The sequence below is a fragment of the Pedobacter flavus genome, assembly GCF_036324285.1.
In the GTDB taxonomy this organism is placed as follows: domain Bacteria; phylum Bacteroidota; class Bacteroidia; order Sphingobacteriales; family Sphingobacteriaceae; genus Pedobacter; species Pedobacter flavus.
The window spans coordinates 1,175,292-1,232,085 of the sequence record NZ_JAZDQU010000001.1 but is presented as its reverse complement, the minus strand read 5'-3'; the positions used below and the strand labels follow the sequence as shown (position 1 = coordinate 1,232,085).

Annotated in this window: 66 protein-coding genes and 1 pseudogene (2 of these 67 only partly in view); 20 read left to right on the top strand and 47 right to left on the bottom strand. The window is 34.1% G+C overall.

The features are described from left to right. A protein-coding gene (locus tag VRU49_RS05750) for a porin family protein (protein WP_330145829.1) crosses the window boundary here: on the top strand, positions 1–424 show its 3' portion. The gene continues 257 nt to the left of window position 1, outside the view; the window shows 424 of its 681 coding nt (coding positions 258–681); the start codon falls outside the window, past its left edge; its stop codon occupies positions 422–424. 50 nt (positions 425–474) lie between these two features. On the opposite strand, the gene VRU49_RS05745 is transcribed toward VRU49_RS05750, so the two are convergent. From VRU49_RS05745 to lpxK, 3 genes are read right to left on the bottom strand one after another with little or no spacing between them, the layout of a single operon-like run. Then, on the bottom strand, positions 475–2,484 hold the full coding sequence (locus VRU49_RS05745) for a putative porin (protein WP_330145828.1): 2,010 nt from the start codon (positions 2,482–2,484) through the stop codon (positions 475–477). Beyond that, the gene (locus VRU49_RS05740; protein ID WP_330145827.1) at positions 2,484–3,296 is read right to left on the bottom strand and encodes a purine-nucleoside phosphorylase; all 813 of its coding nucleotides are present in this window, start codon (positions 3,294–3,296) and stop codon (positions 2,484–2,486) included. Before VRU49_RS05740 ends, VRU49_RS05745 begins: the two co-directional genes overlap by 1 nt. Then, positions 3,280–4,311, bottom strand: coding sequence for a tetraacyldisaccharide 4'-kinase (lpxK, locus tag VRU49_RS05735; protein ID WP_330145826.1), 1,032 nt, complete (start codon positions 4,309–4,311; stop codon positions 3,280–3,282). Before lpxK ends, VRU49_RS05740 begins: the two co-directional genes overlap by 17 nt. Before the next feature lie 156 nt (positions 4,312–4,467). Between lpxK and pruA the strand changes: the two genes are divergently transcribed. Next, positions 4,468–6,099: an L-glutamate gamma-semialdehyde dehydrogenase gene (gene pruA, locus VRU49_RS05730; protein ID WP_330145825.1), complete on the top strand. Its 1,632-nt coding sequence runs from the start codon at positions 4,468–4,470 to the stop codon at positions 6,097–6,099. Between the two features lie 75 nt (positions 6,100–6,174). On the opposite strand, the gene VRU49_RS05725 is transcribed toward pruA, so the two are convergent. The 3 genes from VRU49_RS05725 to VRU49_RS05715 all read right to left on the bottom strand — a co-directional run bounded on the left by VRU49_RS05725 (position 6,175) and on the right by VRU49_RS05715 (position 8,931). Continuing rightward, positions 6,175–6,855: a carbonic anhydrase gene (locus tag VRU49_RS05725; RefSeq protein WP_330145824.1), complete on the bottom strand. Its 681-nt coding sequence runs from the start codon at positions 6,853–6,855 to the stop codon at positions 6,175–6,177. Between the two features lie 13 nt (positions 6,856–6,868). Further along, positions 6,869–8,461, bottom strand: a complete 1,593-nt coding sequence (locus tag VRU49_RS05720; protein ID WP_330145823.1) for a SulP family inorganic anion transporter — start codon at positions 8,459–8,461, stop codon at positions 6,869–6,871. Between the two features lie 134 nt (positions 8,462–8,595). Next, positions 8,596–8,931: a hypothetical protein gene (locus VRU49_RS05715; RefSeq protein ID WP_330145822.1), complete on the bottom strand. Its 336-nt coding sequence runs from the start codon at positions 8,929–8,931 to the stop codon at positions 8,596–8,598. Between the two features lie 151 nt (positions 8,932–9,082). On the opposite strand from VRU49_RS05715, the gene VRU49_RS05710 reads away from it, so the two are divergent. From VRU49_RS05710 to VRU49_RS05695, 4 genes are all read left to right on the top strand, one after another. Further along, positions 9,083–10,330, top strand: a complete 1,248-nt coding sequence (locus tag VRU49_RS05710) for a porin (RefSeq protein ID WP_330145821.1) — start codon at positions 9,083–9,085, stop codon at positions 10,328–10,330. Between the two features lie 15 nt (positions 10,331–10,345). Next, entirely contained in the window at positions 10,346–11,887 is a 1,542-nt protein-coding gene (locus VRU49_RS05705; RefSeq protein WP_330145820.1) for an acyl-CoA carboxylase subunit beta, read from the top strand. An 85-nt stretch (positions 11,888–11,972) separates the two neighbouring features. Next, positions 11,973–13,160, top strand: a complete 1,188-nt coding sequence (locus VRU49_RS05700; RefSeq protein WP_330145819.1) for an MFS transporter — start codon at positions 11,973–11,975, stop codon at positions 13,158–13,160. Beyond that, on the top strand, positions 13,135–13,566 hold the full coding sequence (locus VRU49_RS05695) for a GNAT family N-acetyltransferase (RefSeq protein WP_330145818.1): 432 nt from the start codon (positions 13,135–13,137) through the stop codon (positions 13,564–13,566). The genes VRU49_RS05700 and VRU49_RS05695 overlap by 26 nt, the downstream gene beginning before the upstream one ends. Here the strand turns inward: VRU49_RS05695 and VRU49_RS05690 are convergent. Next, a complete protein-coding gene (locus tag VRU49_RS05690) occupies positions 13,556–13,960 on the bottom strand; it encodes an SPFH domain-containing protein (protein WP_330145817.1) in 405 nt (134 codons plus the stop codon). The two genes, VRU49_RS05695 and VRU49_RS05690, sit on opposite strands and share 11 nt — an antisense overlap. Before the next feature lie 141 nt (positions 13,961–14,101). Here VRU49_RS05690 and VRU49_RS05685 point away from each other — a divergent pair, with 141 nt between their 5' ends. Next, positions 14,102–15,214: a M42 family metallopeptidase gene (locus VRU49_RS05685; protein ID WP_330145816.1), complete on the top strand. Its 1,113-nt coding sequence runs from the start codon at positions 14,102–14,104 to the stop codon at positions 15,212–15,214. 209 nt (positions 15,215–15,423) lie between these two features. Here VRU49_RS05685 and VRU49_RS05680 read toward each other — a convergent pair whose 3' ends face one another. Next, a complete protein-coding gene (locus VRU49_RS05680; RefSeq protein WP_330145815.1) occupies positions 15,424–16,779 on the bottom strand; it encodes a Gfo/Idh/MocA family protein in 1,356 nt (451 codons plus the stop codon). Between the two features lie 96 nt (positions 16,780–16,875). Here VRU49_RS05680 and VRU49_RS05675 point away from each other — a divergent pair, with 96 nt between their 5' ends. Together VRU49_RS05675 and VRU49_RS05670 are read left to right on the top strand one after the other, a co-directional pair. After that, positions 16,876–17,775, top strand: coding sequence for a nucleotidyltransferase family protein (locus VRU49_RS05675; protein ID WP_330145814.1), 900 nt, complete (start codon positions 16,876–16,878; stop codon positions 17,773–17,775). Continuing rightward, on the top strand, positions 17,766–18,851 hold the full coding sequence (locus VRU49_RS05670) for a phosphotransferase enzyme family protein (RefSeq protein ID WP_330145813.1): 1,086 nt from the start codon (positions 17,766–17,768) through the stop codon (positions 18,849–18,851). Before VRU49_RS05675 ends, VRU49_RS05670 begins: the two co-directional genes overlap by 10 nt. A gap of 54 nt (positions 18,852–18,905) precedes the next feature. Here the strand turns inward: VRU49_RS05670 and dnaK are convergent, their stop codons facing one another. The 36 genes and pseudogenes from dnaK to VRU49_RS05490 all read right to left on the bottom strand — a co-directional run bounded on the left by dnaK (position 18,906) and on the right by VRU49_RS05490 (position 41,629). Then, the gene (dnaK, locus tag VRU49_RS05665) at positions 18,906–20,816 is read right to left on the bottom strand and encodes a molecular chaperone DnaK (RefSeq protein WP_330145812.1); all 1,911 of its coding nucleotides are present in this window, start codon (positions 20,814–20,816) and stop codon (positions 18,906–18,908) included. 151 nt (positions 20,817–20,967) lie between these two features. Next, a pseudogene (locus VRU49_RS05660) lies at positions 20,968–21,375 on the bottom strand (ORF6N domain-containing protein); the annotation flags it as partial. Between the two features lie 208 nt (positions 21,376–21,583). Further along, entirely contained in the window at positions 21,584–22,780 is a 1,197-nt protein-coding gene (locus VRU49_RS05655) for a class I SAM-dependent methyltransferase (protein ID WP_330145811.1), read from the bottom strand. Positions 22,781–22,858: 78 nt separating this feature from the next. Next, positions 22,859–23,419: a 50S ribosomal protein L17 gene (gene rplQ / locus VRU49_RS05650; RefSeq protein WP_330145810.1), complete on the bottom strand. Its 561-nt coding sequence runs from the start codon at positions 23,417–23,419 to the stop codon at positions 22,859–22,861. Between the two features lie 203 nt (positions 23,420–23,622). Further along, the gene (locus VRU49_RS05645) at positions 23,623–24,615 is read right to left on the bottom strand and encodes a DNA-directed RNA polymerase subunit alpha (protein WP_330145809.1); all 993 of its coding nucleotides are present in this window, start codon (positions 24,613–24,615) and stop codon (positions 23,623–23,625) included. Positions 24,616–24,697: 82 nt separating this feature from the next. Then, a complete protein-coding gene (gene rpsD / locus VRU49_RS05640) occupies positions 24,698–25,306 on the bottom strand; it encodes a 30S ribosomal protein S4 (RefSeq protein WP_330145808.1) in 609 nt (202 codons plus the stop codon). Between the two features lie 61 nt (positions 25,307–25,367). Next, positions 25,368–25,757 carry a 30S ribosomal protein S11 gene (gene rpsK, locus VRU49_RS05635; RefSeq protein ID WP_330145807.1) on the bottom strand — a complete coding sequence of 130 codons (390 nt, stop codon included), beginning with the start codon at positions 25,755–25,757 and terminating at the stop codon, positions 25,368–25,370. 21 nt (positions 25,758–25,778) lie between these two features. Beyond that, positions 25,779–26,156: a 30S ribosomal protein S13 gene (gene rpsM, locus VRU49_RS05630; RefSeq protein ID WP_330145806.1), complete on the bottom strand. Its 378-nt coding sequence runs from the start codon at positions 26,154–26,156 to the stop codon at positions 25,779–25,781. Positions 26,157–26,228: 72 nt separating this feature from the next. Then, on the bottom strand, positions 26,229–26,345 hold the full coding sequence (gene ykgO, locus VRU49_RS05625; protein WP_330145805.1) for a type B 50S ribosomal protein L36: 117 nt from the start codon (positions 26,343–26,345) through the stop codon (positions 26,229–26,231). A gap of 47 nt (positions 26,346–26,392) precedes the next feature. Further along, on the bottom strand, positions 26,393–26,611 hold the full coding sequence (infA, locus tag VRU49_RS05620; protein WP_010599888.1) for a translation initiation factor IF-1: 219 nt from the start codon (positions 26,609–26,611) through the stop codon (positions 26,393–26,395). A gap of 67 nt (positions 26,612–26,678) precedes the next feature. Next, positions 26,679–27,470, bottom strand: a complete 792-nt coding sequence (gene map, locus VRU49_RS05615; protein WP_330145804.1) for a type I methionyl aminopeptidase — start codon at positions 27,468–27,470, stop codon at positions 26,679–26,681. A gap of 2 nt (positions 27,471–27,472) precedes the next feature. Then, positions 27,473–28,813 carry a preprotein translocase subunit SecY gene (gene secY / locus VRU49_RS05610; RefSeq protein ID WP_330145803.1) on the bottom strand — a complete coding sequence of 447 codons (1,341 nt, stop codon included), beginning with the start codon at positions 28,811–28,813 and terminating at the stop codon, positions 27,473–27,475. Positions 28,814–28,917: 104 nt separating this feature from the next. Beyond that, positions 28,918–29,364 (bottom strand): 50S ribosomal protein L15, encoded by a 447-nt coding sequence (gene rplO, locus VRU49_RS05605; protein ID WP_330145802.1) that lies wholly within the window; start codon positions 29,362–29,364, stop codon positions 28,918–28,920. A gap of 101 nt (positions 29,365–29,465) precedes the next feature. After that, the gene (rpmD, locus tag VRU49_RS05600; RefSeq protein WP_330145801.1) at positions 29,466–29,645 is read right to left on the bottom strand and encodes a 50S ribosomal protein L30; all 180 of its coding nucleotides are present in this window, start codon (positions 29,643–29,645) and stop codon (positions 29,466–29,468) included. Positions 29,646–29,649: 4 nt separating this feature from the next. Beyond that, positions 29,650–30,168, bottom strand: coding sequence for a 30S ribosomal protein S5 (gene rpsE, locus VRU49_RS05595; protein WP_348527889.1), 519 nt, complete (start codon positions 30,166–30,168; stop codon positions 29,650–29,652). A gap of 15 nt (positions 30,169–30,183) precedes the next feature. Continuing rightward, positions 30,184–30,537, bottom strand: a complete 354-nt coding sequence (gene rplR / locus VRU49_RS05590) for a 50S ribosomal protein L18 (protein ID WP_330145800.1) — start codon at positions 30,535–30,537, stop codon at positions 30,184–30,186. 5 nt (positions 30,538–30,542) lie between these two features. Further along, positions 30,543–31,100, bottom strand: a complete 558-nt coding sequence (gene rplF, locus VRU49_RS05585; RefSeq protein WP_330145799.1) for a 50S ribosomal protein L6 — start codon at positions 31,098–31,100, stop codon at positions 30,543–30,545. 15 nt (positions 31,101–31,115) lie between these two features. Next, complete coding sequence (gene rpsH, locus VRU49_RS05580; protein ID WP_330145798.1) at positions 31,116–31,514, bottom strand: 30S ribosomal protein S8; 399 nt, start codon at positions 31,512–31,514, stop codon at positions 31,116–31,118. A 153-nt stretch (positions 31,515–31,667) separates the two neighbouring features. Beyond that, complete coding sequence (gene rpsN / locus VRU49_RS05575; protein ID WP_330145797.1) at positions 31,668–31,937, bottom strand: 30S ribosomal protein S14; 270 nt, start codon at positions 31,935–31,937, stop codon at positions 31,668–31,670. Continuing rightward, a complete protein-coding gene (gene rplE, locus VRU49_RS05570) occupies positions 31,937–32,503 on the bottom strand; it encodes a 50S ribosomal protein L5 (RefSeq protein WP_330145796.1) in 567 nt (188 codons plus the stop codon). The genes rpsN and rplE overlap by 1 nt, the downstream gene beginning before the upstream one ends. After that, positions 32,503–32,841, bottom strand: a complete 339-nt coding sequence (gene rplX, locus VRU49_RS05565; protein ID WP_330145795.1) for a 50S ribosomal protein L24 — start codon at positions 32,839–32,841, stop codon at positions 32,503–32,505. The genes rplE and rplX overlap by 1 nt, the downstream gene beginning before the upstream one ends. Position 32,842: 1 nt before the next feature. Further along, positions 32,843–33,211, bottom strand: coding sequence for a 50S ribosomal protein L14 (gene rplN, locus VRU49_RS05560; protein ID WP_010599900.1), 369 nt, complete (start codon positions 33,209–33,211; stop codon positions 32,843–32,845). A 1-nt stretch (position 33,212) separates the two neighbouring features. Then, positions 33,213–33,467: a 30S ribosomal protein S17 gene (gene rpsQ / locus VRU49_RS05555; RefSeq protein ID WP_330145794.1), complete on the bottom strand. Its 255-nt coding sequence runs from the start codon at positions 33,465–33,467 to the stop codon at positions 33,213–33,215. Between the two features lie 14 nt (positions 33,468–33,481). After that, positions 33,482–33,700: a 50S ribosomal protein L29 gene (rpmC, locus tag VRU49_RS05550; RefSeq protein WP_330145793.1), complete on the bottom strand. Its 219-nt coding sequence runs from the start codon at positions 33,698–33,700 to the stop codon at positions 33,482–33,484. Positions 33,701–33,812: 112 nt separating this feature from the next. Further along, entirely contained in the window at positions 33,813–34,235 is a 423-nt protein-coding gene (rplP, locus tag VRU49_RS05545) for a 50S ribosomal protein L16 (RefSeq protein ID WP_131555073.1), read from the bottom strand. 38 nt (positions 34,236–34,273) lie between these two features. Beyond that, positions 34,274–35,098 carry a 30S ribosomal protein S3 gene (gene rpsC / locus VRU49_RS05540; RefSeq protein ID WP_330145792.1) on the bottom strand — a complete coding sequence of 275 codons (825 nt, stop codon included), beginning with the start codon at positions 35,096–35,098 and terminating at the stop codon, positions 34,274–34,276. Positions 35,099–35,100: 2 nt separating this feature from the next. Beyond that, the gene (rplV, locus tag VRU49_RS05535) at positions 35,101–35,463 is read right to left on the bottom strand and encodes a 50S ribosomal protein L22 (RefSeq protein ID WP_330145791.1); all 363 of its coding nucleotides are present in this window, start codon (positions 35,461–35,463) and stop codon (positions 35,101–35,103) included. Positions 35,464–35,471: 8 nt separating this feature from the next. After that, positions 35,472–35,738 carry a 30S ribosomal protein S19 gene (rpsS, locus tag VRU49_RS05530; RefSeq protein ID WP_330145790.1) on the bottom strand — a complete coding sequence of 89 codons (267 nt, stop codon included), beginning with the start codon at positions 35,736–35,738 and terminating at the stop codon, positions 35,472–35,474. Next, positions 35,738–36,562, bottom strand: coding sequence for a 50S ribosomal protein L2 (gene rplB / locus VRU49_RS05525; RefSeq protein WP_330145789.1), 825 nt, complete (start codon positions 36,560–36,562; stop codon positions 35,738–35,740). The genes rpsS and rplB overlap by 1 nt, the downstream gene beginning before the upstream one ends. A 19-nt stretch (positions 36,563–36,581) precedes the next feature. Continuing rightward, positions 36,582–36,872: a 50S ribosomal protein L23 gene (gene rplW, locus VRU49_RS05520; protein ID WP_330145788.1), complete on the bottom strand. Its 291-nt coding sequence runs from the start codon at positions 36,870–36,872 to the stop codon at positions 36,582–36,584. Between the two features lies 1 nt (position 36,873). Next, on the bottom strand, positions 36,874–37,503 hold the full coding sequence (gene rplD, locus VRU49_RS05515; protein WP_330145787.1) for a 50S ribosomal protein L4: 630 nt from the start codon (positions 37,501–37,503) through the stop codon (positions 36,874–36,876). A 2-nt stretch (positions 37,504–37,505) separates the two neighbouring features. After that, complete coding sequence (gene rplC / locus VRU49_RS05510) at positions 37,506–38,123, bottom strand: 50S ribosomal protein L3 (RefSeq protein ID WP_330145786.1); 618 nt, start codon at positions 38,121–38,123, stop codon at positions 37,506–37,508. Positions 38,124–38,295: 172 nt separating this feature from the next. Next, positions 38,296–38,688 carry a DUF1634 domain-containing protein gene (locus tag VRU49_RS05505; RefSeq protein ID WP_330145785.1) on the bottom strand — a complete coding sequence of 131 codons (393 nt, stop codon included), beginning with the start codon at positions 38,686–38,688 and terminating at the stop codon, positions 38,296–38,298. Next, a complete protein-coding gene (locus tag VRU49_RS05500) occupies positions 38,685–39,521 on the bottom strand; it encodes a sulfite exporter TauE/SafE family protein (protein WP_330145784.1) in 837 nt (278 codons plus the stop codon). The genes VRU49_RS05505 and VRU49_RS05500 overlap by 4 nt, the downstream gene beginning before the upstream one ends. 28 nt (positions 39,522–39,549) lie before the next feature. Continuing rightward, positions 39,550–40,740: a glycine C-acetyltransferase gene (kbl, locus tag VRU49_RS05495; protein ID WP_330145783.1), complete on the bottom strand. Its 1,191-nt coding sequence runs from the start codon at positions 40,738–40,740 to the stop codon at positions 39,550–39,552. 190 nt (positions 40,741–40,930) lie between these two features. Beyond that, positions 40,931–41,629, bottom strand: coding sequence for a M15 family metallopeptidase (locus VRU49_RS05490; RefSeq protein WP_330145782.1), 699 nt, complete (start codon positions 41,627–41,629; stop codon positions 40,931–40,933). Between the two features lie 102 nt (positions 41,630–41,731). Here VRU49_RS05490 and VRU49_RS05485 point away from each other — a divergent pair, with 102 nt between their 5' ends. Beyond that, complete coding sequence (locus tag VRU49_RS05485; protein ID WP_330145781.1) at positions 41,732–44,185, top strand: DUF5686 and carboxypeptidase regulatory-like domain-containing protein; 2,454 nt, start codon at positions 41,732–41,734, stop codon at positions 44,183–44,185. Between the two features lie 101 nt (positions 44,186–44,286). Then, a complete protein-coding gene (trhO, locus tag VRU49_RS05480; RefSeq protein WP_330145780.1) occupies positions 44,287–45,240 on the top strand; it encodes an oxygen-dependent tRNA uridine(34) hydroxylase TrhO in 954 nt (317 codons plus the stop codon). Between the two features lie 16 nt (positions 45,241–45,256). On the opposite strand, the gene VRU49_RS05475 is transcribed toward trhO, so the two are convergent. The 3 genes from VRU49_RS05475 to VRU49_RS05465 form a co-directional block, all read right to left on the bottom strand. Next, entirely contained in the window at positions 45,257–45,853 is a 597-nt protein-coding gene (locus VRU49_RS05475; protein WP_330145779.1) for an ORF6N domain-containing protein, read from the bottom strand. A 111-nt stretch (positions 45,854–45,964) separates the two neighbouring features. Then, positions 45,965–46,690 carry a YebC/PmpR family DNA-binding transcriptional regulator gene (locus tag VRU49_RS05470; RefSeq protein ID WP_330145778.1) on the bottom strand — a complete coding sequence of 242 codons (726 nt, stop codon included), beginning with the start codon at positions 46,688–46,690 and terminating at the stop codon, positions 45,965–45,967. A gap of 51 nt (positions 46,691–46,741) precedes the next feature. Continuing rightward, the gene (locus VRU49_RS05465) at positions 46,742–47,695 is read right to left on the bottom strand and encodes an NAD-dependent epimerase/dehydratase family protein (protein WP_330145777.1); all 954 of its coding nucleotides are present in this window, start codon (positions 47,693–47,695) and stop codon (positions 46,742–46,744) included. Positions 47,696–47,860: 165 nt separating this feature from the next. Here VRU49_RS05465 and VRU49_RS05460 point away from each other — a divergent pair, with 165 nt between their 5' ends. The 9 genes in view from VRU49_RS05460 to VRU49_RS05420 are tightly spaced (at most 34 nt apart) and all read left to right on the top strand, a layout consistent with a single transcriptional unit that may run on beyond the window. Then, on the top strand, positions 47,861–48,523 hold the full coding sequence (locus VRU49_RS05460; protein ID WP_330145776.1) for a gluconate 2-dehydrogenase subunit 3 family protein: 663 nt from the start codon (positions 47,861–47,863) through the stop codon (positions 48,521–48,523). 18 nt (positions 48,524–48,541) lie between these two features. Further along, positions 48,542–50,242, top strand: a complete 1,701-nt coding sequence (locus tag VRU49_RS05455) for a GMC family oxidoreductase (RefSeq protein ID WP_330145775.1) — start codon at positions 48,542–48,544, stop codon at positions 50,240–50,242. Then, positions 50,242–51,387, top strand: a complete 1,146-nt coding sequence (locus VRU49_RS05450; protein ID WP_330145774.1) for a Gfo/Idh/MocA family protein — start codon at positions 50,242–50,244, stop codon at positions 51,385–51,387. Before VRU49_RS05455 ends, VRU49_RS05450 begins: the two co-directional genes overlap by 1 nt. 1 nt (position 51,388) lies before the next feature. Next, on the top strand, positions 51,389–52,444 hold the full coding sequence (locus tag VRU49_RS05445) for a sugar phosphate isomerase/epimerase family protein (protein WP_330145773.1): 1,056 nt from the start codon (positions 51,389–51,391) through the stop codon (positions 52,442–52,444). Further along, positions 52,441–52,818 carry a c-type cytochrome gene (locus VRU49_RS05440; RefSeq protein ID WP_330145772.1) on the top strand — a complete coding sequence of 126 codons (378 nt, stop codon included), beginning with the start codon at positions 52,441–52,443 and terminating at the stop codon, positions 52,816–52,818. Before VRU49_RS05445 ends, VRU49_RS05440 begins: the two co-directional genes overlap by 4 nt. A 4-nt stretch (positions 52,819–52,822) precedes the next feature. Then, the gene (locus VRU49_RS05435) at positions 52,823–54,277 is read left to right on the top strand and encodes a Gfo/Idh/MocA family protein (RefSeq protein WP_330145771.1); all 1,455 of its coding nucleotides are present in this window, start codon (positions 52,823–52,825) and stop codon (positions 54,275–54,277) included. 9 nt (positions 54,278–54,286) lie between these two features. Beyond that, positions 54,287–54,961 carry a 3-keto-disaccharide hydrolase gene (locus tag VRU49_RS05430; protein ID WP_330145770.1) on the top strand — a complete coding sequence of 225 codons (675 nt, stop codon included), beginning with the start codon at positions 54,287–54,289 and terminating at the stop codon, positions 54,959–54,961. 34 nt (positions 54,962–54,995) lie between these two features. Further along, a complete protein-coding gene (locus tag VRU49_RS05425; protein WP_330145769.1) occupies positions 54,996–56,234 on the top strand; it encodes an MFS transporter in 1,239 nt (412 codons plus the stop codon). Next, positions 56,227–56,794: the 5' portion of a hydroxypyruvate isomerase family protein gene (locus VRU49_RS05420; protein ID WP_330145768.1), read on the top strand. The gene runs 317 nt beyond the window's last position; only the first 568 of its 885 coding nucleotides appear in the window; its start codon is at positions 56,227–56,229; its stop codon lies beyond the right edge, outside the window. Before VRU49_RS05425 ends, VRU49_RS05420 begins: the two co-directional genes overlap by 8 nt.

Here is a 56,794-nt window from a genome sequence, read left to right as displayed (position 1 = left end):
CACTAAAATAGAAGGAAATTTTGGAACGTTAGGAACTGGAACCAGAACTTTAAATGTTATGGCTGTTGAAGTACCTGTAAATGCAGTTTTGAGAATCCCTACAGGTGGAGATGGTGCTTTACAAGTTAGCGCTGGACCATATATAGGTTTTAATATTGACGGAAAAGAAAAAACCAAAATTACCACCGGAGGAACAGTTGGAGAAAGCAGTAGAGATTTAAGTTTTGGTAACTCAACCAATGATGATATGTCGTCTATTGATTTTGGTGCTAACTTTGGATTAGGTTATAGATTATCTAATGGCTTTTTAATAGGAGCTAATTACGGATTAGGATTAAGCAATTTAGTTCCAAAAGATAATAGACAAAATGATTTTAAAGCCGTGAACAGAGTGTTAGGCTTTTCAATTGGTTATTCTTTTTAAGTTAAATAAACTTTAAAAAAAATGGAGGTTAAAATTAACCTCCATTTTTTTTAATCATAAAAATTCCATTGAATTCCAAATTTCAACAACCTATCTCCCATTGGATAATAATTTGTAGTATAATAACCTAGATTAAATAAACCTTGGTCTAAGTAATCGTATTTAACAAATAAATTTGCTCTCCTTAAACTTGCTTTTACCCAAGCTCCTAAAATTGGTTTAGTTCCAAATTTTATTAATTGACCGTTATAAAACTGACTTATATCAGGCGCATAAGATTGAGCATAATAAGAAGAATTATATCTTACATCAACCCCAATTTCTGTGTTTAATACTTTAAAAAAGGTTTGATTAAACGCTAAACTATTGTATAAATATAATTTTGGAGATCTAATTATTGTTTCATTATCTATTTCTTGATAGACACCAAAATGTTCTGATTTGAACTTCCCGAATTTAATTTTCTTACCTGCAGAAAGTCTTAAAATACCAATGTCGTCTTTATGCTGCATCGGCAAAACTTGTCCACTTAAATTTGTCCCATAATATAAATACTTACTTAACAAATAATAAGAAGCCGACAAGTCTACACCGTATTTAAGGTTCTCGTAAGCGGCATTTAAATTTAATACTTTCGATTTTTCAAAATCTTGTCTCCATCTTCTATGGTTTCCATAAAAACTTGTGAAGAGATATTCTGGAGATTTATTTTGAAAGTAAGCGCTCAATTTTAACGCGCCGATTTTATCATTTATAAATACATTACTATTGGCTTCATAAAGAAAATTCCCGAAATCTCTCCCTTGAACAACTTGATTTAAATTCAAATTTAAATCGACCTTATTACTAAACTTATAACCTAAACTTCCTAAAACAGAGATGTTTTGAAAGTTAAATTCTTTTAAAAATATATCAGAATTATCTCTAAACTTAGAAGCTTGTTGATACTGGTATAGATCGTATTTAATACCAGCATTAATTTTAATCTCATTTTTTAAAGAACCACTTTTACTTGGCCTCAGATAAAAACCATATAAAAATTCATTACTTAAATGATTTATAGTGGTCGTGTCTTTTGTATATCCCTGCAGATCTGGATTAAAACCCAAATCTGAAACACTGATGGGTAATACAGAAAAATCATCCAATTCATCCTTACTAAACGAATAAGCATGCTTGGTGTAAACTACATTAAAATTTATTGAATTTGTAGGTAAGACCGTATTAGAGTTCACATTTTTAGAACTATCTATTCTACCAATAAAATAAGTATTCCTTAAAGAAATAGAATTTTTACGCCATAATTGCTTTGCTGTTCTAAGGTTCACCACCTCTGCCTTCCTATCAATTACTAAACTATTGCCATCAAAAATAGTATCATTTTTTAACGATCCATTCTCTGCAGCTTTTAGGGTATTAAATACTGCACTGGCAAATAAGTTATATCGTTTATTTGGACTTTGGTACCATGAAAAAACTGAGGCGCCTAAATCGTCACCGCGCTGTTTATCGTAAGTTCCATTTGCTCCAATCCTATTATAATTAAAACCAAAATTCCAGTTTTTATTTATATTCTGACTAAGTATAATCTTAAAAATCTGCTCTGCTTCACCTCCACTTACATAATACAAACTACTAAATGGAGTTCTCGCTTTATAAAACAGTAAATCCGTGTGATTAAGCGTATACCATTCTAAGGAATTATATCCCGATTGAAATCCAATATTTTTGTTGTTTTCGAATAATAAAGAGCGAGCTGCTAAACCCAAATTACCCAATCCACTGGTTGGTCGCCTAGGTTGATGTAATAAATTATAATTCTGAAAATTAGTTAAACTGGTATCTAAACTAAACGTTTGAATATTATCCTTGCTTAAGTTAATGGTAGTAAAACGGATATATTTTGAGTTAAAAACAACCGAATCCTTCTTATTTGCCTCAAGCTTTCTTAAAGAATCTAACGCTTTGTTTTCATTAATGTTAGTTCTTAAATCCTGACCAAAAGCAGCAAAAGAAGTGCATAAACCAATAATTGTGATATATATTAATTTACGAAACATTATAATTTTTGAATTAATGCGCTTAAAATTTTGGTCATAGATGGTTCTGCTCTATTTGCTACTTCAATAATTTCTTCAATACTAACTGGTTTTAATACATCTGGGAATCCCTCATCAGTTAAAACAGAAATTGCAAAAACTGGAAGCGATAAATAATTTGCAACTATAACTTCTGGAACTGTACTCATACCAACAGCATCACCTCCTATTATTCTCAAATAATTATATTCCGATTTAGTTTCTAAACTAGGGCCAACAACAGCAACATACACCCCTTCATGACAGCTTATTTGCTCTTGAGCAGCAATTTCAACAGCCATTTTAATTAGTGATTTACTATAAGGCTCACTCATATCAGGAAAACGAGGTCCTGATTCATCGTTTATACCTCTTAGTGGATTATCATGTTGTAAGTTTATATGATCATTAATAATCATTAAACTACCTTTTTTAAATGCTGGATTTAAAGATCCCGCAGCATTAGAAACAAATAAATGTTGAATGCCCAATGCCTTCATCACCTTTACCGGGAAAGTAATTTGCTGCATTGAATATCCTTCATAATAATGCAAACGGCCTTGCATCGCTACAATTCTTTTACCCCCCAATTTTCCAAAAATAAGTTTCCCAGAATGAAACTCTAAAGTAGAAATTGGAAAATTTGGAATATTAGAATACATTAACTGATGAGCTACCTCTATCTCATTAACTAGGCCACCTAAACCCGTGCCTAGTATAATGCCCAGTTCAGGCTTAAAACCATCAATTCTTTTATTGATATATTCTATTGTTTCGTTAAGTATTTTCGACATATTTTATTACTTTTTGGTTGAAAACTTCCTGATCTTTTAAAAATTCAATTGAAATGGGCAAAAAGTATATTGGCAAATGTATTAGTATTTCACTGAATTTTGAGGATTTAATCCTTTGTAAGTCTTTTTCTGTAGTTACAACAATTACATTTTCCTTATTTATACTTTCATAAAATTGATAAATTTCATTGAAATCATTTTCTTTAAATTCATAATGATCAGGGTAATCAAAATGTTTTATTAAGTTAGAATTTTGACTTAAATAATTTACTAATGATTCTGGTTTGGCAATTCCAGATAATAATATAACGTTCGGTTTAACATGATCTAAACTTAAGGTTTCACCGCTTTGGTGGTGATATAAATTCCCATAAGTCAATTTACTAAGAAACACATCTTTTCCTGGAAATTTTTGAATCAACTTATTTGTTATTTCTTGCGAAGTATTTTCTGGAATTTTAGTGATAACGATTAGGTCAGCTCTTTTATAGCCCGACCAATTTTCTCTCATATTACCTGTTGGAAAAGGGAACTGTGGTTTCAGTAAACTTTGAAAATCAAATAAGACAATTTTTAATCCGGCATTAACAGCGCGATGTTGAAAAGCATCATCTAAGATTATTAAATCGTGATCTTTTTTTAAATGATCTATACCTACAACCCTATCTTCGCAAACGGCTACAGTTACAGCTTTAAACTTTGTAAAATACTGCATCGGTTCATCGCCTATTTGCTCTGCATTAGAATTATTAGTTGCGAGAATAAAACCCTTTGTTTTTCTACCATATCCACGACTCAAAATCGCCACCTTTTTTGAAGAGAACAATTGAACTAAATATTCCGTAAAAGGTGTTTTTCCGGTACCTCCAACCATTAAATTACCGACACAAATAATTGGGAGATCAAACTTTTTTGAACTTAGGATATTAAAATCATACAATTTATTTCTAAACCATGTTATGATAGCGTAAATAATTGTTAACGGAAATAATAAATATCTTAAAACTTGAATCATTTCATCAAAAATAAAGAATATAGTTCAGTGTTTAGAAAAATCTATTAATTGCTATCCAAAAATTAGAAAATCAAATCACTGTTAAACAATTAAATGACAATAAATATGCAGTAGTACAAGGCAATATCTTATCTTTGTAAGCTAAAATTAAATACTATGTTAAAAGGTTTTTTCAACGTACCCGTTCCGGTTAATGAAGCGATCAACAGCTATGCTCCTGGCACCAAAGAACGCGAATTATTGCAATCTGCACTAAAAGAAGCAAGAGCTAAAGAATTAGATATCCCTATGTATATTGGTGGTAAAGAAGTTCGAACCAATAATAAAGGTAGAATTACTCCTCCACATGATCATCAGCACTTATTAGCTACTTATAGCAAGGGTGAAAAAAAACATGTTGAGGATGCTATTAATGCTGCCTTAACTGCCAAATCTAATTGGGAGAATTTAGCATGGGAACATAGAGCTGCAATATTTTTAAAAGCTGCAGATTTAATTGCTGGACCATATAGATATAAAATTAACGCTGCTACGATGCTTGGACAAAGTAAAAATGCGTTTCAAGCAGAAATAGATGCTGCATGTGAATTAATAGATTTCCTAAGATTCAATGTTGCCTACATGGCAGAAATTTATCAGCAACAACCGCCAGTTTCTCCAAGAGGATCATGGAATAGAGTTGAACAACGTCCATTAGAAGGATTTGTGTTTGCTTTAACTCCATTTAACTTTACAGCAATTGCTGGAAATTTACCTTCATCAGCTGCTATGATGGGAAATGTTGTGGTTTGGAAACCTTCTAATACTCAAATTTACGCTGCAAATGTGATCATGGAAGTATTTAAAGAAGCAGGTCTTCCTGATGGTGTTATAAACTTAGTTTATGTATCTGGTCCAGAAGCAGGTGAAGTTATTTTCTCTCACCCAGACTTTGCTGGAATTCATTTCACTGGCTCAACTGGCGTATTTCAAGATATTTGGAAAACAGTAGGAAACAATATTCATAAATTTAAAACCTACCCTAGAATTGTAGGTGAAACAGGTGGAAAAGATTTCATTTTAGTTGATGGTACTGCAGATACTCAAGTTGCTGCTACAGCCATTCTAAGAGGTGCATTTGAATATCAAGGACAAAAATGTTCTGCAGCTTCAAGAGTTTATATTGCGAAAAGCAATTGGCCAGCTATCAAAGAACAACTTTTAAACGACCTTGCTACTTTAAAAATGGGTCCAACAGAAGATTTCACCAACTTCATTAATGCAGTTATTGACGAGAAATCTTTTGATAATTTGGCTAGATATATTGACCAAGCAAAAAAAGATAGAGGTGTAGAAATCATTGCAGGTGGCAATTACGATAAATCTAAAGGTTACTTCATTGAACCAACCGTTTTGGTTGTAGACGATCCAAAATACACCACCATGTGTGAAGAATTATTTGGACCAGTTTTAACGGTTTATGTATATGATGACAATAAGTTTGATGAAATTTTAGACATTATTGATACCACATCTATATATGCCTTAACCGGCGCCTTTATTTCTCAAGATAGATATGCTATTGAAAAAGCTACTCAAAAGTTGAGAAATGCAGCAGGAAACTTTTACATTAATGATAAATGTACTGGAGCTGTTGTAGGTCAACAACCGTTTGGTGGCGCAAGAGGATCTGGTACTAACGATAAAGCAGGATCAATGATTAATTTATTGAGATGGGTTTCTCCTCGTACAATAAAAGAAACTTTTGATCCACCGAAGGATTATAGATATCCATTTCATGCAGAATAGTTAAAAATAGTATTCCTATTATAACAAAACAGCCCCGAAATAATTCGGGGCTGTTTTTATTTGTGACAAATTATATTAAAGTTTGGAACCAGGATTTAATCTAAATACTTGAGATAAATTTTCATTACTCTCAACACTTACACCTAAATCATTAATTAATCCGGTTTTTAAACTGTAAGCCCAGCCATGAACTTTTAGTTCTTTTCCTGCAGCCCATCTGTTTTGAACAATTGAAGTTTTAATTACATTAAAAACACCCTCAATTACATTCAACTCCATTAACCTATCTGCTCTTTTATCCATGTCAGAAATTAAATCAAGCTCATGATAATGCAATCTATAAACATCTTTAATATTTATTAACCAGTTATCAATAATTCCGAATTGCTGATTTCCCATAGCGGCTTTCACACCTCCACAACCATAATGACCACAAACAATAACATGCTTTACTTCTAAAACGTTTATCGCATAGTCCATTACACTTAATAAATTCATATCTGTATGAACTACCACATTTGCGATATTTCTGTGAACAAAAATATCTCCAGGCTGTGTATTGGTAATTTGGTTTGCAGGAACTCTACTATCTGAACAACCTATCCACAAAATTGGAGGGCTTTGCTTGTCAGATAATTTTTTAAAAAACGCAGGATCGTCATCTAAAGACTTAGCTACAAATGCTTTATTACCTTCTAACAGTCCTTCGTAAGTGATTGCATGATTGCATTTATCTTGATTTTCTTTATTTTGCATTTTCATGTTTTTATTAATTAGTGTAAATATCAGTATTTAATTGTGGTAAAACGTAAGTATCTTTAATTTCTTCTAAGGTTACTATAATGCCTTTAGTATAAGCATTATGTTTAAAGTTCATAATTATTTCCAGTACATCTGGGTCAATATATTTTGATGCAGAACCATCAATAACAACATTTGTTTCTGCGGGAATATTATTAAACATATGTTGAATTGCAGCTTTATTTAAGAAAGTAACTTCTTCTGCCAACTTAATTCTAATTTGCTTTTGTTGTTTCTCTTCAATAATTCGGTAGAAGAACGGGTTTCTCATGCTTATTCTCAATAAATAGAATATGGATATTAAAACGCCGAATGCTACTCCCTTTAATAAATCGGTCATTAAAATAGCGACTACAGTAACAACAAATGGAACAAATTGATCCCATCCTTTGTGATACATGTGTTTGAATAAAGATATTCGCGCTAATTTATAACCCGTCACTAATAATATGGCTGCTAAACATGCTAGAGGCACCATATTAATAAGCGTTGGAATAAACAATAATGAAAGTAATAACCAGGCTCCATGGTAAATTGAAGACATTTTTGTTCTACCACCCGCATTTACGTTTGCCGAGCTCCTAACAATTACAGAAGTCATAGGTAAACCACCAATTAAACCACTGGTCATATTTCCAAAACCTTGAGCAATTAATTCTCTATTAGTTGGAGAAACTCGCTTAATTGGATCAATTTTATCAACAGCTTCTATACTCAATAAAGTTTCTAAACTGGCAACTATAGCAATTGTTCCTGCAACCACCCAAACATCGGCTCTATTAATTGCCGAGAAATCTGGGAATTGAAATAAACTGGTAAACTCATTCCAACCATTAATTACCGGAATGCTTACTAATTGATTAGCTGCAAAGGCTATGGAAGTTCCTTGAAAAGCAATATTTAATGCCACACCTACAATTACCACCATAAGTGGAGCAGGAATCACATTAATCTTTTTCATTTTTGGCCAAAATATTAATAGGCCTATAGATAATAAACTTACAATTACCGAAGCTGGACCAAAGTTCTCAATTAAACTCGTTAACGAACTCAAAATCCCACTTCCTTCTTTTGCTGCTAATTCATCTGTGAAAAACTTAGTATCTATTCCTAAAGCATAAGGAAGTTGTTTTATTATTAACATAAGTCCTATAGCGGCTAGCATTCCCTCAATAACGCTAGATGGGAAATAATTTCCAATTGTTCCAGCTTTAATTGCACCTAAAACCAATTGGAAAAATCCGGCTAAAACAACGGCTAATAAAAAAACCTGATAACTACCTAATTGAGCAATAGAGCCTAAAACAATTACCGTAAGTCCAGCTGCTGGCCCTGTAACACTTAATTGAGAGCCACTGAAAGTTGCTACAACTATACCGCCTACAATTCCGGCTATTAGACCAGCAAATAATGGTGCACCCGAAGCCAATGCAATTCCCAAACATAGGGGCAAAGCCACTAAAAACACAACAATACTAGCGGGTAAATCTCTCTTTAAATTCTTTTTAAGAAAGTATTTCTTTATATCGAACAACGATGCATTCGATTGATTATTTTTCATATTAATTTTTGCATATAACTTTATGCTAAGGCCATAAAAATGCCTTGCAAATTAAAAAATTCTTTAATTTAAAAATTAAAACAGTACAATATTGTACCATTTAAACTGTACAAATCACAGTAAACAATTAAAGACTATGCAATGTTTGGAGGAGGGGTTGGGACCATTGGATGAAATGGATCAACATACCGTTTAAAATGCTCAATAAAACTATTGTTAACAATAATTTTAGCATCAACTAATTTAAAATTATTAAATGTATCACAAAACAACTTTGAGTCGAGGAGTTTTGTGCTCGATTTACCAGAATCATTTTCACTATGTTCTACTTCAAGCTGCATGATTACACTGTTCATCATTTCGCTATCAAAAGAAAAAGTAAATGCAGGCGAAATAGAAATAATCATTTTTGCGGTAAAGATACCTACAAACAAAAAAACTATAAATCCTCTAAATCGTCTTAACTTCATATTTTATTATGGGACAAATTTATATTCTTTCCCAAAAAAAATGCAGAGTTATGTTTAATTTTTTTGTCATTTATTAATTACCAAAGCGCCAAGTGCCCATATAAATTTTAATCTCCATATTAAATTACTATAAAAAGTTTAATTTTATACCATGAAGAAATTCTTTCTGTACGTATCGACTATAGTTTTCATTACAATACCAATAATCACATTTGGACAAAGTAATAATCGACCTTCGTCTATTGAACAACACGAATTAACCATTACTGGATATTTACAAACGCAATATCAATTTACCCATACGCCTGGTATAACTTCATTTTCTGGAGGCGACTTTAGTACGAATTCTAAAGATCGCTTTATGATAAGAAGAGGAAGATTAAAAATAGACAGGGTGGATAAATTCACAAACGTGGTATTTCAATTAGACGGCACCCAAAATGGGGTTCAATTAATGGACGCATTTATACAATTACATGATCCAAATAAAAAAGAGTTCACATTAACCGCTGGTTTATTTAATAGACCCTTTGGCTATTCAATTGTATATTCGTCTGGGTACAGAGATTTTCCTGAACGAGCCAGAGTTTTCCAAACCATTATGCCAAGAGAAAGAGATTTAGGAGTTATGATTGGGTATAATCCAATTGGAAAATATAATTTCTTAACTACAGAATTTGCGGTTATAAATGGAAGTGGAATTAGTGCGAGAGATTATGACTCAAAGAAAGATATTGTAGGAAGTATAAACCTAAAATTTGATAGTCTTGTAAATAACAATTTTGATATTGGTTTTGGTGGATCTTTTTATAACGGCTATGTTAGAAATAATACTCAAACTATTTATAAAAGTCGAAAAGGAGGTTATTTAGTAAACACTAATCCTCAAAATGAAGGAGGTTATGGTGATAGAAATTATTATGGTGTAAATCTTCAACTCCGTTATAGAACTCGTTTAGGTGAAACAGATTTTAAAACGGAATATGTAGAAGGTACGCAACCTGGCGTTGAAGGTAATAATACCATTAAAGGACCTACTGCTTCCATGAGTTTTAACAATCAGCCTGCAACAAGTTTGTTTGTTAGACCATTTAATGGATATTACTTCTGGTTAAGTCATAAATTTGCAAAAACCAATTTAACTGCACTTTTAGCATACGATGTTTATGATGCAAATACAGATGTGAATGGTTCAGAAATTGGAAAAGCAGGAAGTTTTACCAATTCAGGTGATATGAAATATAATACTTTAGGCTATGGTTTAACTTATGAAATATCGAAACAGATAAAGTTTACTTTATACAACGAACACATAACAAACGAAAACACTTTACTTAATAATTATTCTAACGATATAAAAGACAACGTATTCACTACCAGACTACAATATAGGTGGTAAATTAAATTTACGAGGATGCAAGAAAAAATTAACAAGCTTAACAGCAAAATACAGGAAGCAGAATTAGGGGGCGGATTAGCCAGAATAGAAAGTCAACATAAAAAAGGTAAGTTAACTGCTAGAGAACGTATTCATTTTCTTTTAGACGAAAACAGTTTTGAAGAGATTGGGATGTTAGTTACCCATAGGAGTACTGACTTTGGAATGGAGAATGAAAAATATTTGGGGGATGGGGTTGTAACTGGATACGGTACCATCAATGGTAGGTTAACCTACGTTTTCTCTCAAGATTTCACTGTTTTTGGAGGATCATTATCTGAAACTCATGCAGAAAAAATCTGTAAAATAATGGATATGGCGCTTAAAAATGGTGCACCAATAATTGGATTAAATGATAGCGGTGGTGCTAGAATTCAAGAAGGAGTTGTATCATTAGGTGGTTATGCTGATATTTTTTACAGAAATGTACAAGCTTCAGGTGTAATCCCTCAGTTATCAGCTATAATGGGGCCTTGTGCAGGTGGAGCGGTTTATTCTCCTGCGATAACTGATTTTATACTTATGGTAGAAAAATCATCTTATATGTTTGTAACTGGGCCAAATGTTGTTAAAACAGTAACACATGAGGAAGTGACCTCAGAAGAACTGGGTGGCGCTCAAACACATGCTACTAAGTCTGGCGTAACACATTTTGCTTGTGCTAATGAGATAGAAGCTATTCAGCATTTAAAATCATTATTAAGTTATATGCCTCAAAACTGTGAGGAACAAGCACCAAATCTTGCTTACGAAATTTCGGATGAATCTAGACCTGAATTAGACAATATACTTCCTGAAAACACTACACAACCGTACGACATTAGAGAAGTAATTGAACATCTAATTGATAAAGATTCGTTTTTAGAAGTTCATCAAGGTTATGCAGAAAACATTGTGGTTGGATTTGCAAGATTAGCCGGAAGAAGTTTAGGAATTGTTGCCAATCAACCTGCCTACTTAGCAGGAGTTTTAGATAACCATGCATCGGTAAAAGCTGCAAGATTTGTAAGGTTTTGTGATGCTTTTAACATTCCTTTATTGGTTTTAGAAGATGTTCCAGGATTTTTACCAGGTACAGATCAAGAATGGAATGGAATTATTAGTAATGGCGCAAAATTATTATATGCGTTTAGCGAAGCTACCGTCCCTAGAATTACGGTAATTACTAGAAAAGCTTATGGAGGTGCTTACGATGTTATGAATAGCAAACACATAGGTGCCGACATGAATTATGCTTGGCCATCTGCTGAAATTGCTGTAATGGGCGCAAAAGGTGCTGCAGAAATAATATTCAAAAAAGAAATTAAAGAAGCAGAAAACCCACAAGAAAAATGGTTGGAAAAAGAAAAATTATACTCAGATATCTTCGCCAATCCATATAGAGCAGCAGAAAGAGGCTTTGTTGATGAGGTAATTAGACCTGCACAAACTAGAGAAAAATTAATTAAAGCATTTAAAATGCTCGAAAATAAAGTGGTAAATAGCCCAAGAAAAAAACACGGAAATATTCCTCTTTAATTAAAAATCTAACAAGGCCCTGAAAAAATTTCAGGGCTTTGTTTTAACAGATGTTTTTTGACTATTTAACGTTTAAATTGACTTTATGTCGACCGCCATATCACAATCTAATTCAGCTTCAATCTCCAGATCTACTATCATTTTCATGGCTATTTGCACTGGATTAATAGTTGCAAATATTTATTATTGTCAGCCTCTAATAATATTAATAGCTAAAGAATTCATGATTTCTGAGAGCTACGCTGGCCATTTAAATTATATAACTCAGGCAGGTTACGCTACAGGTTTATTTTTACTTGTTCCTTTGGGTGATAAATTTGAGCGTAAAAATCAAATCCTAATAACCACAGCTATTTCTATTATTGCGTTAATAATGGCGGCTCTTTCAAAAAATTTCTTTTTATTACAAGTAGCTGGATTTTTTATTGGTGCTACGTCTATTGTGCCTCAGTTAATTTTACCCTTGGCGGCAAATTTAAGCAGCGACCAAAACAGAGGTTACAACATAGGAATTATTATGAGCGGTTTGTTAATTGGTATTTTAGCCTCTAGAGCCATAAGCGGATCAATTGGATATTTATTAGGCTGGCGCTCTGTTTTTTTAATGGCAGGAGGTATTTGTGCTTTGTTATGCGTAATTATGGCTAAACAATTTCCTAAAAGTTACCCCAGCTTTAAAGGAAGTTTTTTGGGACTGTACTCAACCATGTTTGGCTATTTAAAATCACAACCTATATTAAGAGAAGCGAGCTTAATTAACTTTTTTGGATTTGCCTTAATTAGTGCTTTTTGGACAGTTATGGTACTCTACTTAGCCAATCCACCTTATAACTTCGAAACGCTTAGAATAGGTTTGTTTGGAATTGCTGGTGCAGCTGGTGCATTAGCAGCTCCTTTAGTAGGAAAACTTAGTAATAGCAAAAACCCGAGAACCAACTTAAAAATTGGTTTCGTCCTACAAATTTTAAGTGTGCTACTTTTTCTTTTATCTGGCAACTTAATTGTGTTTATAATTGGTATAATTTTAATTGATATTGGACAACAAGCCATTCATGTCACCAATCAAACACGAATCTACTTATTAATCCCGGCAGCTAGAAACCGTTTAAATACCGTTTTTATGTCGGTTAGTTTTATAGGTGCAAGCTGCGGATCTGCCTTGGGGATATATTTATGGGAATTAAACGGATGGTTTGCATTTTGTATAGGTAGTTTTGCATTAATTCTAATTAACTTTATTCTTTACTATGTCTATAAAAGAAAATCCATCTGACATACAAATAGAACAAATACCATACTATTTGTCTTGGCAAATTAGAAAAATTGTATTTGACCCTAACCCAATAGATTACAAAATAGACGATGACGAAAACGGTGTCCATTTTGGCCTTTACATCGGTAAAAATTTAATTGGCGTAGTTTCGTGGTTTATAGAAAAAGATGGCGCAGAATTTAAAAAATTAGGGATTTTAAATGAATTCCAGGGCAAAGGTTTTGGAAAGATGTTATTAACCCATTGTATTGATTATTTTAAATCACAAGGAATTAAAACATTTAGATGTGAGTCTAATAAAAACTCAATAGGATTTTATGAAAATTTAGGATTCAAAAAAACAAATCCAACAGAAGCATTCCATTGCTATGCATGCATAGCAATGGAATTATCTATTAAGGTTTAGGTTTTATTGCATTAGTAACATCCATTATCGGCGTTAATCCTTCGCTCGGAACGTAAATTATTTGAGGAAGACTCCCTTTATCGGCAATTTTCTCCAATGTTCTAATAAATAAATATTGATTATAGGTAGTAGATAATGTACCGTTTTCTACTTTCATAGCTTCCGCCATACCCCTAGCTCTTTCAATTTCAGCAGCAGCATTTAATTTTTCAGCTTCCAATCGCGCTTTAGCTTCTTCAACTAATATTTTTCTGTTTTGCTCGGCTTTAGCCATCTCTGCCTTCCCAACCATTTCTTGTTGCCAAACATTATAAACTGGAAGTCCATACATTAAAACAACAATTAAAATTACCGCGAAAATAAATCCCGGCACTACAAGTTTAGTTAAATTCATTTTAAGAACATTTTTAAGGTTAATAATCTATCGAAAATAAGAAAAATTCATTACCACACTAAAATTCATATTTTAAAATATTCCAATTATTTGACTTAAATATCATTGTGTTGAGGTTGAAAATAATATATATTTGTTGATATGGCAAAGAAAGAAAAGAAAGATAAACACATAAATGTAGTGACCAAAAAATCAGTAGAATTTTTCGAGTCCTATATAAATAATGCTGCTCCTACAGGTTTTGAATGGGAAGGTCAGCGACTATGGTTAGACTATTTAAAACCATATATCGATGATTATTTTGTAGATGATTATGGCTCGGCATGCGGTATAATTAATCCACAAGCAGATTTTAAAGTTGTTATTGAAGCTCATGCTGATGAAATTGCTTGGTATGTAAATTACATTACGCCAGATGGACTAATTTATGTTTTAAGAAACGGTGGATCAGACCATCAGATTGCCCCATCTAAAAGAGTAAATATCCATACTAAAAAAGGCATTGTAAAAGCTGTTTTTGGATGGCCAGCTATACATACAAGACTGGGAGGCGAAAAAGAAGAAGCTCCATCTACTAAAAACATTTTTCTTGATTGTGGATGCACGAGCAAGGAAGAAGTTGAAGCGCTGGGTATTCATGTAGGCTGCGTAATAACTTATGAAGATGAGTTTATGGTTTTAAACGACCGTTATTACGTTGGTAGGGCATTAGACAATCGTGTAGGAGGATTTATGATTGCAGAAGTTGCGAGACTTCTAAAAGAAAACAAGAAGAAATTACCATTTGGTCTATATATTGTAAATTCAGTTCAAGAAGAAATTGGTTTACGTGGTGCAGAAATGATTGCTCATAGAATTAAGCCGCGCGTGGCAATTATTACAGATGTAACACACGATACTTCTACCCCAATGATTAATAAATTAGTTCACGGAGAGGTTAGTTGTGGAAAGGGTCCGGTGGTTTCTTATGCACCAGCTGTGCAAACCAACTTAAATAAATTACTTGAAAGAACTGCCGAAGAAAATAAAATTCCTTTCCAAAGACAAGCTTCTTCTAGATCAACTGGAACCGATACAGATGCATTCGCTTATTCTGGAGAAGGGGTTCCTTCTGCATTAATTTCTCTTCCGTTAAGATACATGCACACTACAGTAGAAATGGTTCATAAAGAGGACGTAGACAATGTAATTAGATTAATTTATGAAAGTCTATTAAACATAGAAAACGGTCACGATTTTAGAGAGAAAATCTAAGGCGAAAGTCGAAAGTCCAGTAGAGGGACAAGCCTAAGTACTGATATTTGAAACTAAATCAATAAAGGGAAAGTAAAAAGCTGAAGGTGAAATACCCGATGCTTTTTACTTTCCCTTTTTTCTTATTGTGGTAACTGGAAGATTGAATCTATGTTATAGCCTTAAGCTGCCTCAATTCTAGATATTCTATCTACTCACTACCATTTCCCCTAATACTGATCGTCCAAAGCAAAAATTGGCTTTCTAGTCATCCATTTTCCTTTAGTAAAATCAGGAATAGATTGTACTTGTCCACCTTGTGCTATACTTTGTTCAGACAACGGCGTAATCGCATACCAAGTGGCTAAATCATATACATCCATAGGGAAAGGAGCATTTCTTTTTAAAGACTCTATAAATGCATGAATCACAAACCAATCCATACCTCCGTGTCCCGCGCCAGCTGTATCAGAAGCATATTTTTTCCATAAAGCATGATCATATTGCTTCATATACTCGGTATCTTTTTCATATCTATGGGATGGGCTTTTACCTTCAATATGAATAGAATCAAAGTCATCCATCCACAAACCATTTGTTCCTTGAACCCTGAAATTTAAAGAGTATGGACGTGGTGAGTTTACATCATGTTGTAAAACTATAGTCTCTCCATTTACTGTTGTAATCGATGTAGTAACTATATCGCCTAATTTAAAATTCACTTTTGCGTTAGGATGATTTGGTCCACCTTTAGGGTGATTTAGGATATATCTATTTAATCCTCTTGCTTTGGTAGCTACAGAAGTTAATGCCAATAATCTATTTCCTCTATTTATATTAATCATGTTGGCAACTGGCCCTAACCCATGGGTTGGATATAAATCTCCGTTTCTATACACAGAATGTTGCGTACGCCATTTAGCCTCAGAAAATCCCTTCTCACCAAATTCTACACCACTATCGTAAGGCGTAACACCATCATTAAATTTAACACCTCTTAAATCGTGTTGGTAACCGCCCTGTAAATGCAAAATCTCACCGAATAAATCTTGGCGTACCATATTTAATACGGCCATCACATCTCTTCTGTAGCAAACATTTTCCATAGCAAAAACCTGCATTCCGGTTTCCTCACTTGCATTTACCAGATCCCAGCATTCCTGGATATCTGTTGCTCCACATACTTCCATTCCAACATGTTTTCCAGCGCGCATAGCATCTACACCCTGAATAGCATGCCATTCCCATGGAGTTGCAATAACTACAGCATCTATATCTTTTCTACTTAATAAATTTTTATAATCGTAATCGTCCTTACTATAAATAACAGGTTCTCTTTTCCCAGCCTTTGCACACATTTTAAGCGAAACTGGAACGGCCGATTTTGTATCAGGATCTGCTATTGCGACAACCTCTACATCTGATCTTCTCAGCAATAAATCTAAATGATTCTGACCTCTTAAACCACAACCGATTATACCAACTCTAATTTTTGAAGCCACTTGAGCATACCCAAATATTGGGTCTATTACAGCAGCTACCGCACCTACTGTAGCTGTAGATTTTATAAAGTTCCTTCTTTCCATTTTGGAAGGTAAATATTTTTTTCAATAGTTTTACTTTCAATTAAATAATTCGCGCCTGCAATAATTTTCTACAATAAAAATTGTTAATTTAGCCTGATGAAACCAACATTATTAATCCTCGCTGCGGGTATGGCTAGTCGCTATGGCAGTATGAAACAAATTGATGGATTTGGTCCAAATGGAGAAACAATAATTGATTATTCTATATACGATGCAATTAAAGCCGGATTCGGTAAAGTAATATTTATTATTAAAGAAGAATTCGTAGATAATTTTAAAACCATATTTGAACCTAAATTAAAGGGTAAAATTGAAGTTGATTACGTTTTTCAAAACTTTGATCTTACAAAATTTGGCATTCAAGAAGAAATCTACAGAGAAAAACCATGGGGAACTGCTCATGCCATATTATCTGCAAAAAACACCATAAAAGAACCTTTCTGTGTAATTAATGCTGATGATTTTTATGGTTTCGATGCTTTTCAAAAAATGGCTAATTTCCTAACTAATGATGTAAACGATCAAACTTTCTGTATGGTTGGTTATGAAATTGGAAAGACTTTGTCTGAATTTGGTTCAGTAAGTAGAGGCGTTTGCCAAGTAAATGCTGATGGAAATTTATCTGAAATTGTAGAAAGAACAAAAGTTTATAATGGCGAAGAGGGCATTGTTTACGAAGAAAATGACCATAAATATCCTCTACAATCTAACACTAGGGTTAGTATGAATTTTTGGGGTTTCACACCCAGTGTTTTTAATATAACGGAAGAATTATTTAGAACATTTGCATTAGAAAATAAAGCAAATCCTAAAGCAGAATTTTTTATCCCATTGGTTGCCGAAACACTAATTAAAACTAAAAAAGCCAATTTCAGAGTTATACCTACTTCAAGCAAATGGTTTGGTGTAACTTATAAAGAAGACAAACCTGTAGTTCAAAATAGTATTGATAAATTAATTCAAGAAGAAGTTTACCCAGAAAATTTATGGAGTTAATTCCTGAGTCTATTTTATTAAAATATAATTTACAAAAAGAGGCATTTATACAACAAATAGGTTCGGGTTTTATAAACCGAACCTTTTTAGTTTATAATCCTTTATATACCGAAAATCAGTTTATACTACAAGAAGTTAATTCTACAGTTTTTAAGAGCCCTTATGACATTGCAAATAATGTAGATTTAATTTCTAAATTCCTTCATCATCATTACCCCAACTATCTTTTTCCTTCATTTATCCCAAATATAGACGGACAACTCATTACGGAAGAAGATGGAATTTATTGGAGAATGAGCCATTACATAAAGGAATCTATAGCGTATAATACGTTGTCGAATCCAAATCAAGCATTTCAAGCGGCTGCACAATTTGGAAAACTAACTCGATTGTTAGATAAATTTCCAATTGATCAATTAGCATACACCATACCAGATTTTCATAATCTAGATTTTAGATTAAATCAGTTTAAAGATGCTTGTTTAAAAGCTCAAACTAATAAAATAGAAGATTCCATAGACACAATAAATTTGGCAAACAATTATGAATATATTTCCAATTATTATAATTCATATTTAAAATCGCCAGACTTTAAAAATAGGGCAATACATCATGATACAAAAATTAGTAATGTTTTATTAAATAAACATGATGATTCGGGGATTTGTGTTATAGATCTTGACACATTGATGCCAGGGAAATTTACATCAGATTTAGGGGATATGATGCGTACTTATTTATGTGCATTTTCTGAAAATGAAGCAGATCTTTCTAAAATTAATATTAGAATCTCATACTTTGAGTCGATGATTAGAGGATATTTATCAGAAACCTCACAAATTTTAACCAATACTGAATTAGAATTATTACTGTTCTCTGGGAAATATATTGTTTATATGCAAGCGATTAGATTTTTAACAGATCATTTAAATGGAGACATTTATTATAAAATAGAATATCCTAATCAGAACTTAAATAGAGCAAAGAATCAGTTTAAGCTATTAAATGAACTCATAAAAAACGAAGTTCTATTACAAGACATAATAGATAAAGCAATTAAAGAATATAGAAAATAAAAAAGGGGCGAAATTATAAAATTACGCCCCTTTTATGAATTACATTATTCCGACTTATTTTTTATCGTCGTCTTTAACTTCTTCAAAATCTACATCCGTTACAGTATCACCTCCTGCATTAGGCTGACCATCGTTAGGTTGACCTTGAGCAGCTTGACCATCTTGTCCGGCTTTGTACATTTCTTCTGAAGCAGCATTCCATGCATTTTGAAGCTCAGCTTGTGCAGCATCAATATCAGCAAAATTACGAGCAGAATGAGCCGCTTTTAGTTTAGCTAAACCTTCTTCAATTGGCGCTTTTTTATCAGCTGATAATTTATCACCAAACTCAGTTAATTGCTTTTCAGTTGAGAAAATTAAAGCATCAGCGCTATTAATTTTATCTGCTTCTTCCTTAGCTTTTTTATCTGCTTCAGCATTTGCTTCAGCTTCTTCTTTCATTTTCTTGATTTCTTCGTCTGTTAAACCAGATGAAGCTTCAATACGAATTTTTTGTTCTTTACCTGTAGCTTTATCTTTTGCACTAACGTGTAAGATACCGTTAGCATCAATATCAAAAGCAACCTCAATTTGAGGAACACCACGAGGTGCTGGTGGAATTCCATCTAAAATAAACCTTCCAATTGTTCTATTCTGTGCCGCCATTGGACGTTCACCTTGTAAGATATGGATTTCTACAGATGGTTGGTTATCAGCCGCTGTAGAGAAAGTTTCAGACTTTTTAGAAGGAATAGTTGTATTCGCTTCAATTAATTTAGTCATTACACCACCCATAGTTTCAATTCCTAAAGATAATGGAGTAACGTCTAATAATAATACGTCTTTTACTTCACCAGTTAAAACACCACCTTGAATCGCAGCACCAATTGCTACAACCTCATCAGGGTTTACTCCTTTAGAAGGCTCTTTTCCAAAAAATGCTTTAACAGCTTCTTGAATTGCAGGAATTCTTGTAGTACCACCTACTAAAATAATCTCATCAATATCAGAAGTCTTTAATCCTGCATTTTTTAAAGCAGATTTACAAGGCTCAATTGTACGTTTTACTAAATCAGATACTAATTGCTCAAACTTAGCACGGCTTAAATTACGAACTAAGTGTTTTGGACCAGTTGCATCAGCAGTAATATAAGGCAAGTTAATTTCTGATGCTGTTGTGCTCGATAATTCAATTTTTGCCTTTTCAGCAGCTTCTTTTAAACGTTGCATAGCCATTGGATCTTGATGTAAATCCATTCCATACTCCGATTTAAACTCAGAAGCTAACCAATCTATAATCACATGATCAAAGTCGTCACCACCTAAATGAGTATCACCATCAGTAGATTTTACTTCGAAAACACCATCACCTAATTCAAGAACAGAAACATCATGTGTACCACCACCACAGTCGAACACAACAATTTTCATATCCTTATGTGCTTTATCTAATCCGTACGCTAATGCAGCAGCAGTTGGCTCATTTATGATACGTTTTACAGTTAATCCAGCAATCTCACCTGCTTCTTTCGTAGCTTGACGTTGAGCATCATTAAAATATGCAGGAACTGTAATAACAGCTTCTGTAACTTCAGTACCAAGGAAATCTTCAGCAGTTTTCTTCATTTTTTGAAGAATAATAGCTGAAATTTCTTGAGGTGTATATTTTCTGTCGTCAATTTCAACTCTTGGTGTATCATTATCACCTTTTACTACCTTATAAGGTACACGCCCTAATTCACTAGAAACCTCTCCAAAACTACTTCCCATAAATCTCTTAATAGAAGAAATTGTTTTGGTAGGATTTGTTATCGCCTGACGTTTGGCGGGCTCACCAACTTTTCTTTCGCCATTTTCAGCAAAAGCAACGATTGATGGAGTTGTACGTTTACCTTCACTGTTTGCAATAACTACAGGCTCATTACCTTCCATTACTGATACGCATGAATTGGTAGTTCCTAAGTCGATTCCAATTATTTTTCCCATTGTATATATTGTATTATAAAAATTAATATTTATGAAAACTAATAATCAAGCCTTATGCCAATTAATTTTTGGCAGAAATATCTTAATTATGTCTGTTAAAATGGAAAATAACTAATTGTAGAGGGTGACAGATTGACAGAAATTAGTATGGTTATTTTTTAGTGATTTTAAAACCTATTTTTTCACGTTCAGCAGAAGATTTAGATTTTTCAGACAATTCATCACTATAATCGAAAATTAATTCAATATTCTTAGTGTTGTTTTTAGTTAAATTTTCAAGTTTCATAATAGCTCGTTTCAATTCAACATTCTCAAACATCTTATCCCGAAGCGTTATAAATATTTCGATAATTCTAATACTCACTGAAATAGCTTGAGTACTTCGCAATACGTTAGCTAACATTAATACGCCATGTTCAGTAAAAACAAATGGCAAAAAACCACCCAAATTTCCTTTAGAACTTATCACATTATTAAAAAGTAAGGATTCTACTTCCTCCTCAGTTAACTGAAACATGAAATTAGGTGGGAAATTTGCTGCATTCCTTTTTACTTGCTCCCTTAATCTTCTAGATTATACACCATATAATTTAGCCAAATCTCTATCTAGCATAACTTTATGATTCCTTAAAAAATAAATTTTATTAATCAATACTTCGTCAGGGATGATTGAACTTGGTTGATCAATAGACATAATAATATATTTAAGGTGTCGCAAATTGCGACACCTTAAATATATAAATTAATTATTTTAATTTTATTGACATTTATTTAGCCCCAAGCAAACCACCTAAGTGATGTTCGGTAATGCCAAAATAACGTTTAGCATCTTGAATTGAAGCTAAAATTTTCGTTTGTCTTTCTTGTTTCAAACGTTCACTTTCTTCATTTTTCTTAACACCTACTATCATTACATTTTTAGGGGTATGAGCATCTGAAATAAATTCGAAAACCTTGGTTTTATAACCAGCATATTCTAAATACATAGCTCGTAAACCATCCGTAACCATTTCCGCTTGTCGTTCTAAAAAGATTCCGTGCTTTGTAAGAAAGCTTATATCATTTACAACCTTATTATTTTCAATCTCTCTTCTAATTTGTTTATGACAACAAGGTGCTACAATAATTAGCTGCGCATTCCCAAGAATTCCCTTAGCAATTGCATCATCAGTTGCAGTATCACAAGCATGTAAAGCAATTAATATATCTGTTGGGCCTTGATAATCTTGTATGGTTCCTTGCTCAAAACTTAAATTTTGAAATCCTGAATGCAATGCAATTGAATTACAAATATCAACAAGATCTTGTCTGAATTCAATGCCCTTAACAAATGCTTGCTTTTTTAAAGAATTAACTAAATAATCATACAAGGCAAAAGTCAAATAGCCTTTCCCTGCCCCCATATCAACAACATTAAAAGAATGCTCAATTTTAAGCTCATTAATTAGCGGTGCTAATAATTCAACATATCTATTAATTTGTTTAAACTTATCTTGAGCATTACTATATACGGTACCATTTGCATCAGTAAGTCCTAATTCCTGTAAATAATTTGCCGCTGAATTAGATATTTTATACTGCTTTTTTCTATTATGTGAATTTTCTACTGGACGAACTTCATTTAAAAGACGTTTTCTTAATACAGATTTGCCACTTTTAAAAATCTCGAATTGAAATTCCTCAGCAGTAGTTGTCAAGGTTGCAATTTGAAATCCATCCTCTAGTGCAGAAGCAATAACTCTTTCACCATCAATTATTGAAAAGTTTTTTACAATATCCCGAGTTTTATATCTATATGTAAATGATAAATGAGGTTGTCTCTTTATAAAGATCGGTTTAACATAAATATTTTTAAGCGCATCAATTTCACCTTTATAATTACCTAACGATAGTTTAACGAAGCTATTATTTTCTAAAGATGATTGAATTTCAGTTTTAAAAACATCGAGGTGATCTAATTTCATAAAAATAAATATGAGACAAATTTAAACAAAAAAAGCGTCCAAAAATTGAACGCCTTTCTTATGAAATAAAACTTAAAATTAAGCTTTATCTTCTTTATTTTCTTCTGTAGCTGGTGCTTCTTCAGTTTCATTAACTGGAGTTTCAACAACTTCTTCTTCAACAACTGGAGCCTCTTCAAGCGCTTCAGCTGCTTTTTTAGCAGGTGCTGAAGTAGTTTTCTTAGCTCTACTTCTACGCGTAGTTTTCTTCTCTGCTGCAGCTGAATCTTTACCATAAACTTCGTTATAATCTACTAACTCAATTAGAGCCATTTCCGCGTTATCACCTAAACGATTGTTTAATTTAATAATACGAGTATAACCACCTGGACGGTTAGCAACTTTTTGAGCAATATCACGAAACAACATAGTTACTGCATCTTTATCTTGAAGATAACTAAATACAGTTCTACGAGAATGCGTAGTATCTTCTTTTGATTTAGTAATGATTGGTTCAACATACATACGTAATGCTTTAGCTTTAGCCAAAGTAGTAGTAATACGTTTGTGTGTAATTAATGATGTAGCCATGTTAGCTAACATAGATTTTCTATGTGAACTAGTTCTACCTAAGTGGTTAAATTTTTTACCGTGTCTCATTTTTTTTAATTAAGTGTATACCGTCTCTTTGAAATTAATCTGAGGGAATTATACACAGTGAATACAAATTTATTCTTATTAGTTACTTAGTAATTGGTAGTTTGTAGTTAGTTCCACTACTAGTAGCTAATTCGCAGAAATTTCTGAGCTATAATTAGATTATAATACCCAATACCGTCTACTATCTACTGTCTACTAAGTATTTATTCTTCGTCTAACTTAAATTTAGAAAGGTTCATTCCAAACGATAATTGTTTAGATTTTACCAATTCTTGGATTTCTGTTAACGATTTCTTACCAAAGTTTCTGAATTTTAACATATCAGCTACATCATAAGAAACTAGATCAGCTAGTGTACGGATATCTGCAGCTTTTAAGCAATTTAATGCTCTTACAGAAAGATCCATATCAACTAATTCAGTTTTTAAGATTTTACGCATATGTAAAATTTCTTCATCAACTTCTTTAGATTCTTCTTTAGCTTGAGATTCTAATACAAGATTCTCATCTGAGAATAACATAAAGTGTTGAATTAAAATTTTAGCAGCTTCTTTCAATGCATCTTCAGGATTGATAGATCCATCTGTAGAAATATCTAAAATTAACTTCTCATAATCTGTTTTTTGTTCAACACGATAGTTTTCAATCGTATATTTTACATTTTTCATTGGAGTAAAAATCGAATCGATTGCTATTACACCAACTACAGAATCAGTAACTTTATTTTCTTCAGCAGGAACATAACCACGACCTTTATTAATCGTAAGTTCAACCTCTAAAGTTACAGATTTCTCCATGTTACAAATAACTAATTCAGGGTTTAAAACCTCGAAATTGTTAGAGAAATTTGTAATATCTCCAGCTAAGAATTGATCTTTACCATTGATAATAATGAAAACTTTCTCAGAATCACCAGAGTCACCTACTTTTTTGAAACGTACTTGTTTCAAATTAAGGATAATCTCAGTAAGATCTTCTACAACACCTTTCATGGTAGAGAATTCGTGAGAAACACCGGAGAAACGGATGCTGGTGATCGCAAAACCTTCTAAAGATGAAAGAAGGATTCTTCTTAATGCATTACCAATTGTTACACCGAAACCGGGCTCAAGGGGGCGAAATTCAAACGTACCATCAAAATCTGTTGATTTTTGCATGATAACTTTGTCTGGTTTCTGAAATGCTAAAATTGCCATTTAATATGTTTTATTAGATCGTTATGAATAATGATTAAACTAAAAGTAGACTTGCCTGATTAACAAGCAAGTCTAACTAGTTTTATTTAGAGTATAACTCGACAATTAAGTTTTCCTTAATATTTTCAGGAATCTCATCGCGATTAGGATACATAAGGAAAGTACCTGTAAATTCCTTTGCATTCCAATCTAACCAATTAAATTTATTAATTGTACGTCCAGCTACAGAAATTGTAATTGCTTCTAATGACTTAGAACGCTCACGTACAGCAACAACATCACCAGCACGTAATTGATAAGAAGGAATATTTACAACCTCACCGTTTACAGTGATATGCTTATGGCTAACTAGCTGACGAGCTGCAGAGCGGGTTGGAGCAATACCTAGACGATAAACTGTATTATCTAATCTAGCTTCTAATAATTGTAATAAGTTATCTCCTGTAATACCTACCTTAGCTGAAGCTTTTTTAAATAAGTTACGGAATTGTTTTTCTAATACTCCGTAAGTATACTTAACTTTTTGCTTCTCCATTAATTGAACAGCATATTCTGATTGCTTACCTCTTCTTTTTGAAGCACCATGCTGACCTGGAGGATAGTTTTTACGATCTAAAACTTTATCAGGGCCAAAAATAGGCTCTCTGAATTTACGTGCGATTTTGGACTTAGGTCCTGTATATCTTGCCATTGTGTTGTTTTAAAGTATCATTCCGACAAATTCGGAAGACTCTTAGCTTTAAAAATTAATATTAAACTCTTCTCTTTTTAGGTGGGCGACATCCATTGTGTGGAAGTGGAGTAATATCTTTAATAGATGTTACTTCGATACCCGCAACTTGTAATGTACGGATTGCAGATTCTCTACCAGAACCTGGTCCTTTTACAAATACTTCTACTTTACGTAGTCCTAAATCATAGGCTACCTTACCGCAATCTGATGCCGCTTGACCTGCTGCATATGGAGTGTTCTTTTTAGAACCTTTGAAACCCATTTTACCAGCAGACGACCATGAAATGGTTTGACCATTGTTGTTGGTCAAGGTAACGATGATATTATTAAATGTAGCATTGATATGCGCCTGACCTACAGGCTCAATAACAACGATACGTTTTTTGGTTACTTTTTTACTTTTAGCCATAATTATATTGGGATACTAATCTTATTTAGTAGCTTTTTTCTTGTTTGCAACTGTTTTTCTCTTTCCTTTACGAGTACGAGAGTTATTTTTTGTACGTTGACCACGAACAGGTAAACCTTTTCTATGGCGAAGTCCACGGTAGCAACCAATATCCATTAATCGCTTAATATTAAGCTGAACTTCTGAACGTAAGGCACCTTCTACCTTAATTTCGTCATTAATCATGTTACGGATCTGTGATAACTCATCATCAGACCAATCTTGAACTTTTTTGTTCTCGTCTATTCCAGCAGTACTTAAAATGCGTTCAGCAGTAGCTCTTCCGATTCCGTAGATATACGTTAATCCGATAACTCCTCTTTTGTTTCTTGGTAAATCAATACCTGATATCCTTGCCATATTTATAAATTACTTTTTTTTGAACGACCGAACGGCGGGCCACCGTTGTACGGGATTCGTTCCAATTTTTTATTATCCCTGACGTTGTTTAAACTTAGGATTCTTTTTGTTTATAACAAAAAGTTTCCCCTTACGGCGGATGATTTTACAATCAGCGCTGCGCTTCTTAATTGATGACCTTACTTTCATTATATTAATTTTATATATTTTAACTGATTATCTATTCTTAAATAATCCTATTTATACCTATATGTAATTCTACCCTTGGTAAGATCATAAGGAGACATCTCCAATTTTACCTTATCTCCAGGTAAGATCTTAATGTAGTGCATCCTCATTTTACCGGAAATATGCGCAATAATTTCATGCCCATTCTCTAATTCCACCCTAAACATAGCGTTCGAAAGGGCTTCTCTAATTACTCCGTCTTGCTCAATTGAGGCTTGTTTAGCCATAGTATACTGATTTTTACTTATTTAGCTGCTCTTCAACAGGGTTGCAAAATTAAACAAAAATTTTTAATTATTTATTCTTTTTCTCTAAAACTTCTTCTATTACAGAAAATGTTGACAAAACATCAGGTTTTCCGCGTCCAATAGCTACAGTATGCTCATAATGAGCAGATGGCTTCTTATCTCTTGTTGTTACAGTCCACCCATCATTCCAAAACTTAATATCAGCAGTACCAGCATTAATCATCGGCTCAATAGCAATTACCATTCCTTGCTCCAATTTTGGACCATTTCCTCTTCGCCCATAATTAGGAACATCAGGTTTTTCGTGTAAACTTAAACCAACACCATGACCTACTAATTCTCTAACCACTCCAAATCCATTAGACTCAGCATGCTGTTGAATAGCATAACCTATATCTCCAGTACGCATTCCAATTACAGCTTTCTCAATTCCTAGATTCAAACATTCCTTTGTAACCTTAATTAATTGAGCCTGCTCTTCAGAAATATTACCTATAGGGAATGTATAAGCCGAATCGCCAACAAAACCATTAAGTACAACTCCACAATCAACAGAAATTAAATCGCCATCCTGAATAACGTAATCACTGGGAAATCCATGTACTACTTGTTCATTTGGAGAAATACATAATGAATATGGAAATCCATTATAATTTAAAAAGGCTGGAACGGCTTTATGATCATTTATAAATTCATAAGCCAGTTTATCCAATTGAAGCGTAGTAACGCCAGGACCTATAATTTTAGCCACTTCAGCAAGTGTTAGAGAAACCATCATTGCGGCTTCTCTAATACCTTCTATTTCTTCTGCTGATTTATAAATAATTTTTTTTGTCATTATTATAAAGGCGCATTGCTAGTTCCTGCTGCAGGAATACCAGTACGACCAGTTACTCTTCCAGTTTTCATTAATCCATCATAATGACGCATTAATAAATAACTTTCAATTTGTTGTAAAGTATCTAAAACAACACCTACTAAAATTAAAAGAGATGTTCCTCCAAAAAATTGTGCAAACTCTTGACCAACATTTGCTTTATTAGCAATTGATGGAAGAATAGCAATAATTGCTAGGAAAAATGCTCCTGGAAACGTGATTTTAGAAATTACATCATCAATAAAAGTGCTTGTTGCAACACCTGGTTTAATTCCAGGGACAAAACCACCATTTTTCTTCATATCGTCTGCCATTTGAGTAGGATTTACTGTTATAGCAGTATAGAAGAAAGTAAATGCAATAATTAATAAAGCAAACGTTAAATTATAAGTAAAAGACAATGGATTAGAAAACTGTGCTAACCATCCATTTTGTAAACTAGGAATAAATCCGGTAATAGCTGCAGGTAAAAACATTAAAGCTTGTGCAAAAATGATTGGCATAACACCAGCTGCATTTACTTTTAATGGAATATATTGTCTTACACCACCTACTTGTTTATTTCCAACAATACGTTTAGCATATTGAACAGGAACTTTACGAATTCCTTGTACAATTAAAATAGTAAACATTACTACAGCAAATAATGCTAAAATCTCAACAAAAATTAACAAAGGACCACCGTCGCCAGTAATTCTTAAATCAAACTCTTGACGAAGTGCATGTGGTAAACGTGCAATAATACCTACCATAATGATAAGGGAAGTTCCATTACCAATACCTTTATCGGTTATCTTTTCACCTAACCACATTACAAATAGAGTACCTGCAGTTAAAATAATAGTAGATAAAATATAGAATATTGTAGGATCAATTCCTGGAATAATAGCATTTGCAGGAACTTGAGTTTTTACATAACCAATTGCTTGAACAATAGTAATAACTACCGTAAGATATCGTGTAATCTCAGTTAATTTTTTACGTCCACTCTCCCCTTCCTTCTGCATTTTTTGGAACTTCGGAACTGCTATACCCAATAATTGCACCACAATTGATGCAGAAATATATGGCATAACACCCAAAGCAATAATCGAAACTTTTGAGAACGCACCACCAGCGAACATATCTAATAATCCAAGAAGCCCGCTTTTGGCCTCATTGCTTAACATAACAGGATCTACCCCTGGAAGTGGTACATGTGAAAGGAATCTATAGATCAACAAAATCATAAGCGTAAAAAGAATACGCTCCTTTAATTCTTGGATCTTCCAGATATTACTTAATGTAGTGAATAGCTTTTTCATTAAAGCAAAATAGTTTAAATAGTTTTCCGCCAAAATGGCGAATGAGCTTACCAGTCAAGCCTTGGTTAATAAGCTAGCTGACTAAGCTCAGTTAGTTTGGTAAATTACAATTTTTCGATTGAACCGCCAACAGCTTCAATAGCTTTTGATGCAGTTGCAGAAAAAGCATGAGCTTTAACGTCTAATTTAGCTTTAATTTCGCCACGACCTAAGATTTTAACTAGATCATTTTTCGAAGCTAAACCATGCGCTTGTAAGGTAGCAAAATCAATTGTAGTTAATGTAAATTTTTCTGCTAAATTTTGAAGTACATCTAAATTGACACCTACATACTCAGTTCTGTTGATTGGTTTGAAACCAACTTTGGGAACTCTACGTTGTAAAGGCATTTGACCACCTTCGAAACCAATTTTAGTTGAGTGACCTGAACGTGAACCAGCTCCTTTGTGACCGCGAGTAGATGTACCACCACGACCAGAACCTTGACCACGACCAATTCTTTTACTTTTTTTTGTAGCCCCTTTAGCAGGCTTTAAATTACTTAAATTCATTTTATTATTGTTGTGTTGCCCTTCGCTTTCACTAAACAGGTACAACGATTAAACAAAAATCAAGGCAGTCCCAATGAATCAGGACTGCCTTGAATTAAAAATTATATGCGTTCGATTGCTACTAAGTGGTTAACTTTTCTAACCATACCAATGATAGCACCAGTTGCTTCTACTTCTACAGATTGGTTTAATTTTGATAAACCTAATGCTTGCATCGTACGTTTTTGGCGTTCGCTTCTGTCGATAACGCTTTTAACTTGGGTTATTTTGATTTTAGCCATGATTTTATCCGTTAAAAACTTTATTTAAATCTACGCCACGGTTTTGAGCAACTGTATAAGCATCACGTAATTTTGTTAATGCATCAACAGTAGCTTTTACCACGTTGTGAGGATTTGATGAACCTTTTGATTTTGCAAGTACGTTATGAATACCAGCACTTTCAAGTACTGCACGCATAGCACCACCTGCAATTACTCCTGTACCTACTGCAGCTGGTTTGATTAATACAAAACCACCAGAGAATTTACCGATTTGCTCGTGAGGAACAGTTCCATTTAAAATTGGAACTTTAACTAAGTTTTTCTTAGCATCATCAACACCTTTAGCAATCGCTTCAGTAACCTCTTTTGCTTTACCTAAACCATAACCAACAACGCCATTTTCATCACCAACCACTACGATTGCTGAAAAACTAAATGTACGTCCACCTTTGGTTACTTTGGCAACACGCTGTATGCTAACTAAACGATCTTTCAATTCGATTTCGCTAGTCTTAACTCTTTTTATATTGATAGTTGACATTTTTCTACTTTCAGATTAAAATACTAGACCACCTTCACGCGCACCTTCAGCAAGAGATTTAATGCGACCATGATACAAATAACCATTTCTATCGAAAACAACCTCTTTTACTCCAGCTGCAATTGCTTTCTCAGCGATCAATTTACCTACGGCAACTGATTGCTCAATTTTATTTCCACTACCAGCAAAATCTTTAGATAAGGTAGACGCAGAAACAATAGTGCTTCCGGTTACGTCATTAATGATTTGAGCATAAATTCCTTTATTGCTTCTAAATACTGATAAACGTGGACGGCTATCAGAACCTGTTACTCTTTTTCTGATACCTTTTTTTATACGATCTCTACGAGATAATTTTTTTCCTGCCATGACTATTATTTTTTAGAAGCTGATTTACCTGCTTTTCTTCTTAATACCTCACCTACAAACTTAATACCTTTACCTTTATAAGGTTCTGGAGCACGTAATGAACGAATTTTTGCAGCCACTTGACCAATTAATTGTTTATCGATACTCTCAAGTATAATTTTAGGCGTTTGACCTTTCTCTGATGTTGTAGTTACTTTAATTTCTGAAGGCAACTGAAAAACATAATGGTGAGAATAACCTAATACTAAATCCAATGTATTTCCTTGGTTTGAAGCACGGTAACCAACACCTACTAGTTCTTGCTCTAATTTATAACCATTAGTTACACCAACAATCATATTGTAAATTAAAGCACGGTATAAACCATGTAATGCTTTATGTCTTTTTTGATCTGAAGGACGAACAACTGTTAAAACACCATCTTCTTGCTTTAAAGTAATATCCGGATCAATTGCTTGAGTTAAAGTTCCTTTTGGACCAGTAACAGTAACAACACTATTCTTATCTATATTGATGGTTACTCCAGCTGGAATACTCATCGGTAATTTTCCTACTCTTGACATTTGTGTTTCCTCCTATTAATAAACGTGACACAAAACCTCACCACCAATGTTTAATTTGGCAGCCTCTTTGTCGGTCATTACACCTTTAGAGGTAGATAAGATTGCGATACCTAAACCATTTAATACTCTTGGCATATTCTCTACGCCTGCATATTGCCTTAATCCTGGCTTACTGATACGAGTTAATGTACGGATTGCAGGAATTTTTGTGATTGGATTGTACTTCAAAGCAACTTTAATTGTTCCTTGTGCAGTTGTATCCTCAAATTTGTAATTGGCAATGTAGCCTTTGTCAAAAAGTACTTTCGTAATTTCCTTTTTTAAATTAGAAGCAGGGATCTCTACGATTCTATGATTTGCTTTAATCGCATTTCTTAATCTAGTCAGATAATCTGCTATTGGATCTGTATTCATTATATTTATTTATGATAATGGTTTCCCTCCCAAACCATTCAGGAAAGACCTTTTATCGGTTAATACTCAATTTTAAAAAGCCAAAGGTACGAGAAATGAATTAAAATACAGGATATTATCTTGCATTTTAATTCATTCGTACATTTATACTTATTACCAGCTTGCTTTTCTCACCCCTGGGATTTTACCCTCAAGTGCCATTTCGCGGAATGTTACCCTTGAAATACCAAATGTGCGCATATATCCACGAGGTCTGCCCGTTAATTTACAACGGTTGTGCAAACGTACTGCTGAAGAATTTTTAGGTAATTTATCTAAACCTGCATAATCTCCATTAGCTTTTAATTCAGCACGTTTCTCAGCATATTTTGCTACTAATTTCTGGCGCTTAATTTCGCGAGCTTTTACACCTTCTTTTGCCATTATTGATTTGTGTTTTGATTTTTAAATGGTAATCCAAATTGTTTTAAAAGTTCTAATGCTTCTACATCATTAGTAGCAGTAGTAACGAATGTAATATCCATACCCATGATTTTGTTGATTTTATCAATATTAATCTCTGGGAAGATAATTTGTTCTGTGATACCTAAAGTATAATTTCCTTTACCATCAAAACCTTTATCATTGATACCTTTAAAATCACGAATCCTAGGAAGAGCAACAGCAATAAGTCTATCTAAAAACTCATACATGTTGTTATCTCTTAAAGTTACGCGAACACCTACAGGCATTCCTTTACGTAATTTAAAGTTAGAGATATCCTTTTTAGATTTTGCACCAACTGCTTGCTGACCAGTAATAGTGGTCATTTCAAGGATTGAGCTATCCATAACTTTTTTATCAGTTACTGAATAACGACCAACACCTTGGTTGATAGCAATTTTAGTCAATTTAGGAACTTGCATTACGCTTTTATAGTTGAACTTCTCTTTCAAAGCTGGAACTACTTCCTCTTTATATTTTGTTTTTAATCTTGGTACGTAAGCCATTATTTTATCTCCCCTCCAGAATTTTTAGCAACCCTTACTAATTTACCATCTGCGTTTAGTTTTCTACCAACGCGAGTAGGTTTACCTGAAGTAGGGTCAACAAGCATAACATTAGATATATGAAGCGCTGCTTCTTTTTTAATAATACCACCATTTGGAGTTGCAGCATTAGGTTTAGTATGTCTTGAAACAAGATTAACTCCTTCTACTACTACTCTATTTTTAGCGACAATAACTTCTTGAACTTTACCTTGCTGCCCTTTAGAATCGCCGGCAATAACTTTCACTAAATCTCCTTTACGGATCTTTAATTTAGTGTTTTTAGTTTTATTTTCCATATTACAATACCTCCGGTGCTAATGATACGATTTTCATGAATTGTTTTTCACGTAATTCTCTCGCAACCGGGCCAAAGATACGTGTACCACGCGGTTCATCCTGAGCATTTAACAATACTGCAGCATTGTCGTCGAAACGAATATAAGAACCATCCTTACGTCTGATTTCTTTTTTCGTACGAACTACAACCGCTTTTGAAACAGTTCCTTTTTTAATATTTCCTGAAGGCAATGCACTTTTCACGGTAACTACAACTTTGTCACCTATAGAAGCATAACGTTTGCCAGTTCCACCAAGTACACGGATTACCAGTACTTCTTTTGCGCCACTGTTGTCGGCTACATTTAATCTTGATTCCTGTTGTACCATGTTATTTAGCCCTCTCTATTATTTGAACTAATCTCCAGTTTTTGTTTTTACTCAATGGGCGAGTTTCCATGATTAATACAGTATCTCCGATACCACAATCATTTTTCTCATCATGCGCCATGAATTTGGTAGTTTTCTTAACAAACTTACCATAAATAGGGTGTTTTACTTTACGCTCAACAGCTACAACAATAGATTTCTCCATTTTATTGCTAACTACTAACCCTGTTCTTGTTTTTCTTAATTGTCTTTCCATTTCCGACTCTGAATTTATTTAGTTTCTTCAGCAGTAGCTACTTGAGCTTTACTCTGAATGGTTAATGCAGTACTCAATCTAGCAATTGTTTTTCTAACCACATTAATACGGTTAGGATTCTCAATTGAAGAGATTGCGTGTGCAAACTTAAGCTTCGCTAAATTTTCTTTTTCTTCCGCAATGCGAGAAGTTAATTCGTCTTTTGAAAGCTCTTTAATCTCTGAATTTTTCATTGATATATTTTTTTTCAATGCAAGGAGTCCGATTGCTCGGAATCCTTTAGTTAATTATTTTTGAAGTCTAGCGGTTGCAATAACAAGCTTACAACATACAACTCCAGATTTATTATGCTTCTACGTAATCTCTACGTACTACAAACTTCGTTTGGATAGGTAATTTTTGAGCAGCTAAACGAAGTGCTTCTTTTGCAACTTCCATAGGTACACCTTCTGCTTCAAAAATGATGCGTCCTGGTCTAACTACTGCTACCCAATATTCTGGCGCACCTTTACCTTTACCCATACGTACTTCTGCAGGCTTTTTTGTAACTGGTTTATCCGGAAATATTCTAATCCAAACTTGTCCTTCACGTTTCATGAAACGAGTTACTGCAATACGGGCTGCTTCTATTTGGCGACTTGTAATCCAAGTTGCTTCTAGAGATTTGATCCCGAAAGATCCGAATGATAATTCAGCTCCACGAGTAGCTAAACCTTTCATTCTGCCTTTTTGCATCTTTCTGAACTTCGTTCTTTTTGGCTGTAACATTATTTTCTAAATTATCGTTATACGATCTGTTAACTTAATTATCTACGAGGGCCATTATTGCCACCTCTATTATCGCGACCTCCTTGGCCTGAACGACCTCCTTGGTTTCCACCACGTCTGTCGTTTCTTCTATCGCCACCTCGGTTATCTCTATCACGACCACCGAATGATCCTTCTGGTCTATTTCCTTTACCTGGTGCATTACTTGCAGCGCCAATGTTTGGAGAAAGATCACGTTTACCGTATACTTCACCTTTACAGATCCATACTTTAACACCTATTTTACCATAAGTAGTTAATGCTTCTGCTAATGCGTAATCGATATCCGCACGGAATGTATGCAATGGAATTCTTCCTTCTTTATATTGCTCAGTTCTTGCCATCTCTGCTCCACCTAAACGGCCTGAGCACATGATTTTAATTCCTTCGCCACCAATTCTCATGGTAGATGCAATGCTAGTTTTCATTGCTCTTCTGAAAGAAATTCTAGCTTCAAGTTGTTTTGCAACACCTTCTGCTACTAATTGAGCATCTAATTCTGGACGCTTGATCTCGAAAATATTGATTTGAATCTCTTTCTTAGTTAATTGTTTTAACTCTTCTTTGATTTTATCAACTTCTTGACCAGCTTTTCCGATTACAATCCCTGGACGGGCAGTGTGAATCGTTACTGTGATACGCTTTAATGTACGTTCGATCACTACTTTAGCTACACCGCCTTTTGCGATACGAGCTGAAAGGTATTTTCTGATCTTTTCGTCTTCAACTAATTTATCGGAGTAGTTGTTGCCACCGAACCAGTTAGAATCCCAACCTTTGATGATTCCTAATCTGTTACCTATTGGATGTGCTTTCTGTCCCATTATTAATTAGCTTGCGTTTCTACGTTTTTACTATCTACAATCAGCGTTACGTGATTCGATCTTTTACGAATTCTGTAACCACGTCCTTGCGGTGCAGGACGTAGGCGCTTTAATTGACGGCCACCGCCAACCATTATTGTTTTTACATATAATTGGTTATCCTCAGGCCTAGAACCTTCATTCTTATTTTCCCAATTTTTAATAGCTGATAATAAAAGTTTTTCAACTTTAAGGGCAGCTTCTTTATTAGTGAATTTCAAGATTTGAAGGGCCTTCTCAACACGTTCGCCTCTGATAAGATCTACAACCAAACGCATTTTACGCGGTGAGGTTGGACAATTGTTTAATTTTGCTATTGCTTCCATTGTCTGATTTATTTTTTCTTGTCAGAGTGTCCTCTAAATGTACGAGTTGGCGCAAACTCTCCCAGCTTATGACCAACCATATTTTCTGTTACATACACAGGTATAAATTTGTTACCATTGTGTACTGCAAATGTATGTCCTACAAAATCTGGTGAGATCATTGATCTTCTAGACCAAGTTTTGATTACGGACTTTTTACCTGAGTCATTCATAGAGTCAACTTTTTTCTCTACGTTATGATCTATATAAGGTCCTTTTTTAATTGAACGAGCCATTATTTCTTCCTTTTCTCTACGATGAAACGATTTGAGTATTTTTTCAATTCACGAGTTTTAAATCCTTTCGCGAATACGCCATTTCTTGACCGTGGCTGACCTCCTGATGAGCGACCCTCACCACCACCCATAGGGTGATCTACTGGGTTCATTGCAACACCACGAACTCTTGGACGACGACCTAACCAGCGTTTACGGCCTGCTTTACCTAAAACTTCATTTGCATGATCTGAATTAGATACAGCACCGATTGTAGCTAAACAAGTAATCAAAATTAAACGCGTCTCGCCTGAAGGCATTTTTAAAGTCGCATATTTTTCCTCACGTGCAGCCAACTGTGCGTATGCTCCAGCACTACGTGCTAATTGAGCGCCTTTTCCTGGATGAATCTCCACATTGTGGATGATTGAACCCAATGGAATGTTAGCGATTTTTAAAGTATTGCCCAATTCTGGTGAAGCATTGTCGCCCGACATAACTGTCTGTCCAACTTGCAACCCTTCTGGTGCAATAATATAACGTTTCTCGCCATCTGCATAATTTAATAATGCAATGCGTGCAGTCCGGTTAGGATCGTATTCGATCGTCGCAACTGTTGCAGGAATGTTAAATTTATCGCGTTTAAAATCGATTAATCTGTAAGATTTCTTATGACCGCCACCCATGTAACGCATAGTCATCTTTCCTGTATTGTTACGACCTCCTGACTTCTTAGAAGATACAACCAATGATTTTTCGGGCTTGGTTGCTGTAATCTCCGTAAAGCTGGCACCTACCCTGAAGCGGGTACCTGGAGTAACTGGTTTAAATTTTCTTAAGCCCATAGTTTATATTGAATTCTTATTAAATATTTGCGTAATAATCAATTGTCTCGCCATCTTTTAGCGTAACAATCGCTTTTTTATACTTTGCAGTACGACCTGTAACTAATCCAGCTTTTGTGTTTCTAGATTTAGTTTTGCCATAAACAACCATTGTATTGATAGCTAATATGCTAACACCGTACATTTTTTCTATGGCTGCCTTAATTTGCAATTTGTTTGCTTTTGGTTCTACTTTAAATGTAAAGCGATTAGACTTTTCAGTTAATGCAGAAGCTTTCTCCGTTAATATTGGTTTTTTTAATAATTCCATATTACTTGGCAAATGCCTCCTCCACAGTTTTAACAGCGTCAGCAGTCAATAAAAGCTTACCAGCGTTTAATACATCAAATGTATTTAACTGATCTGCAGTAGTAACTTTTACTTTCTGAATGTTTCTGCTTGATAAATAGATATTGTTATTTTGTACCGGTAAAACTAATAATGTCTTCTCACCTGTTAAATTCAATGATTTAACCAAGTTAACATAGTTCTTAGTTTTGATTGTATCAAAAGTGAAATCTTCTAATACTACGATGTTGTTATCTTGTGCTTTGTATGAAAGCGCAGATTTTCTAGCCAATGCTTTTAACTTCTTGTTTAATTTGAAGCTATAATCACGAGGCTGAGGACCAAAAACACGACCACCACCATTAAATAATGGAGATTTAATGCTTCCCGCTCTTGCACCACCTGTACCTTTTTGTTTGTATAATTTACGAGTTGATCCCGCAATTTCATTACGTTGTTTAGACTTGTGCGTTCCTTGACGTTGATTCGCTAAGTATTGCTTAATGTCTAGATAAATCGCATGGTCATTTGGTGTAACCCCAAAAACCGAATCAGAAAGCTGCACCTTGGCACCTGTCTCTTTTCCTGATATGTTTACTACTTTAAGTTCCATGGTTATTTATCTAAGATTACGTAAGAACCTTTGGCTCCTGGAATTGAACCACTAACTACTAATAAATTTTGATCAGCATAAATTTTCAAAACTCTTAAGTTCTGAACTTTTACCCTATCACCACCTGTTCTTCCAGCCATACGCATACCTTTAAATACACGTGATGGATAAGATGAAGCTCCCAATGAACCCGGTGCACGCAACCTGTTGTGCTGTCCGTGAGTTTGACCACCCACACCACCAAAGCCATGACGCTTAACTACACCCTGAAAACCTTTACCTTTTGACGTACCAACAACATCTACATAGTCGCCTTCTGCAAAAATATCAACCGTAACTGTGTCGCCTAAATTTAAAGGCTCTTCAAATGGTTGAAACTCTACAATTTTGCGCTTTGGCGTTGTGTTTGCCTTAGCAAAGTGTCCTTTTAGGGGAGAAGTTGTGTTTTTCTCTTTAGCCTCGTCGTAACTTAGCTGAACTGAAACGTAACCGTCTTTTTCTACGGTCTTAACCTGTGTAACTACACAAGGCCCAGCCTCGATCACCGTACACGGAATGTTTTTTCCGTCGGCGTCAAAAATGCTGGTCATTCCTACCTTTTTTCCAATAATTCCTGACATTTTCTATTTAATTTTAGCACCCATCGAAGCAGTAGGGCTTCGTTCAAGGTGATTATACATCCCACTTAAGGGACGGCAAAAATAGGAAACATTTATTAATTTTCAAATAGTTACGTAAATATTTTTTAAAATAATTTACTGTAATGATCAGAACATTACATCAGCACTTTGGTTAATGTGCCAATCCACCATTTAAACTAAGAAGTATTATACTCAAAACTATTAATCCTATAACAACATAGAGATAATCTTTTTCTAAAATAAAACTGTATATAGAAAATATAATTCTTAAAATCGGAGTAAATATTAATAACAATATTCCAAATTGAATTATCGCCGAACTTTTAAATAACATTAAGTCTCTATAAATCTTAGGTATAGAGTCGTAAGTATTAAAATCTATTCTAAATTCAGAATAATTGACAGTTTCATGCGCATGCTCAAACAAATACATTACACAACCTATTGTTACTATTACCATCGACGAGATTACGCCTACCCTTAATAAAGTGCCTAGGATAATTTGAATGTCCTTATCTGAAGTATGTTGCACAACCTTTTTCATATATTACCAACTATTCCGTTGTATATCATTTGAACAGCCAAAAAAGCAATTACAACCGCAAATACAATTTTCAATTTATCGGTTTTGGTTCGCAATAATAATTTAGCGCCCAAAGTGGCTCCCAATAATACACCTAGACATACTGGCATGGCTATACCTGGTTCAATTTGCCCTCTATACAGGTATATAATCGCACTTGCCGCAGCGGTTACCCCAATCATGAAGTTACTTGTTGTAGTAGATACTTTAAATGGCAATCTCATGATATTATCCATAGCTATTACTTTTAAAGCTCCAGATCCAATTGCTAATAAACCCGAAAGTACACCAGCAAACATCATCATGAAAAATCCGCCCACTACCCTATGAACTTTATATTCTTTTACACCTTCAGGCGTGGGATAACTACCATTTAGTTTGAAAATATTTGCCAGTTTGCTGGTATCGTCATTATTTTCTCTTGATTTCTTTTTAACGACCATCATTATGGCAGAAAAAATTAAAATACATCCAAAAAAAATGGCAATATAGCTTGTATTAATATAAGCTAATAATGTAGCTCCTATTATAGCTCCAATGGTTGTCGCAATTTCCAAAAACATTCCAACCCTAATGTTGGTGATTCCTTCCTTTACGTATGCAGCGGCCGAACCTGATGAGGTTGCAATAATAGATACTATAGATGCTCCCATGGCATATTTTATATCAACCCCCAAGCCTAAGGTTAGTAAGGGTATTATAATTACACCTCCTCCAAGTCCTGTTAGCGACCCTACTAAACCGGCCAGAAATGCGCCGACTAGCATAATTAGGGTAAATAACATTAACGACATTTCCAAAGCTACAAGTCTTAATTAATATTTATTTAATTACTTGTAATTCTTTACCCACTTTTATAAATGCCGCAATTGCTTTATCTAAATGTTCGCGCTCATGTCCTGCTGATATTTGAACACGAATTCTTGCCTTTCCTTGAGGAACAACAGGATAATAGAAACCAATAACATAAATACCTTCATCTAGCATTTTAGCAGCAAATTCCTGAGCTAATTTAGCATCATACAACATTACCGGGACAATTGGGTGAACACCTGGTTTAATATCAAAACCAGCGGCCGTCATTTTCTCTCTAAAATACTGTGTGTTAGTCTCTAATTTATCTCTTAAATCTGTCGTATTACTTAGTAAATCTAATACAGCAACTGTAGCACCCGTAATTGCTGGAGCTAAGGTGTTAGAAAACAAATAAGGTCTAGAACGCTGACGAAGCATATCAATTATTTCTTTTTTCCCTGAAGTAAATCCGCCAGATGCGCCACCTAAAGCTTTACCAAAGGTGCCTGTAATAATGTCTATTCTCCCCATTACCCCACAATGCTCGTGAGTTCCTCTACCTGTTTTTCCTAAAAATCCAGAACAATGCGATTCGTCTATCATGACCAACGCCTCATATTTATCAGCTAAATCACAAATTTTATCTAATTGTGCGATGGTTCCATCCATAGAGAAAGCACCATCTGTTACTATAATTTTATGTCTAGACCCAGCGGCATCTTTTAATTGTTGCTCTAAGTCTGCCATATCATTATGCTTATATCTAAAACGTTTAGCTTTACATAATCGAACGCCGTCTATTATAGAAGCATGATTTAATTCATCAGATATAATTGCATCTTGCTCATTAAACAATGGTTCAAATACTCCACCATTTGCATCAAATGCAGCGGCATATAAAATGGTGTCTTCCGTCCCTAAGAATTCAGCCAATTTAGCTTCTAATTCTTTATGAACATCTTGTGTACCACAAATGAAACGTACAGAAGACATTCCATAACCATATTTTTCCAATGATTTTTTTGCTGCCTCTAATACTACAGGATGCGAAGACAATCCTAAATAGTTATTTGCACAAAAATTTATAACTTCCTGCCCAGTAGAAACAGTAATTTCTGCGCCTTGTGGACTAGTAATAATTCTTTCTCTTTTATATAAGCCTGCAGCTTCTATTTCTTGAAGTTCCTTTTCTAGAACAGGTTGTAAGGTTTTGTACATATTTATAATATTTCAGGTAGCTCAAAGTTAGAAATTTTTAAGGATAGAGCCCAAAGAATATATGCTAAGTTCTAGCTTAATTTTTTCGAGTAATAGGCCCCGGCATCAATTAAATTGATCATAGGTAATTAAGCGAAGTAAAAAAGTCTCCATATGATCATTATTTAACTGGATTTCTATTCATTTATAACTACCAATATTTTGTGTTTACGGCCTTTACGTAATTATTAACGACATTTAATTGCAGGACTGTTTTTGCACCATAGAAGCCTGAAATATCATTGCAAGTTATAGTTTTTAAATATTCTTGTAAATAAATTTCTGCAACCGGCAAATAACTCCAATGCCATTTTTCTTCTTTATATCCCATTTTTCTACCTGCTGTATAAGGCTGATAAAATCCATATTTTGAAGCATTTGCTTTTAACCATTCGTAAATTCTCTTGCCTTCTCCAGATTCAAAGTAAGAATTATTTAAATTCACTAAATCAATATCTGTTCCCCAATGATGCCTTGATGTACCCGGAAGTGCCGAATATTTTAAAATTTCTGTAGCTCTCAATAAAGGGTCTTTAAAAGCTGAATTATTTAGTCGCTCCCACTTTTTTCCCCAAATAGCTTTTTGATAATCAAAATTACGAGCAGCAGACAATATGATTAATTTAATATTGTCTGCCAAGGCAGCTGCATACATTTTTTTAAACTGAATAGATGCCTCTCTATTTATATAAATGGATTTATTAGCAAAGGGCTCTCCTAGCTTCACAAAGTTTACGTCCTTTTTGAAATCGTTTTTTCCTGTTAAAAATTCCTTTGTTAGATTTTTTTGAGAATTGGCATTAGACGCAATGCTAATACAGCAGGCAAAGAAAAATAATATTTTAACCATAAATTCAACAATATACCCAGATAAACGGTAAAAAAACAACCTAAATATCTGTCTTAACAAACTTTAACGACTTTATATCAAAACAAATTTGATATTTGAAAGATGAAATTAAAACTTATTCTTCTATTTACACTTGCAATCCCGCTATATTTATTTGCGCAAAAACCAATAACCGGTAAAATTACTGATAAAAATAAGGTTGCTATTCCCTATAGCTCTATCTATTTAAAAGGAACTTCAATTTCCACAACTTCCAATGTGGATGGAGAATTTAAACTTTCTATTCCTACAACCCATCAAACCTTAATAATTAAAGCAATCGGTTACAAAGCCATTGAAAAATCGGTTGACAATAGTACAAGTTTTCCAATTATGGTTGAGCTTGAAGAAGAATCTTTTAATATAGAAAGTGTAAGTTTTACTGCTTCTGCTGAAGATCCAGCCTACGCAATTATGCGGAATGTTATTAATAAACGTTTAAAACATTTAAATGAAGTAAAAGAGTTTTCAACTCGAGTTTATATTAAGGGGTTGCAAAAAATGCTAGATGCACCGAAAAACTTCTTGGGTGTTGACATTCAAAAAGCTACAAACGAAATAGGTCTTGATAGCAATAGAAGAGGAATAATCTATCTATCAGAATCTGAATCTATTTATAATTTTAAAGCACCAAACCAAGTAAATGAAGAAATGATTTCTTCAAAAGTATCGGGTAGTAACCGCGCTTTTAGTTTTAACAGAGCTTCTGACTTAAAGATTAATTTTTATGAAAACACGCAGAACTTAAACGATTTAAGTTTAAGACCCATAGTTTCTCCATTAGCAGAAAATGCTATGTTCTATTATAGGTATAAATATCTTGGCGCATCTGAAGAAAATGGTATTTCTATTTTAAAAATCCAAGTTATTCCTCGTAGGAATACCGACCCTGTTTTTAGAGGTACAATCTACATTGTTGATAACCAATGGAGATTATTTGAAGCAGATTTAACTCTGACCAAGGAAGTAAACTTAAATTTCATAGATGAATTAAACATTAAACAGCAGTATATCCCTATTGATAAAGATATCTGGTTGCCTTCTAACATAAAGTTTGATTTTACTGGCGGACTATTAGGGTTTAAGTTTGGTGGATATTTTGCTGCCGTATTTAGTAATTATGATTTAAATTCTCGCAAAGACAAAAAAGCATTTGCCGAGATAATGAAAGTAACGGCTGATGTTAATAAAAAAGATGATGGTTATTGGGATAACGCTAGACCCATTCCACTTACAGAAGAAGAAAAATTAGATTATGAAAAAAAATCTGTTTTGGCTGCTAAAAGAGAATCAAAAACTTATCTAGATTCTTTAGATTCAGAGCGGAATAAGTTATCAGTGAGCAAAGTGTTATGGAAAGGATTTTCACATTTAAACAGGTTTGAAAAAACTGTTTATCAGTTTTCTTCAGTAAAAGATGCTTTGTTTTATAATACAGTTGAAGGTTTCGGTTTAGATTATAAAGCTAGTTACAGAAAACAGATAGATTCTGTACGTAATAAAGTCTTACAAATTTCCACCAATTTAAGGTATGGTTTTACTTCTAAAAAGTTTCATCCATCCATATCTTTAAATATTCCACTAGAAAAAATCAACCTAAATTTTAGCGGTGGTTCATCTATTCTCGATTTAAATAATAATGCTTACCAATCTCAACTAGGCAATTCATTAAATTCGTTACTTTTTGAACGGAATTATTTAAAACTCTATCAAAAGAATTTCGCGAATTTGGGGATAGGCGGTTATATATTTAGCAGTATTTACGGGAATATGTTTGCTGAATATGCCCATCGAAAAAGTCTAATTAATCTTACTAATTACACTTGGAGGGATTACAAAGATAGGTCGTTTAGTCCAAACAATCCATTTTCTCAAACGTTGGATGTACCTTTATTTCCCGACAATTCATCTTTTAGAATTGGTGGAAGGTTAAGTTATAATTTTAGCAATAAATATGTAACCTACCCTTCTGGAAAATTCTACCTTCCATCTAAATATCCAACCCTAAGTTTTGGTTTTATTAAAGGTCTGGCAAATGTTCTAGGTTCTGAAGTAAATTATGATTTCGTTTATTCTGAGCTTACTAAACGTGATATAAAATTGGGCTTTTATGGGAAATTCAGTTTTATGCTAGGTGCAGGAAAATTCTTGAACAATAAAAATATTTTTTACCCAGACTTTAAGCACTTTAATGGTAATCAAAGTACAGCCTATACTACTTCAAATAATGCCTTCTTGTTCCTAAATATCTATGAAAACAGTACGGCAAAGTCGTATTTCGAAGCGCATTTAGAACATAATTTCTCAGGATTTTTCCTGAATAAATTTCCATTAATTAGAAAATTAAAACTTCAGGAAGTAGTTGGAATAAACTATTTATCGACTAATAAATTGGGGAATTATACCGAAGCATATTTTGGATTAACACATTTAACCGGATTTCAAATTTCTTATGGAATGTCTTATTTAAACGGAAAAAAAATGGAAAATGGACTTAGATTAAGTATTAGACTATAAATCGAAATTCAAATAAAATTTGAAATTGAAGACTTATGCATTGAATATTTTTTTCTTAACTTTGTAATATTAAACGCCGTTTGCAGCGGTATCAATTTTTTATGAGTTATCAAACATTACTTTACTATTGCTATAGTCCTATAGCAGATGCTGAGCAATTTGCAGCAGATCATCTTCAATTTTGTAAAAGTTTAAATTTAGTTGGCCGTATAATTGTGGCTGATGAAGGCTTAAATGGAACTGTTTCCGGAACTAAGGAATCATGTAAAATCTACATGGATACCATTCATGCTGATGAACGCTTTAAAAAAACGGAATTTAAAATTGATGAGGTGGAAGAGCCGTCTTTCATTAAAATGCATTGCCGTTATAAATCGGAAATAGTTCATTCAGGATTAAGAGATAAAACTATTATTGATCCCAATAAAAAAACTGGAAAACATTTAGAGCCAAAAGAATTTTTAGAGCTTAAGGATCAAGAAGATGTAGTAATATTAGATGTTAGATCTAATTACGAGCATAATCTTGGTAAATTTAAAAATGCTATAACCTTAGACATTGAAAATTTTAGAGATTTTCCGAATAAAATTAATGAGTTAGCCCAATACAAAGACAAGAAAGTTTTAACCTACTGTACTGGCGGGATAAAATGTGAAAAGGCATCGGCATTATTACTACATCATGGTTTCCAAGACGTTTACCAATTACATGGTGGTATTATAAAATATGGTAAAGAAGCTGGTGGAGAAGATTTTGAAGGTAAATGTTATGTATTTGACAATAGAATTGCTGTAGATGTTAATTCGGTAAATCCTACAATCGTGTCTAAATGTTACAATTGCGGAATTACCACTCCAAAAATGATTAACTGTGCAAATCCAGAATGTAATGAGCACATTACTCAATGTGACAATTGCGGCGAAACTTTAGAAGGATGTTGTTCTATTGCATGTACAACCAATCCTAGAAAACGACCGTACGATGGAACAGGCTATTATGTGAAAGTTCCTCAGCCAATAAATAAAAAAGTAAAATTGGCTGAACCATTTGAATAAAATAGAAAAGCTCAAACTAATTAGTTTGAGCTTTTTTTTCAGATTCTAGTTTATACCCTATTTTTTCTCTAGGCTGATCATCTTGTTGCAAAAACTTTCTGAAATAATTAAAGAGTAACTCAATATTATGATCGTGCTTAACTAAATTTTTCTCTACCTGCTCAACTCTTGTAAATAGATCTTTATTAGCTAGCAACATTTCTCTTATCTTTATATAAACACGCATAATTTGCACATTTACTTCAATTGCTCTTTTGCTGTTTAAAACAGATGACAACATCAAAACGCCATGTTCTGTAAAAGCATAAGGTCTATTTCTACGTCCTCCCCAACTTGAAGTCGCAATTTGCGACATCAAGTTTAAATATTCGTCTTCAGTTAATTCAAACATAAAATCATCAGGGAACCGTTCTCTATTTCTTTTAACCTGTTCGTTTAAACGCCTAGTTTGTATCCCATATAATTCTGCTAGATCTTGATCCAACATTACTTTTTGATTCCTAACCCAATAAATTTTATCTATAACTACCTCATCTGAGATAAATTTTTCATCATGTTTTTCCATATTTAATGGCCACTTTAATCCAACTTCACCTTCTAATTTAACAAACAAAAATTGATAATGTATAAGAGTGGAGATTTATACAACTTCCAATTTATATAAAATAAAAAAAGGCAAATTATTGTAATAATTTGCCTTTCGTAAAGTAGATTTCAATCGTCTTTATTCTTCCATATTGTGATAAACCGCCTGAACGTCATCATCCTCTTCTAATTTATCAATTAATTTTAAAACATCAGCTGCTTGCTCTTCTGTTACCGCATGATGAGATAAGGCGATACGCTCCAGTTTCGAACTTTTCAATTCTATCCCCTTTTCTTCTAATGCTTTTTGCATACGACCAAAATCTTCAAAAGCCGCTTGAGCCACTACAACATCATTTCCTTCTTCATCAGCCTCAACAAATAATTCTTCTAAACCTGAATCAATTAATTCGAATTCAAGCTCTTCTAAATCTAATTCGCCAGGTAAAAATCTAAATATTGACTTTCTACTAAAAACAAAATCCAATGAGCCTGTTTTCCCTAATGTACCATTAGTTTTATTAAAATAACTACGAACATTAGCCACTGTACGGTTGGTATTATCGGTTGCTGTTTCAATTAAAACTGCTACCCCATGAGGTGCATAACCTTCGTAAACAATTTCTTCATAATTAGCCATCGATTTATCTGAAGCACGTTTTATTGCCGCGTCAACTCTATCTTTTGGCATATTTACAGCTTTAGCATTCTGTATTGCTGTACGTAAACGTGAGTTAGTTTCTGGATGTGGTCCGCCTTCCTTTACTGCAATTACGATATCTTTACCGATACGCGTAAATTGAACGGCCATTTTTGCCCAACGTTTAAATTTTCTCTCTTTTCTAAATTCAAATGCTCTTCCCATTTTGCTGTAATGTTATGTTTAAAGGGCTTACCCTTTTCGCAATATTTTTAATTAATAAACTGTTTTTTTAATATTTTCTAACATGTCTGAAGTAATCTTTGCCAAATCATAATTTGGTTTCCAACCCCAATCTGTTCTTGCATAATCATCATTAATTGATGCTGGCCAGCTATTTGCAATTAACTGTCGTGGATCATTTTCTACATAGCCCAATTTAAATTCAGGAATATGCTTTTTAATTTCCTCAGCTAAAATTTCAGGGGTAAAACTAACGCCTGCGAAATTATATGCCGAACGAATCCTCAAATTATCTGCTGGTGCATCCATTAATTCCAATGTTCCTCTTATTGCATCATCCATATACATCATTGGTAATTCGGTGGTTGCAGACAAGAAAGATTGATAGCTTTTATTTTTCAAAGCCTCATGAAATATATGAACCGCATAATCGGTAGTGCCACCTCCCGGCATAGCTTTCCAACTAATTAATCCCGGATAACGGATACTTCTCACGTCTAAACCATATTTTTGGAAGTAATATTCGCACCATCTTTCGCCTGCTAATTTGCTAATCCCATAAACGGTATTTGGATCCATTACACAAAACTGATCTGTATTATGTTTTGGAGAATTTGGCCCGAATACTGCAATAGAACTTGGCCAATATACTTTTGCGGTTTTAAATTCTATGGCTAAATCTAATACATGGAATAACCCATTCATATTTAAATCCCAAGCCAGAGCTGGATTTTTTTCACCAGTAGCTGATAATAATGCCGCTAATAAATAAACTTGAGTTGGTTTATATTTTTTAAATACATCACTAACCACTTGTTTATCAAGAACATTAACCACCTCAAATGGACCGGCACTCAATTCAATTTGTTTAGATGGCTGTAAATCGCATGCTATTACATTAGAGTCGCCATATATATTTCTAAGGGCTATTACAAGCTCAGTTCCAATTTGTCCATTGGACCCAATAACCAATATATTTTCTTGCATTAAATCTTCAATTTAAGCAAAGTTAAAAAATTGTATGAAACCGAGTTGAATTCCGAAAAAAGAATTATTTTGCCCCTGTAAATCTTAACCTTGTAAATAAGTAAATATCATTATTTTAGGTTTTGAATTTTATATTTACCTTAAACCAAACTAAACTATAAAATAATGGATAGAAGACAAGCCGTTAAAAATGTCGCCTTTTTAATGGGGGCAACATTATCGGCCACCACAATCGCCTCAATTTTAGAAGGCTGTGGAGAGAAAATCACTTCCACTGACCAACTATTTAACAAAGTAGAATTAGATCTAATTACTGAAATTGCAGATGTAATTTTACCCGATACCAAAAAGTCGCCCGGCGCAAAAAAAGCTGGAGTTGGTCCGTTTATTCCTATGATGATTGCCGACTGCTATCCGAAAGAGATAGTTGGGATTTTTAAAGATGGATTAAAGGATATCACAGATAGATCTAAAAAGAATTTCTCAAAAGACTTTACTGAGCTTACTAGCGAACAAAAAATAAGCATCATCGAAGAGGTTCGTCAGAAAACCATCGCCGATATGGCTACAGAGCGTGAAGAGAAAAAGGCTTTAGAAGAGGCTGAGAAAGCTAAATCTGCAAATGTTCCTTCAGTTCCTGGCAGCTCAGTTGGAGTAAAAGATAAGCCAAAAAGTAAATCATATTTCTTTGCAATTATGCGCGATTTAACCATCCTAGGCTTCTTCACTTCAGAAATTGGAGTTACTCAAGCTTATGAATATTTACCTATTCCAGGCAGATACGATGGATGTGTTGATCTTAAACCCGATCAAAAACTTTGGTCTTAATTCTAAATCTCTCAAAAAATGAACCTAAACTTAAAAGCAACTTCACAAAATACATATGACGCAATTGTAGTAGGATCTGGAATTAGTGGCGGATGGGCAGCAAAAGAACTTACCGAAAAAGGCTTAAAAGTATTATTACTAGAGCGTGGAAGAAACATTGAACATATAAAAGATTACACCACGGCTATGAAAAAGCCTTGGGAGTTTGAACATAGGGGTAAGCTTACAGAAGCTCAAAAAGCCTCTCATCCAGTCCAAATGAGGGATTATCCTTACTCAGAATTTAATGAAAGTTTTTGGGTAAACGATTTGGAATGTCCTTATACAGAAGTTCAAAGATTTGATTGGTATAGAGGGTTTCATGTTGGTGGTAAATCTTTAATGTGGGGCCGACAAAGCTATCGTTTAAGCGACTTAAACTTTACAGATAATTTACGTGATGGTCATGGTACCGATTGGCCAATTCGCTATAAAGACATCGAAAAATGGTACGACTATGTAGAGCAATTTGCAGGTATTAGTGGTTCCGTAGAAAATTATCCTCATTTCCCTGATGGTAAGTTTCTACCACCAATGGAAATGAATTGTGTAGAAAAATCCGTAAAGAAACGAATTGAGGAGCACTACAAAAAAACAAGAATAATGACCATCGGGAGAACAGCCAATTTAACGGTTGAACATCTTGGAAGAGGTAATTGTCAATACAGAAATTTATGTAGTAGAGGATGCCCTTTTGGTGCTTATTTTAGTACTCAGTCATCTACCCTACCCGCTGCTGTTGCAACTGGTAATTTAACCCTTCGTCCATTTTCATTGGTAACAGAAGTAATTTACGATAAGGAATCGCAAAAAGCTACAGGAGTTAGAGTTATAGATACCGAAACGATGGAAACGATGGAATTTTATGCAAAAATTCTATTCCTCAACGGATCTACATTGGGAACTACTTTCTTATTGTTAAATTCTACATCTGCTGAACATCCAAATGGATTAGGAAATGCAAGTGGACAACTTGGTCATAATTTAATGGACCACCATTTTAGATGTGGAGCATCTGGAGAAGCGGAAGGCTTTGAGGATAAATATGTATATGGAAAACGACCAAATGGTATATATATTCCAAGATATAGAAACATTGGAAACGACAAAAGAGATTACGTAAGAGGATTTGGTTACCAAGGTGGAGCTAGTAGATCTGGCTGGCATAAAGAAATTGCCGAGCTGGCATTTGGTGGCGACTTTAAAGATTTGAACACTAAACCAGGCAGATGGAGTATGGGATTAGGTGGTTTTGGCGAAGCGCTACCTTATTATGAAAATAAAGTTTACATCGATAAAACTAAAAAAGATAAATGGGGTCAGTATGTTCTAGCTATAGACTGCAGTTTCAAAGGAAATGAAGAGAAAATGCGTATCGACATGATGAATGATGCCGCAGAGATGCTTGAAGCAGCAGGAATTAAAAACATCAGCACATACGATAACGGCTCTACACCAGGTATGGCTATTCACGAAATGGGAACTGCAAGAATGGGTAGAGATCCTAAAACTTCTGTTCTTAATGGATGGAACCAAATGCACGAAGTAAAAAATGTTTTTGTTACAGATGGTTCATGTATGCCTTCTATTGCTTGTCAAAATCCTTCATTAACCTTTATGGCCTTAACTGCACGCGCATGTGATTACGCAGTAAAAGAACTTAAAAAAATGAATCTTTAATGAATAGAAAGCTTAAAATGGGAATGATTGGCGGTGGCCAAGGAGCCTTTATTGGAGGCGTACATAGAATAGCAGCACAGTTAGACGGACTTATTGAGTTACATTGTGGAGCATTTAGTAGCAATCCAGAAAACTCTAAAATCACCGCAAAATCCTTATTTCTGGAAGACCACAAAGCTTACGATACTTTCGAAGAAATGATTATCCAAGAATCTCAACTTCCTGAAGGTGAGAAAATGGACTTTGTTTCTATTGTAACACCCAATTTCGCGCATTTTAAACCTGCATTAATGGCTTTAGAATATGGTTTTCATGTGGTTATTGATAAACCTATAACGCTAACGCTTGAAGAAGCAAAACAGCTGCATAAAAAGGTTAAAGAAACTGGACTCCTACTGTGCTTAACACATACCTATGCGGGTTATCCAATGGTAGAACAAGCAAAGCACTTAATTGAACAAGGTAAATTAGGTCAGATAAGAAAAATTATTGTAGAATATCCTCAGGGCTGGTTAAGTTCTGCCATTAATAACAAACAAGCTAATTGGCGAACAGATTCCTCAAAAAGTGGGATAAGTGGTTGTATGGGTGATATTGGTACACATGCAGCTCATCTTGCAGAATATATTTCTGGATTAGAAATCACAAAAATTTGTGCCGATATAAATATTGTAGTGCCTAACAGAGAATTAGATGATGATGGTAATGTTTTATTGAAATTTAACAATGGTGCAAATGGGGTATTAATCGCTTCTCAAATTGCAGCAGGTGAAGAAAATGCACTAAGCATACGTGTATATGGCGAATTAGGTGGACTAGAATGGCACCAAATGGAACCCAATTCTTTAATCTTAAAATGGTCAGATGCCCCTAGTCAAGTTTATAGAACTGGTATGCCTTATAATTGCGAAAAATCAAAGTTAAATTCCAGAACACCCGCAGGTCACCCCGAAGGATATATAGAAGCATTTGCAAATATTTATAGGAATTTTAGTGTTAGCCTAAATAATTATTTAGACTACCCTAATAATGAAAGAGTTAATAATTTCCCATCAATTGAAGAAGGATTAAGAGGAATGGCTTTTATAGAAAATGTTATTGCTTCAGGAAAATCTTCAGAAAAGTGGTATAATTTTAAAATTTAACATGGAAACTATAAAAGGACCCGCTATATTTTTAGCTCAATTTATAGATGAAAAACCTCCGTTTAACACCTTAGATGGTATATGTAAATGGGCTGCCGACCTTGGATATAAAGGAATCCAAATGCCTACTTTAGATGCAAGGTTTATAGATTTAAAATTAGCTGCTGAGAGTAAAACTTATGCCGATGAACTGAAAGGCAAAATAAATAGTTATGGGCTACAAATAACAGAGCTTTCTACACACTTACAAGGACAATTGGTCGCTGTAAATCCAGCGTACGACAGTCTTTTCGATGCTTTTGCACCTGCAGAATTAAAAAACAATCCCACTGCAAGAACAGAATGGGCTATTCAGCAACTAAAGTATGCTGCAAAAGCATCATCCAATCTGGGTTTAAACGCTCATGCCACATTTAGTGGCTCATTATTATGGCATACTTTTCATCCATGGCCACAACGACCAGCTGGTTTAGTTGAAGAAGGTTTTACTGAATTGGCAAAAAGATGGACGCCTATTTTAAATGAGTTCGACAAATTTGGTGTTGATCTTTGCTATGAAATTCATCCAGGAGAAGATCTCTTCGATGGTACTACTTATGAGTTATTCTTAGACAAAGTAAATCAACATCCTCGAGCATGTTTATTGTACGATCCTTCACATTTTGTAATTCAACAATTAGACTATATACAGTATATAGATTTTTTTCATGAAAGAATTAAAGCATTTCATGTTAAAGATGCAGAGTTTAATTCAACAGGCAAACAAGGAACTTTTGGTGGTTACCAAGATTGGTCAAATAGAGCTGGTAGATATCGCTCGCCTGGAGACGGACAAGTTGATTTCAAAAAAATATTCAGTAAACTTACACAATACAACTTTAAAGGTTGGGCGGTAATGGAATGGGAATGTTGTATAAAAGATGCAGAAACAGGCGCAAAAGAAGGCGCAGAGTTTATCAAAAAACATATAATTCCAGTTGCGACAAAAGCATTTGATGATTTTGCAGCAGCTAAAGGAGACAAAAACTTAAATAAAAATATATTAGGATTAAAATGAAAAAATCAATTACGATAGTTTGTACAGCTGCTTTATTTATGTTGGCTTGTGGCGGTGGAGAAGAAAAATCTACTATTCCGGAACCAACTTCAACAGTTAACACATCTAATTCTAGTTCAGAAATGCACCCAGGGCAAAAATTAATTGCTAAATCTGATTGTATTGGCTGTCATTCTGTTGAGAACAAATTAATTGGACCTTCCTATCAAGACATTGCTGCCAAATATGCTGCATCAGACATTGATATGCTATCTGAGAGAATTATAAATGGTAGCAAAGGTGTATGGGGAACAGTACCTATGACTCCTCATCCAAATATTACGAGCGAAGAATCTAAAGAAATGGTTAAATATATACTGACTTTAAAAAAGTAGAATCATGAAGGAAACTAATAAGCCTGCCCCTTCTGGCAGAAGAGAATTTATCAAAAATGCGACTATCGCGGCAGCATCATTTATGATCGTTCCACGATATGTTCTTGGAGGTCCTGGATTTTTAGCACCCAGCGACAGATTAATTATAGCAGGAGTGGGTGTAGGTGGAAAAGGTCAATCAGATATTGCAAGTTTTTATGCATCTGGCAAAGCCGATATTGGTTTCCTGTGTGACGTTGATACCCGAAGAGCAGCAAATAGTGTTAAAGCATTTCCAAAAGCTAAATTTTATAAAGATTGGCGCGAAATGTATGACAAAGAACATAAGAATTTCGACGCCGTTTCTGTTTCAACACCAGACCATAACCACGCAGTTCAAGCACTTGGAGCTATGCAATTAGGTAAACATGTTTATGTTCAAAAACCCTTAACGCATGATATTTATGAAGCAAGAATTTTAACCGCAGCAGCTGATAAATATAAAGTGGTTACTCAAATGGGTAATCAAGGTGCTTCTAATGATGGGCCAAGGTTGATGAAAGAGTGGTATGACGCCGGATTAATAGGTGATGTGCATACTGTTTATGCATGGACAGACAGACCTGTTTGGCCACAAGGTATTCCATGGTCAACAAATAAAGCAGAAGTTCCAAAAGAACTAGATTGGGATTTATGGTTAGGAACTGCACCTTATAAAGATTATGTAGACAAATTAGTGCCATTTAATTGGCGAGGTTGGTGGGATTACGGGACTGGGGCTTTAGGCGATATGGGTTGTCATTTATTAGAAGCGCCGTTCAGTGTGCTTAATTTAAAATATGCAACAGAAGTTGAAGCCAGCGTTGGTTCTGTATATGTAGATGAATTTAAACGCGGATATTTCCCTGATAGTTGCCCGCCTTCTAGTCACGTTATTCTAAAATTCCCTAAAACAAATAAAACTCAAGGTGATATTAAAGTTCATTGGATGGATGGAGGAATTCAACCTGAACGTCCAGCAGAATTAGAGGCTGATGAAGTATTTGGTGATGGTGGTAACGGAACACTTTTTATTGGTACCAAAGGAAAAATGATGGCCAGTACTTATAGTGCAAACCCAAGATTATTACCACTTTCTAAAAATGCATCTATAAATGTTCCACAAAAATTCGCACGCGTTAAAGATCAATCAAATGGGCATTATAGACAATGGGTAGAAGCATGTATTGCTGGTTATGGAAAACATGAATTAAGTTCACCATTCTCAATTGCTGGTCCACTTACAGAAGCTTTATTGATGGCTAACCTAGCTATTAGAGGAGCTGATGTTCAAAGAGTTGGAGCCGATGGGAAAATCTCTTATCCTGGTCGATATAAAAAATTATTGTGGGATAACGACAATATGAGAGTAACTAATTTAGATGAAGTAAATCAATTTGTAAAAAGAACCTATCGTAATGGATATACTTTAGGCGTTTAATTTAAAGTTATGTTTAAAAAAATATTTAGTGTTTGTGCTTTAATGGCTCTTTCATATTCGGCTTTTTCGCAAAGCGGATGGGTAAAATTATTTGATGGAAAAACTACCAATGGATGGCATACTTATGGAAAATCTCATGCCACCAAAGGATGGAAGGCAGAAAACGGTGTACTAAGATTCGACCCTAAAGAAAAGGATGGCGGAGATATTGTTACGGATAAAGAATACAGCAATTTTCATTTAAAACTAGAATGGAAAGTTTCTCCAAAAGCCAATAGTGGTATTATATTTTATGTTCATGAAGACCCTAAAAAATATGGAGCAACTTATAGTACAGGTCCAGAGATGCAAATTTTAGATAATGATGGCCATGCAGATGGAAAAATTACTAAGCATAGAGCGGGCGACTTATACGATTTAGTTCAAAGTTCTTCGGAACCAGTTAAGCCGGTTGGCGAATGGAACAAAGTAGAAATTATTAGCAATAAAGGAAATTTGGAGTTTAAGATGAATGGAAAATCTATTGTAAAAACTACGCTTTGGGACGATAACTGGAAAAAATTATTAGACGGAAGCAAATTCGCTAAATGGTCTGGTTTTGGAACTTTTAAATCAGGTAAAATTGCACTTCAAGATCATGGCGATGAAGTCTGGTTCAGGAATATCCAAATAAAAGAACTATAAACCAACTAAACCTAAACCAACTAAACTAAACTGTATGAATTCGAGTATTCGTTTCAAACTATCCTTTATGATGTTCCTTGAATTTTTTATTTGGGGAGCATGGTTTGTAACATTGGGAACTTTTTTATCTACCAATTTATCAGCCACCGGCTCACAAACCGCATCTGTTTTTTCAACCCAATCTTGGGGAGCTATTATTGCTCCATTTATTATTGGATTAATCGCAGACAGATATTTTAATGCAGAAAAAATCTTAGGTGTTTTACATTTAATTGGCGCATTCTTAATGTATCAAATGTACAATGCTACTGATATTTCTATGTTTTATCCATACGTATTAGCCTATATGATTTTATATATGCCAACACTTGCCTTAGTAAATTCAGTTTCTTTTAATCAAATGAATGACCCTGAAAAAGATTTTTCATCTATTAGAATATGGGGAACTTTAGGATGGATTGCAGCAGGTCTATTAATTAGTTTTTACTTTCATTGGGATGCCCAAGCATCAGCAGAAGTTGGATTGTTAAAAAACACTTTTGCTATGGCAGGTATTGCGTCCTTAGCACTTGGATTATTTAGTTTTATCCTCCCTAAAACACCACCAAAGGTGTCGAAAGAAGAAGCTGTTAGCATTGGTGGATTATTAGGTTTTGATGCCTTAAAATTACTTAAGGATAAAAATTTCTTATTATTCTTCGTGAGTTCTGTTCTTATTTGTATCCCATTAGCATTTTACTATCAAAATGCCAATCTATTTTTATCATCAATAGGAATGGAAAACGCTACTGGAAAAATGACAATCGGTCAAGCTTCAGAGGTTTTATTCCTACTTTTTCTCCCTCTATTTTTTAAACGTTTTGGGTTTAAAAAAACAATCTTAGTAGGCATGTTAGCCTGGGCAGTAAGATATATGCTATTTGCATATGGGAATGCAGGAGATTTAAGCATTATGCTGATTTTAGGTATTGCATTACACGGTATTTGCTATGATTTCTTCTTTGTTTCAGGACAAATTTATACCAATAGTATGGCTGGTGAGAAGTACAAAAGCGCTGCTCAAGGCTTAATTACACTAGCAACTTATGGCGTGGGTATGTTAATTGGTTTCGAAGTTGCAGGATTTATAACAGATAATTATAAACTTGTAGATGGATCAACAAATTGGCAAATGGTGTGGACAGTTCCAGCCGGTATAGCTTTTGCAGTATTCTTATTATTTGCATTAAGTTTTTCAGATAAAAAAATCACTAAATCTAATATAAATGACTAAAGTTGATAGACGTAATGCACTAAAAACCATTATAACTGGGACAGCAGTCGCAGGATTTTCTGGCGTAATTTCTGCGCCATTAGAAAGTTTTGCGGCCGATAGCTCAACTACTAGAAAAGGGAATATAAACCATTCTGTTTGTAGATGGTGTTTTAGCAGTCTTACAGTTGAGGAACTTTGTATAGAAGCTAAAAAAATAGGCATAACAGCAATAGATTTGGTTGGTCCGGAAGATTGGCCTATTCTGAAAAAACATGGCTTAGATTCTTCACTTTGCAATGGTGCTGAAATTAATTTAGTGGATGGGTGGAACGATCCTAAATTTCATCCAACACTAATTAAGAATTATGCTGAAATGATACCCAAAGTTGCAGAAGCAGGCTACAAAAGTTTAATTTGCTTTAGTGGAAATAAACGAGGAAAAACAGACGAAGAGGGTTGGAATAATTGTGCTGAAGGATTAAAAAAAGTAATCCCAATAGCAGAAAAATATGGCGTAACACTCGTTATGGAACTATTAAATAGTAAAGTAGACCATAAAGATTATCAATGTGACACTT

Excerpts from the sequence above, each read along its gene's own strand:
- rpsK (WP_330145807.1), bottom strand. The coding sequence starts at position 25,757 with ATGGCTAAAAGTAAAAAAGTAACCAAAAAACGTATCGTTGTTATTGAG.
- VRU49_RS05430 (WP_330145770.1), top strand. The coding sequence starts at position 54,287 with ATGTTTAAAAAAATATTTAGTGTTTGTGCTTTAATGGCTCTTTCATAT.
- rplF (WP_330145799.1), bottom strand. The coding sequence starts at position 31,100 with ATGTCAAGAGTAGGAAAATTACCGATGAGTATTCCAGCTGGAGTAACC.
- rpmD (WP_330145801.1), bottom strand. The coding sequence starts at position 29,645 with ATGGCTAAAATCAAAATAACCCAAGTTAAAAGCGTTATCGACAGAAGC.
- rpsC (WP_330145792.1), bottom strand. The coding sequence starts at position 35,098 with ATGGGACAGAAAGCACATCCAATAGGTAACAGATTAGGAATCATCAAA.
- rpsE (WP_348527889.1), bottom strand. The coding sequence starts at position 30,168 with ATGTCAACTATCAATATAAAAAGAGTTAAGACTAGCGAAATCGAATTG.
- pruA (WP_330145825.1), top strand. The coding sequence starts at position 4,468 with ATGTTAAAAGGTTTTTTCAACGTACCCGTTCCGGTTAATGAAGCGATC.
- rpsN (WP_330145797.1), bottom strand. The coding sequence starts at position 31,937 with ATGGCAAAAGAAGGTGTAAAAGCTCGCGAAATTAAGCGCCAGAAATTA.
- rpsM (WP_330145806.1), bottom strand. The coding sequence starts at position 26,156 with ATGGCAAGGATATCAGGTATTGATTTACCAAGAAACAAAAGAGGAGTT.
- VRU49_RS05655 (WP_330145811.1), bottom strand. The coding sequence starts at position 22,780 with ATGAAATTAGATCACCTCGATGTTTTTAAAACTGAAATTCAATCATCT.
- rpsH (WP_330145798.1), bottom strand. The coding sequence starts at position 31,514 with ATGAATACAGATCCAATAGCAGATTATCTGACTAGATTAAGAAATGCG.
- VRU49_RS05685 (WP_330145816.1), top strand. The coding sequence starts at position 14,102 with ATGGCAAAGAAAGAAAAGAAAGATAAACACATAAATGTAGTGACCAAA.
- VRU49_RS05745 (WP_330145828.1), bottom strand. The coding sequence starts at position 2,484 with ATGTTTCGTAAATTAATATATATCACAATTATTGGTTTATGCACTTCT.
- rplW (WP_330145788.1), bottom strand. The coding sequence starts at position 36,872 with ATGGAATTATTAAAAAAACCAATATTAACGGAGAAAGCTTCTGCATTA.
- rpsD (WP_330145808.1), bottom strand. The coding sequence starts at position 25,306 with ATGGCAAGATATACAGGACCTAAGTCCAAAATCGCACGTAAATTCAGA.
- VRU49_RS05440 (WP_330145772.1), top strand. The coding sequence starts at position 52,441 with ATGAAAAAATCAATTACGATAGTTTGTACAGCTGCTTTATTTATGTTG.
- rplQ (WP_330145810.1), bottom strand. The coding sequence starts at position 23,419 with ATGAGACACGGTAAAAAATTTAACCACTTAGGTAGAACTAGTTCACAT.
- VRU49_RS05705 (WP_330145820.1), top strand. The coding sequence starts at position 10,346 with ATGCAAGAAAAAATTAACAAGCTTAACAGCAAAATACAGGAAGCAGAA.
- dnaK (WP_330145812.1), bottom strand. The coding sequence starts at position 20,816 with ATGGGAAAAATAATTGGAATCGACTTAGGAACTACCAATTCATGCGTA.
- rpsS (WP_330145790.1), bottom strand. The coding sequence starts at position 35,738 with ATGGCTCGTTCAATTAAAAAAGGACCTTATATAGATCATAACGTAGAG.
- secY (WP_330145803.1), bottom strand. The coding sequence starts at position 28,813 with ATGAAAAAGCTATTCACTACATTAAGTAATATCTGGAAGATCCAAGAA.
- rplX (WP_330145795.1), bottom strand. The coding sequence starts at position 32,841 with ATGGAAAATAAAACTAAAAACACTAAATTAAAGATCCGTAAAGGAGAT.
- VRU49_RS05450 (WP_330145774.1), top strand. The coding sequence starts at position 50,242 with ATGAATAGAAAGCTTAAAATGGGAATGATTGGCGGTGGCCAAGGAGCC.
- VRU49_RS05740 (WP_330145827.1), bottom strand. The coding sequence starts at position 3,296 with ATGTCGAAAATACTTAACGAAACAATAGAATATATCAATAAAAGAATT.
- VRU49_RS05670 (WP_330145813.1), top strand. The coding sequence starts at position 17,766 with ATGGAGTTAATTCCTGAGTCTATTTTATTAAAATATAATTTACAAAAA.
- VRU49_RS05425 (WP_330145769.1), top strand. The coding sequence starts at position 54,996 with ATGAATTCGAGTATTCGTTTCAAACTATCCTTTATGATGTTCCTTGAA.
- kbl (WP_330145783.1), bottom strand. The coding sequence starts at position 40,740 with ATGTACAAAACCTTACAACCTGTTCTAGAAAAGGAACTTCAAGAAATA.
- VRU49_RS05690 (WP_330145817.1), bottom strand. The coding sequence starts at position 13,960 with ATGAATTTAACTAAACTTGTAGTGCCGGGATTTATTTTCGCGGTAATT.
- rplO (WP_330145802.1), bottom strand. The coding sequence starts at position 29,364 with ATGAATTTAAGTAATTTAAAGCCTGCTAAAGGGGCTACAAAAAAAAGT.
- VRU49_RS05675 (WP_330145814.1), top strand. The coding sequence starts at position 16,876 with ATGAAACCAACATTATTAATCCTCGCTGCGGGTATGGCTAGTCGCTAT.
- VRU49_RS05695 (WP_330145818.1), top strand. The coding sequence starts at position 13,135 with ATGTCTATAAAAGAAAATCCATCTGACATACAAATAGAACAAATACCA.
- ykgO (WP_330145805.1), bottom strand. The coding sequence starts at position 26,345 with ATGAAAGTAAGGTCATCAATTAAGAAGCGCAGCGCTGATTGTAAAATC.
- VRU49_RS05720 (WP_330145823.1), bottom strand. The coding sequence starts at position 8,461 with ATGAAAAATAATCAATCGAATGCATCGTTGTTCGATATAAAGAAATAC.
- VRU49_RS05490 (WP_330145782.1), bottom strand. The coding sequence starts at position 41,629 with ATGGTTAAAATATTATTTTTCTTTGCCTGCTGTATTAGCATTGCGTCT.
- VRU49_RS05700 (WP_330145819.1), top strand. The coding sequence starts at position 11,973 with ATGTCGACCGCCATATCACAATCTAATTCAGCTTCAATCTCCAGATCT.
- trhO (WP_330145780.1), top strand. The coding sequence starts at position 44,287 with ATGAGTTATCAAACATTACTTTACTATTGCTATAGTCCTATAGCAGAT.
- rplV (WP_330145791.1), bottom strand. The coding sequence starts at position 35,463 with ATGGAAGCAATAGCAAAATTAAACAATTGTCCAACCTCACCGCGTAAA.
- VRU49_RS05460 (WP_330145776.1), top strand. The coding sequence starts at position 47,861 with ATGGATAGAAGACAAGCCGTTAAAAATGTCGCCTTTTTAATGGGGGCA.
- rplR (WP_330145800.1), bottom strand. The coding sequence starts at position 30,537 with ATGGCAGGAAAAAAATTATCTCGTAGAGATCGTATAAAAAAAGGTATC.
- VRU49_RS05725 (WP_330145824.1), bottom strand. The coding sequence starts at position 6,855 with ATGCAAAATAAAGAAAATCAAGATAAATGCAATCATGCAATCACTTAC.
- rplE (WP_330145796.1), bottom strand. The coding sequence starts at position 32,503 with ATGGCTTACGTACCAAGATTAAAAACAAAATATAAAGAGGAAGTAGTT.
- infA (WP_010599888.1), bottom strand. The coding sequence starts at position 26,611 with ATGGCTAAACAAGCCTCAATTGAGCAAGACGGAGTAATTAGAGAAGCC.
- VRU49_RS05485 (WP_330145781.1), top strand. The coding sequence starts at position 41,732 with ATGAAATTAAAACTTATTCTTCTATTTACACTTGCAATCCCGCTATAT.
- VRU49_RS05455 (WP_330145775.1), top strand. The coding sequence starts at position 48,542 with ATGAACCTAAACTTAAAAGCAACTTCACAAAATACATATGACGCAATT.
- VRU49_RS05715 (WP_330145822.1), bottom strand. The coding sequence starts at position 8,931 with ATGAAGTTAAGACGATTTAGAGGATTTATAGTTTTTTTGTTTGTAGGT.
- VRU49_RS05435 (WP_330145771.1), top strand. The coding sequence starts at position 52,823 with ATGAAGGAAACTAATAAGCCTGCCCCTTCTGGCAGAAGAGAATTTATC.
- lpxK (WP_330145826.1), bottom strand. The coding sequence starts at position 4,311 with ATGATTCAAGTTTTAAGATATTTATTATTTCCGTTAACAATTATTTAC.
- rplB (WP_330145789.1), bottom strand. The coding sequence starts at position 36,562 with ATGGGCTTAAGAAAATTTAAACCAGTTACTCCAGGTACCCGCTTCAGG.
- VRU49_RS05470 (WP_330145778.1), bottom strand. The coding sequence starts at position 46,690 with ATGGGAAGAGCATTTGAATTTAGAAAAGAGAGAAAATTTAAACGTTGG.
- VRU49_RS05680 (WP_330145815.1), bottom strand. The coding sequence starts at position 16,779 with ATGGAAAGAAGGAACTTTATAAAATCTACAGCTACAGTAGGTGCGGTA.
- rplD (WP_330145787.1), bottom strand. The coding sequence starts at position 37,503 with ATGGAACTTAAAGTAGTAAACATATCAGGAAAAGAGACAGGTGCCAAG.
- rplP (WP_131555073.1), bottom strand. The coding sequence starts at position 34,235 with ATGTTACAGCCAAAAAGAACGAAGTTCAGAAAGATGCAAAAAGGCAGA.
- map (WP_330145804.1), bottom strand. The coding sequence starts at position 27,470 with ATGACAAAAAAAATTATTTATAAATCAGCAGAAGAAATAGAAGGTATT.
- VRU49_RS05465 (WP_330145777.1), bottom strand. The coding sequence starts at position 47,695 with ATGCAAGAAAATATATTGGTTATTGGGTCCAATGGACAAATTGGAACT.
- rplC (WP_330145786.1), bottom strand. The coding sequence starts at position 38,123 with ATGTCAGGAATTATTGGAAAAAAGGTAGGAATGACCAGCATTTTTGAC.
- VRU49_RS05445 (WP_330145773.1), top strand. The coding sequence starts at position 51,389 with ATGGAAACTATAAAAGGACCCGCTATATTTTTAGCTCAATTTATAGAT.
- rplN (WP_010599900.1), bottom strand. The coding sequence starts at position 33,211 with ATGGTACAACAGGAATCAAGATTAAATGTAGCCGACAACAGTGGCGCA.
- VRU49_RS05645 (WP_330145809.1), bottom strand. The coding sequence starts at position 24,615 with ATGGCAATTTTAGCATTTCAGAAACCAGACAAAGTTATCATGCAAAAA.
- rpmC (WP_330145793.1), bottom strand. The coding sequence starts at position 33,700 with ATGAAAAATTCAGAGATTAAAGAGCTTTCAAAAGACGAATTAACTTCT.
- VRU49_RS05500 (WP_330145784.1), bottom strand. The coding sequence starts at position 39,521 with ATGTCGTTAATGTTATTTACCCTAATTATGCTAGTCGGCGCATTTCTG.
- VRU49_RS05505 (WP_330145785.1), bottom strand. The coding sequence starts at position 38,688 with ATGAAAAAGGTTGTGCAACATACTTCAGATAAGGACATTCAAATTATC.
- VRU49_RS05710 (WP_330145821.1), top strand. The coding sequence starts at position 9,083 with ATGAAGAAATTCTTTCTGTACGTATCGACTATAGTTTTCATTACAATA.
- rpsQ (WP_330145794.1), bottom strand. The coding sequence starts at position 33,467 with ATGGAAAGACAATTAAGAAAAACAAGAACAGGGTTAGTAGTTAGCAAT.